Annotated in this window: 53 protein-coding genes, 1 tRNA gene and 3 rRNA genes (1 of these 57 running past the window's edge); 43 read left to right on the top strand and 14 right to left on the bottom strand. The window is 65.9% G+C overall.

Features of this window, described 5'->3' with window-relative positions; translation table 11 throughout:
* The first annotated feature begins 181 nt into the window (after positions 1-181).
* From H289_RS0106800 to recN, 9 genes are all read left to right on the top strand, one after another.
* Positions 182-1698, top strand: a 16S ribosomal RNA gene (locus H289_RS0106800).
* A gap of 428 nt (positions 1699-2126) precedes the next feature.
* Positions 2127-5235: ribosomal RNA gene (locus tag H289_RS0106805) — 23S ribosomal RNA — on the top strand.
* A gap of 157 nt (positions 5236-5392) precedes the next feature.
* Positions 5393-5506, top strand: a 5S ribosomal RNA gene (rrf, locus tag H289_RS0106810).
* Together the 16S, 23S and 5S rRNA genes form the textbook arrangement of a ribosomal RNA operon.
* Positions 5507-5706: 200 nt before the next feature.
* The gene (locus H289_RS0106815; RefSeq protein ID WP_020100014.1) at positions 5707-6540 is read left to right on the top strand and encodes a tetratricopeptide repeat protein; all 834 of its coding nucleotides are present in this window, start codon (positions 5707-5709) and stop codon (positions 6538-6540) included.
* A 1-nt stretch (position 6541) separates the two neighbouring features.
* A complete protein-coding gene (locus H289_RS0106820; RefSeq protein WP_020100015.1) occupies positions 6542-7558 on the top strand; it encodes an HAD-IIA family hydrolase in 1017 nt (338 codons plus the stop codon).
* A gap of 8 nt (positions 7559-7566) precedes the next feature.
* On the top strand, positions 7567-7737 hold the full coding sequence (locus tag H289_RS33340) for a hypothetical protein (protein WP_090562517.1): 171 nt from the start codon (positions 7567-7569) through the stop codon (positions 7735-7737).
* A gap of 6 nt (positions 7738-7743) precedes the next feature.
* Positions 7744-8553, top strand: a complete 810-nt coding sequence (locus H289_RS0106830) for a TlyA family RNA methyltransferase (protein WP_020100017.1) — start codon at positions 7744-7746, stop codon at positions 8551-8553.
* Complete coding sequence (locus tag H289_RS0106835; protein ID WP_020100018.1) at positions 8550-9473, top strand: NAD kinase; 924 nt, start codon at positions 8550-8552, stop codon at positions 9471-9473. The genes H289_RS0106830 and H289_RS0106835 overlap by 4 nt, the downstream gene beginning before the upstream one ends.
* Positions 9473-11230, top strand: coding sequence for a DNA repair protein RecN (gene recN / locus H289_RS0106840; protein ID WP_020100019.1), 1758 nt, complete (start codon positions 9473-9475; stop codon positions 11228-11230). The genes H289_RS0106835 and recN overlap by 1 nt, the downstream gene beginning before the upstream one ends.
* Positions 11231-11232: 2 nt before the next feature.
* Here the strand turns inward: recN and H289_RS0106845 are convergent, their stop codons facing one another.
* On the bottom strand, positions 11233-12111 hold the full coding sequence (locus tag H289_RS0106845) for a pyridoxamine 5'-phosphate oxidase family protein (protein ID WP_020100020.1): 879 nt from the start codon (positions 12109-12111) through the stop codon (positions 11233-11235).
* Positions 12112-12119: 8 nt separating this feature from the next.
* Complete coding sequence (locus H289_RS0106850; RefSeq protein ID WP_020100021.1) at positions 12120-12581, bottom strand: VOC family protein; 462 nt, start codon at positions 12579-12581, stop codon at positions 12120-12122.
* 139 nt (positions 12582-12720) lie between these two features.
* Between H289_RS0106850 and H289_RS0106855 the strand changes: the two genes are divergently transcribed.
* The 7 genes from H289_RS0106855 to H289_RS0106885 all read left to right on the top strand — a co-directional run bounded on the left by H289_RS0106855 (position 12721) and on the right by H289_RS0106885 (position 19343).
* Positions 12721-13242: a CGNR zinc finger domain-containing protein gene (locus tag H289_RS0106855; protein WP_020100022.1), complete on the top strand. Its 522-nt coding sequence runs from the start codon at positions 12721-12723 to the stop codon at positions 13240-13242.
* A 100-nt stretch (positions 13243-13342) separates the two neighbouring features.
* Positions 13343-14527, top strand: coding sequence for a putative cytokinetic ring protein SteA (gene steA, locus H289_RS0106860; protein ID WP_020100023.1), 1185 nt, complete (start codon positions 13343-13345; stop codon positions 14525-14527).
* 7 nt (positions 14528-14534) lie between these two features.
* On the top strand, positions 14535-15476 hold the full coding sequence (locus tag H289_RS0106865) for a copper transporter (protein ID WP_020100024.1): 942 nt from the start codon (positions 14535-14537) through the stop codon (positions 15474-15476).
* A 142-nt stretch (positions 15477-15618) separates the two neighbouring features.
* Positions 15619-17385, top strand: a complete 1767-nt coding sequence (gene pyrG, locus H289_RS0106870) for a CTP synthase (RefSeq protein ID WP_029104876.1) — start codon at positions 15619-15621, stop codon at positions 17383-17385.
* Positions 17378-17992 (top strand): NUDIX domain-containing protein, encoded by a 615-nt coding sequence (locus H289_RS0106875; protein WP_020100026.1) that lies wholly within the window; start codon positions 17378-17380, stop codon positions 17990-17992. Before pyrG ends, H289_RS0106875 begins: the two co-directional genes overlap by 8 nt.
* Complete coding sequence (gene xerD / locus H289_RS0106880) at positions 17992-18945, top strand: site-specific tyrosine recombinase XerD (protein ID WP_020100027.1); 954 nt, start codon at positions 17992-17994, stop codon at positions 18943-18945. The genes H289_RS0106875 and xerD overlap by 1 nt, the downstream gene beginning before the upstream one ends.
* 32 nt (positions 18946-18977) lie before the next feature.
* Positions 18978-19343, top strand: a complete 366-nt coding sequence (locus H289_RS0106885) for a DUF1622 domain-containing protein (protein WP_020100028.1) — start codon at positions 18978-18980, stop codon at positions 19341-19343.
* Here the strand turns inward: H289_RS0106885 and H289_RS0106890 are convergent.
* Entirely contained in the window at positions 19331-20065 is a 735-nt protein-coding gene (locus tag H289_RS0106890) for an O-methyltransferase (protein WP_020100029.1), read from the bottom strand. The two genes, H289_RS0106885 and H289_RS0106890, sit on opposite strands and share 13 nt — an antisense overlap.
* 141 nt (positions 20066-20206) lie before the next feature.
* Here H289_RS0106890 and H289_RS0106895 point away from each other — a divergent pair, with 141 nt between their 5' ends.
* The 14 genes from H289_RS0106895 to H289_RS0106960 all read left to right on the top strand — a co-directional run bounded on the left by H289_RS0106895 (position 20207) and on the right by H289_RS0106960 (position 32931).
* Positions 20207-21106: an AAA family ATPase gene (locus tag H289_RS0106895; protein WP_020100030.1), complete on the top strand. Its 900-nt coding sequence runs from the start codon at positions 20207-20209 to the stop codon at positions 21104-21106.
* Positions 21106-21972: a segregation/condensation protein A gene (locus H289_RS0106900; protein WP_051128428.1), complete on the top strand. Its 867-nt coding sequence runs from the start codon at positions 21106-21108 to the stop codon at positions 21970-21972. The genes H289_RS0106895 and H289_RS0106900 overlap by 1 nt, the downstream gene beginning before the upstream one ends.
* Complete coding sequence (gene scpB, locus H289_RS0106905) at positions 21969-22718, top strand: SMC-Scp complex subunit ScpB (protein ID WP_020100032.1); 750 nt, start codon at positions 21969-21971, stop codon at positions 22716-22718. The genes H289_RS0106900 and scpB overlap by 4 nt, the downstream gene beginning before the upstream one ends.
* 1 nt (position 22719) lies before the next feature.
* Positions 22720-23463 (top strand): pseudouridine synthase, encoded by a 744-nt coding sequence (locus tag H289_RS0106910; protein ID WP_020100033.1) that lies wholly within the window; start codon positions 22720-22722, stop codon positions 23461-23463.
* Positions 23460-24143 carry a (d)CMP kinase gene (gene cmk, locus H289_RS0106915; protein ID WP_020100034.1) on the top strand — a complete coding sequence of 228 codons (684 nt, stop codon included), beginning with the start codon at positions 23460-23462 and terminating at the stop codon, positions 24141-24143. The genes H289_RS0106910 and cmk overlap by 4 nt, the downstream gene beginning before the upstream one ends.
* The gene (gene der, locus H289_RS0106920; RefSeq protein WP_020100035.1) at positions 24140-25546 is read left to right on the top strand and encodes a ribosome biogenesis GTPase Der; all 1407 of its coding nucleotides are present in this window, start codon (positions 24140-24142) and stop codon (positions 25544-25546) included. The genes cmk and der overlap by 4 nt, the downstream gene beginning before the upstream one ends.
* Before the next feature lie 88 nt (positions 25547-25634).
* Positions 25635-25708 (top strand) — tRNA-Pro (locus tag H289_RS0106925).
* A 79-nt stretch (positions 25709-25787) separates the two neighbouring features.
* Positions 25788-26882: a fatty acid desaturase family protein gene (locus tag H289_RS0106930; RefSeq protein ID WP_020100036.1), complete on the top strand. Its 1095-nt coding sequence runs from the start codon at positions 25788-25790 to the stop codon at positions 26880-26882.
* Positions 26883-27314: 432 nt separating this feature from the next.
* Positions 27315-28622: a saccharopine dehydrogenase family protein gene (locus H289_RS0106935; protein ID WP_020100037.1), complete on the top strand. Its 1308-nt coding sequence runs from the start codon at positions 27315-27317 to the stop codon at positions 28620-28622.
* Complete coding sequence (locus H289_RS0106940) at positions 28619-29905, top strand: NAD(P)/FAD-dependent oxidoreductase (protein WP_020100038.1); 1287 nt, start codon at positions 28619-28621, stop codon at positions 29903-29905. The genes H289_RS0106935 and H289_RS0106940 overlap by 4 nt, the downstream gene beginning before the upstream one ends.
* A gap of 16 nt (positions 29906-29921) precedes the next feature.
* On the top strand, positions 29922-30620 hold the full coding sequence (locus H289_RS0106945; protein ID WP_020100039.1) for a hypothetical protein: 699 nt from the start codon (positions 29922-29924) through the stop codon (positions 30618-30620).
* Between the two features lie 7 nt (positions 30621-30627).
* The gene (locus H289_RS0106950; RefSeq protein ID WP_020100040.1) at positions 30628-31227 is read left to right on the top strand and encodes a TetR/AcrR family transcriptional regulator; all 600 of its coding nucleotides are present in this window, start codon (positions 30628-30630) and stop codon (positions 31225-31227) included.
* A 213-nt stretch (positions 31228-31440) separates the two neighbouring features.
* Positions 31441-32085, top strand: a complete 645-nt coding sequence (locus tag H289_RS0106955) for an SRPBCC family protein (protein WP_196809997.1) — start codon at positions 31441-31443, stop codon at positions 32083-32085.
* A gap of 27 nt (positions 32086-32112) precedes the next feature.
* On the top strand, positions 32113-32931 hold the full coding sequence (locus H289_RS0106960) for an HpcH/HpaI aldolase/citrate lyase family protein (RefSeq protein WP_020100042.1): 819 nt from the start codon (positions 32113-32115) through the stop codon (positions 32929-32931).
* A gap of 3 nt (positions 32932-32934) precedes the next feature.
* Here the strand turns inward: H289_RS0106960 and H289_RS0106965 are convergent, their stop codons facing one another.
* Positions 32935-33174: a hypothetical protein gene (locus H289_RS0106965; RefSeq protein ID WP_020100043.1), complete on the bottom strand. Its 240-nt coding sequence runs from the start codon at positions 33172-33174 to the stop codon at positions 32935-32937.
* Positions 33175-33545: 371 nt separating this feature from the next.
* On the opposite strand from H289_RS0106965, the gene H289_RS0106970 reads away from it, so the two are divergent.
* The gene (locus H289_RS0106970; RefSeq protein ID WP_029104881.1) at positions 33546-33803 is read left to right on the top strand and encodes a DUF3297 family protein; all 258 of its coding nucleotides are present in this window, start codon (positions 33546-33548) and stop codon (positions 33801-33803) included.
* A 9-nt stretch (positions 33804-33812) separates the two neighbouring features.
* Positions 33813-34988 (top strand): damage-control phosphatase ARMT1 family protein, encoded by a 1176-nt coding sequence (locus H289_RS0106975; RefSeq protein ID WP_020100045.1) that lies wholly within the window; start codon positions 33813-33815, stop codon positions 34986-34988.
* A gap of 5 nt (positions 34989-34993) precedes the next feature.
* On the opposite strand, the gene H289_RS0106980 is transcribed toward H289_RS0106975, so the two are convergent.
* From H289_RS0106980 to H289_RS0106990, 3 genes are all read right to left on the bottom strand, one after another.
* On the bottom strand, positions 34994-36025 hold the full coding sequence (locus tag H289_RS0106980) for a peptidoglycan-binding domain-containing protein (protein WP_081633339.1): 1032 nt from the start codon (positions 36023-36025) through the stop codon (positions 34994-34996).
* 92 nt (positions 36026-36117) lie between these two features.
* A complete protein-coding gene (locus H289_RS29950; protein WP_020100047.1) occupies positions 36118-39135 on the bottom strand; it encodes a patatin-like protein in 3018 nt (1005 codons plus the stop codon).
* 91 nt (positions 39136-39226) lie between these two features.
* Complete coding sequence (locus H289_RS0106990) at positions 39227-39904, bottom strand: hypothetical protein (RefSeq protein WP_155944068.1); 678 nt, start codon at positions 39902-39904, stop codon at positions 39227-39229.
* A gap of 250 nt (positions 39905-40154) precedes the next feature.
* Here H289_RS0106990 and H289_RS33590 point away from each other — a divergent pair, with 250 nt between their 5' ends.
* The 3 genes from H289_RS33590 (at position 40155) to H289_RS0107005 (ending at position 45080) form a co-directional block, all read left to right on the top strand.
* Positions 40155-41579: a glycoside hydrolase family 25 domain-containing protein gene (locus H289_RS33590; RefSeq protein WP_020100049.1), complete on the top strand. Its 1425-nt coding sequence runs from the start codon at positions 40155-40157 to the stop codon at positions 41577-41579.
* 106 nt (positions 41580-41685) lie between these two features.
* Positions 41686-44292, top strand: coding sequence for a helix-turn-helix transcriptional regulator (locus H289_RS0107000; RefSeq protein WP_020100050.1), 2607 nt, complete (start codon positions 41686-41688; stop codon positions 44290-44292).
* 38 nt (positions 44293-44330) lie between these two features.
* A complete protein-coding gene (locus H289_RS0107005) occupies positions 44331-45080 on the top strand; it encodes an LOG family protein (RefSeq protein ID WP_020100051.1) in 750 nt (249 codons plus the stop codon).
* 11 nt (positions 45081-45091) lie between these two features.
* Here the strand turns inward: H289_RS0107005 and H289_RS0107010 are convergent, their stop codons facing one another.
* Both H289_RS0107010 and H289_RS0107015 read right to left on the bottom strand, forming a co-directional pair.
* Positions 45092-45658: a dihydrofolate reductase family protein gene (locus tag H289_RS0107010; RefSeq protein WP_029104883.1), complete on the bottom strand. Its 567-nt coding sequence runs from the start codon at positions 45656-45658 to the stop codon at positions 45092-45094.
* An 83-nt stretch (positions 45659-45741) separates the two neighbouring features.
* Positions 45742-46179 carry an SRPBCC domain-containing protein gene (locus H289_RS0107015; RefSeq protein WP_029104884.1) on the bottom strand — a complete coding sequence of 146 codons (438 nt, stop codon included), beginning with the start codon at positions 46177-46179 and terminating at the stop codon, positions 45742-45744.
* A 173-nt stretch (positions 46180-46352) separates the two neighbouring features.
* On the opposite strand from H289_RS0107015, the gene H289_RS0107020 reads away from it, so the two are divergent.
* Both H289_RS0107020 and H289_RS0107025 read left to right on the top strand, forming a co-directional pair.
* The gene (locus tag H289_RS0107020; protein WP_051128429.1) at positions 46353-46925 is read left to right on the top strand and encodes an SOUL family heme-binding protein; all 573 of its coding nucleotides are present in this window, start codon (positions 46353-46355) and stop codon (positions 46923-46925) included.
* Positions 46926-46983: 58 nt separating this feature from the next.
* Positions 46984-47478 (top strand): TspO/MBR family protein, encoded by a 495-nt coding sequence (locus H289_RS0107025; RefSeq protein ID WP_029104886.1) that lies wholly within the window; start codon positions 46984-46986, stop codon positions 47476-47478.
* A 6-nt stretch (positions 47479-47484) separates the two neighbouring features.
* Here H289_RS0107025 and H289_RS0107030 read toward each other — a convergent pair whose 3' ends face one another.
* A complete protein-coding gene (locus H289_RS0107030; protein ID WP_155944069.1) occupies positions 47485-48990 on the bottom strand; it encodes an SDR family oxidoreductase in 1506 nt (501 codons plus the stop codon).
* 154 nt (positions 48991-49144) lie between these two features.
* On the opposite strand from H289_RS0107030, the gene H289_RS33970 reads away from it, so the two are divergent.
* From H289_RS33970 to H289_RS0107055, 5 genes are all read left to right on the top strand, one after another.
* Complete coding sequence (locus tag H289_RS33970; protein WP_020100057.1) at positions 49145-49327, top strand: DUF4193 family protein; 183 nt, start codon at positions 49145-49147, stop codon at positions 49325-49327.
* A 43-nt stretch (positions 49328-49370) separates the two neighbouring features.
* The gene (locus tag H289_RS0107040; protein WP_020100058.1) at positions 49371-49721 is read left to right on the top strand and encodes a PNPOx family protein; all 351 of its coding nucleotides are present in this window, start codon (positions 49371-49373) and stop codon (positions 49719-49721) included.
* A gap of 158 nt (positions 49722-49879) precedes the next feature.
* Positions 49880-50761: an enoyl-CoA hydratase/isomerase family protein gene (locus H289_RS0107045; RefSeq protein ID WP_020100059.1), complete on the top strand. Its 882-nt coding sequence runs from the start codon at positions 49880-49882 to the stop codon at positions 50759-50761.
* A gap of 53 nt (positions 50762-50814) precedes the next feature.
* Positions 50815-51960 (top strand): CoA transferase, encoded by a 1146-nt coding sequence (locus H289_RS0107050; RefSeq protein ID WP_051128430.1) that lies wholly within the window; start codon positions 50815-50817, stop codon positions 51958-51960.
* Positions 51954-53258, top strand: a complete 1305-nt coding sequence (locus H289_RS0107055) for an amidohydrolase family protein (protein ID WP_020100061.1) — start codon at positions 51954-51956, stop codon at positions 53256-53258. The genes H289_RS0107050 and H289_RS0107055 overlap by 7 nt, the downstream gene beginning before the upstream one ends.
* Here H289_RS0107055 and H289_RS0107060 read toward each other — a convergent pair.
* Positions 53255-54253, bottom strand: a complete 999-nt coding sequence (locus tag H289_RS0107060; RefSeq protein ID WP_020100062.1) for an NAD(P)H-dependent flavin oxidoreductase — start codon at positions 54251-54253, stop codon at positions 53255-53257. The two genes, H289_RS0107055 and H289_RS0107060, sit on opposite strands and share 4 nt — an antisense overlap.
* A gap of 275 nt (positions 54254-54528) precedes the next feature.
* On the opposite strand from H289_RS0107060, the gene H289_RS0107065 reads away from it, so the two are divergent.
* Complete coding sequence (locus H289_RS0107065) at positions 54529-55083, top strand: PadR family transcriptional regulator (protein WP_020100063.1); 555 nt, start codon at positions 54529-54531, stop codon at positions 55081-55083.
* A 24-nt stretch (positions 55084-55107) separates the two neighbouring features.
* On the opposite strand, the gene H289_RS0107070 is transcribed toward H289_RS0107065, so the two are convergent.
* The 3 genes from H289_RS0107070 to H289_RS0107080 form a co-directional block, all read right to left on the bottom strand.
* Positions 55108-56496: an AAA family ATPase gene (locus tag H289_RS0107070; protein ID WP_020100064.1), complete on the bottom strand. Its 1389-nt coding sequence runs from the start codon at positions 56494-56496 to the stop codon at positions 55108-55110.
* An 81-nt stretch (positions 56497-56577) separates the two neighbouring features.
* Positions 56578-57228 carry a class I SAM-dependent methyltransferase gene (locus tag H289_RS0107075; RefSeq protein ID WP_231387968.1) on the bottom strand — a complete coding sequence of 217 codons (651 nt, stop codon included), beginning with the start codon at positions 57226-57228 and terminating at the stop codon, positions 56578-56580.
* A gap of 8 nt (positions 57229-57236) precedes the next feature.
* Positions 57237-57401, bottom strand: the 3' end of a protein-coding gene (locus tag H289_RS0107080; protein ID WP_020100066.1) for a cytochrome P450. The gene runs 1200 nt beyond the window's last position; only the last 165 of its 1365 coding nucleotides appear in the window; its start codon lies off the right edge, out of view; it ends in the stop codon at positions 57237-57239.

Genomic DNA, 57401 nt, shown 5'->3' on the forward strand with positions numbered 1-57401 from the left:
GGCGTGTTGTTTGAGAACTCAATAGTGTGTTTGGTGGTTTTTGTTTGTTGTTTTTTGACTGCACCTCGTGTTTTCCCGTTTGTGGGGTGTGGTTGTTTTTTTGATGCCAGTTTTTGGTGTCTTTTGTTTAGGTCAGATTGTTCTGAACTGGATTCTGCCCTGTCTTTGGATGGGGAGTTTTTGTTTGGAGAGTTTGATCCTGGCTCAGGACGAACGCTGGCGGCGTGCTTAACACATGCAAGTCGAACGGAAAGGCCCTTCGGGGTACTCGAGTGGCGAACGGGTGAGTAACACGTGGGTGATCTGCCCTGCACTTTGGGATAAGCCTGGGAAACTGGGTCTAATACCGAATAGGACCACGCGCTTCATGGTGTGTGGTGGAAAGCTTTTGCGGTGTGGGATGGGCCCGCGGCCTATCAGCTTGTTGGTGGGGTAATGGCCTACCAAGGCGACGACGGGTAGCCGGCCTGAGAGGGTGACCGGCCACACTGGGACTGAGATACGGCCCAGACTCCTACGGGAGGCAGCAGTGGGGAATATTGCACAATGGGCGCAAGCCTGATGCAGCGACGCCGCGTGAGGGATGACGGCCTTCGGGTTGTAAACCTCTTTCACCAGGGACGAAGCGCAAGTGACGGTACCTGGAGAAGAAGCACCGGCCAACTACGTGCCAGCAGCCGCGGTAATACGTAGGGTGCGAGCGTTGTCCGGAATTACTGGGCGTAAAGAGCTCGTAGGTGGTTTGTCGCGTTGTTCGTGAAAACTCACAGCTTAACTGTGGGCGTGCGGGCGATACGGGCAGACTAGAGTACTGCAGGGGAGACTGGAATTCCTGGTGTAGCGGTGGAATGCGCAGATATCAGGAGGAACACCGGTGGCGAAGGCGGGTCTCTGGGCAGTAACTGACGCTGAGGAGCGAAAGCGTGGGGAGCGAACAGGATTAGATACCCTGGTAGTCCACGCCGTAAACGGTGGGTACTAGGTGTGGGTTCCTTCCTTGGGATCCGTGCCGTAGCTAACGCATTAAGTACCCCGCCTGGGGAGTACGGCCGCAAGGCTAAAACTCAAAGGAATTGACGGGGGCCCGCACAAGCGGCGGAGCATGTGGATTAATTCGATGCAACGCGAAGAACCTTACCTGGGTTTGACATGCACAGGACGCCGGCAGAGATGTCGGTTCCCTTGTGGCCTGTGTGCAGGTGGTGCATGGCTGTCGTCAGCTCGTGTCGTGAGATGTTGGGTTAAGTCCCGCAACGAGCGCAACCCTTGTCCTATGTTGCCAGCGGGTTATGCCGGGGACTCGTAGGAGACTGCCGGGGTCAACTCGGAGGAAGGTGGGGATGACGTCAAGTCATCATGCCCCTTATGTCCAGGGCTTCACACATGCTACAATGGCCGGTACAAAGGGCTGCGATGCCGTGAGGTGGAGCGAATCCTTTCAAAGCCGGTCTCAGTTCGGATCGGGGTCTGCAACTCGACCCCGTGAAGTCGGAGTCGCTAGTAATCGCAGATCAGCAACGCTGCGGTGAATACGTTCCCGGGCCTTGTACACACCGCCCGTCACGTCATGAAAGTCGGTAACACCCGAAGCCGGTGGCCTAACCCTTGTGGAGGGAGCCGTCGAAGGTGGGATCGGCGATTGGGACGAAGTCGTAACAAGGTAGCCGTACCGGAAGGTGCGGCTGGATCACCTCCTTTCTAAGGAGCACCATTTACATGCCCTGATCCAGGGTTTCCCCCATGCCGGCAACCGTGCCGGGGTTCATGGTTGGGATTGTCGCCGGCGCCTGTAGTGGGCTTGTCCGGCGGGTGCATATGACAACAAACGTTCGGCCGGCTGGAAAGCGTTGGTCGTAAAGAATTGCCAGACACACTGTTGGGTCCTGAGACAACAGGCCCGTTCGCTCCCCTCCATACGGGGTGGGAGACACCGCTCCGTTGGGGGTGGTGGGGGTTGTTGTTGCCTCACCGGTTTTGGTGGTGGGGTGTGGTGTTTGATTCGTGGATAGTGGTTGCGAGCATCTAATGCACGCAGAATATGTCGCCTACGGCTTCGGTCGTGGGTGTATGTGTCTGTGGTGTGTTGATGTGCAATTTTGATTCTTGTTTTCAATTGGTTTTTTGTGTCGTAAGTGTTTAAGGGCGCATGGTGGATGCCTTGGCATCAGAGGCCGATGAAGGACGTAGGAGGCTGCGATAAGCCTCGGGGAGCTGCCAACCGAGCGTTGATCCGAGGATGTCCGAATGGGGAAACCCAGCACGAGTGATGTCGTGTTACCCACGCCTGAATATATAGGGTGTGGGAGGTAACGCGGGGAAGTGAAACATCTCAGTACCCGTAGGAAGAGAAAACAATTGTGATTCCGTGAGTAGTGGCGAGCGAAAGCGGATGAGGCTAAACCGTATGCATGTGATACCGGGTAGGGGTTGTGTGTGCGGGGTTGTGGGACCTATCTTTCCAGGGCTATCCCTCTGGAGGGCAGTAAGAAAATGTCGTGGTTAACGGAAGTGGCTTGGGATGGCCTGCCGTAGAGGGTGAGAGTCCCGTACGTGAAAACCCGATGTCTGCCTTGATGGTGTTCCCGAGTAGCAGCGGGCCCGTGAAATCTGCTGTGAATCTGCCGAGACCACTCGGTAAGCCTAAATACCTTCTGATGACCGATAGCGGATTAGTACCGTGAGGGAATGGTGAAAAGTACCCCGGGAGGGGAGTGAAATAGTACCTGAAACCGTGTGCCTACAATCCGTCAGAGCCCTCGTTTACGTGGGGTGATGGCGTGCCTTTTGAAGAATGAGCCTGCGAGTCAGGGACATGTCGCGAGGTTAACCCGTGGGGGGTAGCCGTAGCGAAAGCGAGTCTGAATAGGGCGTATCCACGCAAGTGGTGTAGTGGCATGTTCTGGACCCGAAGCGGAGTGATCTACCCATGGCCAGGGTGAAGCGCGGGTAAGACCGCGTGGAGGCCCGAACCCACTTAGGTTGAAGACTGAGGGGATGAGCTGTGGGTAGGGGTGAAAGGCCAATCAAACTCCGTGATAGCTGGTTCTCCCCGAAATGCATTTAGGTGCAGCGTTGCGTGTTTCTTGCCGGAGGTAGAGCTACTGGATGGCCGATGGGCCTCACCAGGTTACTGACGTCAGCCAAACTCCGAATGCCGGTAAGACAAAAGCGTGGCAGTGAGACGGCGGGGGATAAGCTCCGTGCGTCGAGAGGGAAACAGCCCAGATCGCCGACTAAGGCCCCTAAGCGTGTGCTAAGTGGAAAAGGATGTGCAGTCGCGAAGACAACCAGGAGGTTGGCTTAGAAGCAGCCACCCTTGAAAGAGTGCGTAATAGCTCACTGGTCAAGTGATTGTGCGCCGATAATGTAGCGGGGCTCAAGCACACCGCCGAAGTCGCGGCATCCGCAAGGATGGGTAGGGGAGCGTCCTGCATCCGGTGAAGCAGCCGAGTGATCGAGTTGTGGAGGGTGTGGGAGTGAGAATGCAGGCATGAGTAGCGAATAGGCAAGTGAGAACCTTGCCCGCCGAAAGACCAAGGGTTCCTGGGGCAGGCCAGTCCGCCCAGGGTGAGTCGGGACCTAAGGCGAGGCCGACAGGCGTAGTCGATGGACAACGGGTTGATATTCCCGTACCCGTGTGTGTGCGTCCGTGATGAATCCATTGTGCTAACCATCCAAATGGCACGTGATGATCCTTTCGGGGATCACGTGTTGCCGGCTGCGTGGGACCCTGGTGGGTAGTAGTCAAGCGATGGGGTGACGCAGGAAGGTAGCCGTACCGGTCAGTGGTAATACCGGGGTAAGCCTGTAGGACGAACGATAGGCAAATCCGTCGTTCATGTGTCTGAGAGGTGATGCATAGCCGAGTGAGGCGAATTCGGTGATCCTATGCTGCCAAGAAAAGCCTCTAGCGAGTGCACACATGGCCCGTACCCCAAACCAACACAGGTGGTCAGGTAGAGAATACTAAGGCGTACGAGTTAACTATGGTTAAGGAACTCGGCAAAATGCCCCCGTAACTTCGGGAGAAGGGGGACCTCCATACCGTCAACACCCTTGCGGTGGGTAGCGGGAGGGGGTGGCACAAACCAGTGAGAAGCGACTGTTTACTAAAAACACAGGTCCGTGCGAAGTCGCAAGACGATGTATACGGACTGACGCCTGCCCGGTGCTGGAAGGTTAAGAGGACCTGTTAACTCCTTCGGGGGTGAAGCGGAGAATTTAAGCCCCAGTAAACGGCGGTGGTAACTATAACCATCCTAAGGTAGCGAAATTCCTTGTCGGGTAAGTTCCGACCTGCACGAATGGCGTAACGACTTCTCAACTGTCTCAACCATAGACTCGGCGAAATTGCACTACGAGTAAAGATGCTCGTTACGCGCGGCAGGACGAAAAGACCCCGGGACCTTCACTACAACTTGGTATTGGAGTTCGGTACGGTTTGTGTAGGATAGGTGGGAGACTGTGAAGCGCACACGCCAGTGTGTGTGGAGTCGTTGTTGAAATACCACTCTGATCGTATTGGGCTTCTAACCTCGGACCGTATATCCGGTCCAGGGACAGTGCCTGGTGGGTAGTTTAACTGGGGCGGTTGCCTCCTAAAATGTAACGGAGGCGCCCAAAGGTTCCCTCAACCTGGACGGCAATCAGGTGTTGAGTGTAAGTGCACAAGGGAGCTTGACTGCGAGACCTACAAGTCGAGCAGGGACGAAAGTCGGGACTAGTGATCCGGCACCCCCGAGTGGAAGGGGTGTCGCTCAACGGATAAAAGGTACCCCGGGGATAACAGGCTGATCTTCCCCAAGAGTCCATATCGACGGGATGGTTTGGCACCTCGATGTCGGCTCGTCGCATCCTGGGGCTGGAGCAGGTCCCAAGGGTTGGGCTGTTCGCCCATTAAAGCGGCACGCGAGCTGGGTTTAGAACGTCGTGAGACAGTTCGGTCTCTATCCGCCGCGCGCGTCAGAAACTTGAGGAAACCTGTCCCTAGTACGAGAGGACCGGGACGGACGAACCTCTGGTCTACCAGTTGTCCCACCAGGGGCACCGCTGGATAGCTACGTTCGGACAGGATAACCGCTGAAAGCATCTAAGCGGGAAACCTCTTCCAAGACCAGGTTTCTCACCCTTTTAGAGGGATAAGGCCCCCCGCAGACCACGGGATCGATAGACCAGACCTGCACACCCAGCAATGGGTTTAGGGAACTGGCACTAACCGGCCGAAAACTTACACACACCCAAAAAACCCATGTGTGTAAACAAGACGCACAACATTGCACATCAACCGTGCCCGCAACCACACCACAAAAAGAATCAAACAGACCACACCCCACCACCAAATAACACCCCCAAAGGTGCCAACAGGCTGGTGGAGGCGTAAAATGAATAGAGTTACGGCGGCAACAGCGGCAGGGAAACGCCCGGTCCCATCCCGAACCCGGAAGCTAAGCCTGCCAGCGCCGATGATACTGCCCTGCACGGGCGGAAAAGTAGGACACCGCCGAACACAAATTAGGAATCACCCCCCACATTTATGTGGGGGGTGATTCTATTTGAGGAATTTCCATTTCTCGGCTCGGAAATGGGCCCCGGGCCGGTGCTCGATAGCTTCGCCGCCGGCGCTCGGAGGGCGAGTTTCACGAGCAAAGTTCGGCCAGTGACAGGTCGGGCCGTATTCTGACCTGAGATTTCGTAGGAAAGGTTCCAGTGGTCGACAACAGGCAGGGCGGCGATCGTCGCCCCTCGCGCAGAGACGACGGCGACGCACGACGGGGGCAGCGGCCTCAGCGTGACCGCGCGCAGGCACCCAGACGCCCCGGTTCAGATCGGAACGGCCGGCCACCGCACTCCCGCGACGCCGCGGCGACGTCGGATCGTCCGGCTGGTCCCAGGCTGCCCGACGACGTCGAAGCCAAGCAGCTCTCGCCCGAGGTACGTCGCGAGCTGACGACCCTCGACAAGGCGACCGCGGACTACGTGGCCAAGCACCTCGTCATGGCCGGCGATCTGCTGGAAGAAGACCCGGAAGCCGCTCTCGAGCATGCACGTGCCGCGCGCAACCGCGCGTCGCGCATCGCGGCGATCCGAGAGGCCGTCGGCATCGCGGCGTACCACTGTGGTGACTGGGCCCAGGCCCTCTCCGAGCTGCGTGCCGCACGACGGATGGGGAGCAAGTCTCCGCTGCTGGCCCTCATCGCCGACTGCGAGCGCGGCATCGGCCGTCCGGAGCGCGCCATCGAGCTTGGCCGCAGCCCCGAAGCTGAACAGCTCACCGGTGACGACGCCGACGAACTGAAGATCGTGCTGGCCGGTGCGCGCTGCGACCTCGGCCAGCCGGCGCAGGCATTGGCGCTGCTGTCGAACCCGCCGCTCGATTCCACCCGGACCGGCCAGACGGCAGCTCGCCTGTTCTACGTATATGCCGAGACGCTGCTGGCCCTCGATCGTACGAACGACGCACTCCAGTGGTTCCTGCATGCGGCAGCCGCGGACCTGGAAGGCGTCACGGACGCCGAGGACCGCGTCGCCGAATTGGGCTGACGTGACGACGCTGGCTCAGCTGCACGACTGCCTGCTCCTGGATCTCGACGGCACCGTCTTCCGTGGTCATGAGGCCACCGAAGGCGCCGTCGACGCCCTTGCCGCGGTCACGTCCCGCAAGCTTTACGTGACCAACAATGCGTCGCGAAGCCCGGCCGAGGTGGCCGACCACCTCGATGCGCTCGGTTTCTCCGCGCATGCCGATGATGTGGTGACCAGCGCCCAGAGCGCTGCGCACCTGCTGGCGCTGCAGCTGCCCGCAGGCGCCAAGGTGCTGGTCATCGGTACTGAGGCGCTGGCAGCCGAGGTCGCCAATGTCGGTCTGCAGCCGGTGCGGCAGTTCACCGACGAGCCGGTCGCGGTGGTCCAGGGGCATTCACCTCAGACCGGGTGGGCCGACCTCGCCGAAGCGGCGCTCACCATTCGGGCCGGTGGCCTCTGGGTGGCGGCGAACAGCGACAAGACGCTGCCGTCGGAGCGGGGACTGCTGCCGGGCAACGGCTCGATGGTCGCCGCACTGCAGACCGCCACCGAACAGGTGCCGCAGGTCGCCGGTAAGCCGCAGCCGACGTTGATGAACGATGCCCTGGCCCGCGGCCAGTATCAGGCCCCGTTGGTCGTGGGAGACCGGCTCGACACCGATATCGCGGGGGCGAATGCCGCCGGCCTGCCGAGCCTGATGGTGCTGACCGGGGTGAACAGCGCCGCCGACATGGTGCACGCCATCCCCGCCGAGCGCCCCGACTACCTGGCGCCCGACCTGCGCTCGCTGGACGCTGCTGCGGAGACGTTGCGGATCGGGCCGCACCCCGCGTGGCAGGTGGAGACATCGGGCAACGACGTCGTCGTACGCGCCACCGGAGAGGCTGCCGACGATGATTTGTCGGTGGTCCGCGCCACCGCCGACGCGGTCTGGGCCGCTACCAACGGTCGGGTACGGATCACGGCAGGTGACGACACGGCACGCGCGGCATTGGATCGGTGGTCGCTGCTCGACGGCACCGATCCGCTAGCGTGAACATCGCTATGAGTACCGATCCTGACCAGATCCGCGAAGACATCGCGGTCCTGCTGTCCCACCTCCCGGATCTATCGGGTGAAGGTGATGAGACGCCGGACCTCGAGGCTGTCGCGGCGGGTTTGGACCACGCCCACAATCTGCTGGTCCGGGCGCTGGAATCGGTCGAGAAGGGGTGATCGCACGTGACGCGACGCGCACGTGTTGATGCTGAACTCGTCCGGCGGGGGCTGGCCCGTTCTCGCCAACAAGCGGCCGAACTGATCGAGGCCGGCCGCGTGACGATCGACGGCATGCGGGCATCGAAAGCATCGACGGCCGTCACGCCCGCGGCCAATCTCCTGGTCGCCGAATCCACCGAGCGCAGCTGGGTGTCCCGTGGCGCGCACAAGCTGATCGGTGCCCTTGACGCGTTCGGCGTCTCACCCGAGGGACGGCGCTGCCTGGACGCCGGCGCGTCCACCGGCGGATTCACCGAGGTATTGCTGGACCGCGGAGCGCGCGAGATCGTCGCGGCCGACGTCGGCTACGGCCAATTGGCCTGGTCGCTGCGGTCCGATGATCGCGTCATCGTGATGGAGCGGACGAACGTACGGGAGCTGACGGCCGAGGCCATCGGCGGTCCGGTCGACCTGGTGGTGGCCGACCTGTCGTTCATCTCGCTGGCCACCGTCCTACCGGCACTGACCGCATGTGCGTCGGACCTAGCCGATATCGTTCCCATGGTGAAGCCGCAGTTCGAGGTGGGCAAGGATCGAGTCGGAGCCGGTGGTGTGGTTTCCGACCCGGAACTGCGCGCCGATGCGGTGCTGACGGTCGCACGGCGCGCCGCTGAACTCGGCTGGCATGCGGTCGATGTCACCGCCAGCCCATTGCCCGGCCCGTCGGGCAACGTCGAGTACTTCCTGCGACTGCGGACCACCACCGATGAACCGCTGGAGGGCGACGCCCTCGTCGCAGCCGTCGGCCGCGCGGTCGCCGAGGGGCCGCAGTGACGCGCGAACGCACCGTCCTGCTGGTGATCCACACCGGCCGCGACGAAGCCACCGAAACCGCAACCCGTGTCGAAAAAGTACTGGGCGACAACGGAATCGGTTTGCGCGTGCTCGCAGCCGAGGCCGTCGACCGGGGGGCTCTGCACCTGGCGCCGGACCACATGAGGGCAATGGGCGTCGACATCACGGTCGTCGATCCCGACAGCCACGCCGCCGAGGGCTGTGAACTGGTCCTGGTGCTCGGCGGGGACGGCACCTTCCTGCGGGCGGCCGAGCTGGCCCGCAATGCCGAAATCCCCGTGGTCGGGGTGAACCTCGGACACATCGGGTTCCTGGCGGAAGCCGAGGCCGAGGCCATCGATCACGTGCTCGAGCGCATCATCAACAAGGACTACCGGGTCGAAGAGCGCATGACGCTCGACATCGGGGTTCGCGTCGACGGCGAGATCGTGCAGCGTGGCTGGGCGCTCAACGAAGCCAGCCTCGAGAAGAGCAGCCGGTTCGGTGTGCTGAACGTCGTGCTGGAGGTCGACGGCCGTCCGGTCTCGGCGTTCGGCTGCGACGGTGTGCTGGTGTCGGCCCCCACCGGATCCACCGCCTATGCCTTCTCCGCGGGCGGCCCGATTCTGTGGCCGGATCTCGAAGCAATCCTGGTGGTACCCAACAACGCTCACGCCCTGTTCGCCCGCCCCATGGTGACCAGCCCGGACGCATCGATCGCGATCGAGGTCGAAGCAGGCAACAATGACGCCATGGTGTTCTGCGACGGCCGTCGTCAGATGGTGGTCCCGGCCGGTGGCCGGCTGGAGGTCACCCGCTGCGAAGTCTCGCTGAAATGGGTACGACTCGACAGCGCCCCGTTCTCTGACCGTCTGGTGCGCAAATTCCGGTTGCCGGTGAAAGGGTGGCGCGGCCAGTAATGCTGACCGAGATTCGCATCGAGGCGCTGGGCGCCATCAGTGCGGCCACTGCCGAGTTCGGTCGTGGCCTGACTGTGCTGACCGGCGAAACCGGTACCGGTAAGACCATGGTGGTCACCAGCCTGCATCTGCTGGGTGGCGCACGCGCCGATCCCAGCCGGGTGCGTTCGGGTTCGGCCCGCGCCGTCGTCGAAGGCCGTTTCACCACAACCGAACTCGGCGACGGGGTGTCCGAGCGGGTCGACGAGATCCTGGAGGCCTCCGGCGCGGACCGCGACGACGACGGCAGCGTCATCGCCGCGCGGTCGGTGAGCAAGGACGGGCCGTCGCGCGCGTACCTGGGTGGCCGCAGTGTGCCGGCGAAGTCGCTGGCGACGTTCACCACGGAACTGCTTGCCCTGCATGGGCAGAACGACCAGCTGCGCCTGATGCGCCCCGACGAGCAGCGCGGCGCCCTGGATCGCTACGTCGACGTGACGGGGCTGCTGGCCAAGTACCGCAAGCTGCGCGATGAATGGCTCACCGCCCGCAGGGATTTGATCGACCGGCGCAACCGTGCGCGGGACCTCGCCATGGAGGCCGACCGGCTGCAGTTCGGGCTGGGGGAGATCGACGCGGTGGCGCCGGAAGCCGGCGAGGACGACGCATTGGTGGCCGACATCCGCCGGTTGTCCGAGCTGGACGCGCTGCGGGACGCCGCGCAGACGGCCCGCGCGGCGCTGTCCGGGGAACTGGGTGACGGTCCCGTGGATGACGCCACCTCGGCACTCGATGCGGCGGCGCAGGCCAAGTCGGTGTTGTCGGCGACGGATGACTCCGTGCTGCGCGCCCTCGGCGACCGGCTGGGTGAGGCACTCGCGGTGATCGGTGACGTGTCCGGCGAACTCGGCGATTACCTTTCCGAGTTGCCCAGCGACGCAAGCACTTTGGAATCGAAGCTGGCGCGCCAGGCGGAGCTGCGCAACCTCACCCGTAAGTACGCCGCCGACATCGACGGGGTGTTGCAGTGGGCGGCCGACGCCCGGCAGCGGCTGTCGCAGCTCGACGTCTCGGAAGAGGCCCTCGCCGAACTGCAGAAGCAGGTCGACGAACGCCACGACAAGGTGGTGCTGGCCGCCGCCGAGGTCACCAAGGCGCGCACCAAGGCGTCGAAGTCCTTGGCGAAGGCGGTGACCGCTGAACTCGCGGGACTGGCGATGGGTGGCGCCGGATTCAGCATCACGGTGTCGCCGCTGGAGGCACGTGCCGACGACAGCGCGCCGCTGACCCTGCCGGACGGCACCGCTGTGCATGCCGGCCACGACGGCGTCGACGCCGTCGAGTTCGGTTTCACGCCGCACAGTGGTTCGGACGTGCTGCCGCTGGCCAAGAGTGCGTCCGGTGGTGAGTTGTCGCGCGTGATGCTGGCGCTCGAAGTCGTGCTGTCGGCGTCCGCCGAAGGCACCACGATGGTGTTCGACGAGGTCGACGCCGGCGTCGGTGGCCGCGCCGCCGTGCAGATCGGCAAGCGCCTGGCCCGGCTGGCCCGTACCCACCAGGTCATCGTCGTGACGCACCTGCCGCAGGTCGCGGCCTACGGCGACGTGCACCTGGTCGTGGAGAGCGGCCCGAAGTCGAGCCGCGTGGTCCGCCTCGAGGACGACGACCGGGTCGCCGAGTTGGCCCGCATGCTGGCCGGACTCGGCGACACCGACAGTGGTCGCGCGCACGCCCGCGAGCTGCTCGAGGCCGCGCAGCAGGAGCACGCGACGCCGTAATGTCAGGCGGGGTTGGCGGGCGAGAGCTCGGCCTGACCCCACCGCAGCGGGCTGACGTCGGTCAGCTCGATCACCTCAGCCACGGTGAATTCCACTGAACACTGCGGGCCCTCGTCCCAGATGATCTCGGCGGTACCGGTGAGCTGCAGGGTGGTTCCGGTCTGCCAGTCCGGGATCAGCAGTCCACAGCGCGGGTTGGCGCTGATGTTGCCGAGCGTCATGAACATCGAATTGCCGCGGTAGTCGGGCCAGCGCAGCCGGTTCGGCGAAAGCACCTGCAGGAAGCCGGGATTGCCGCCGCGATGCGAGGCATCGGCGTTGCCGTCGGGATCGGCCGACCCGATGAAGAAGGTGTCGGACCGGGTGACGATCTGCTGCAGGCGCTCATCGAGGACGTCGGCGTGGCGGACGTCCGGCCGATGTGTCTCCTCGGCGACACCGTCGATGTACCGGCGCGAGATGTACTTCGGGCAGTTCGAGTACACCTGGTCGGGGTGGATGCGGAGCCCGTCATCGGTCGGTTGGGCGACGCCGTTGACCCGCATGCGGCGGCGGGTCTGCGGTTCGATCGCGATCATCCCGACGTGTTGGTCCGGCCGGCGTACGACATCGTGCAGCGGATCGCCCGGCACCGGCAGGGCGTCGACCGCGATGGTGTGGTCATCGTCGGCGTGCACGAACCCGGCATGGCCGGTGACCAAACTGGCCCACATCCGTCCCTCCTCGTCGGTCGCGGCGAGCACGACCATCGGCTGCTCGGCCAGGAAAGCCGCCGCGGCGGCCGGAATCTCCGTACGGATCATCCGGCCGACGCGGACAGCGATCTCCGCCTGGCCCATGCGCCGCTGCACTTCCAGCTCACCGGCGTGGTAGGCAGTCATGGCGCGGCTCAGAAGAATCCGCAGGTGGGGGCGGCGCCGTTCGGTGCCGGTGCGGTCTCGGCGCCGCCCGGAGCGTAGATCTCCAGGCGGATGCCGTCGGGGTCGGTGAAGAAGATGCCGCCCGATGCCGCGCCCTCGCCGTGTGCCACCACGCCATCGTGGGCGAACGTCACGCCCAGCTCTTTGAGCGCGGCTTCCACGGTCTGAACCTGCTCGATGGTGTCGACCTGGAACGACAGATGGTGCAGGCCGGGGCTGCGGGTGGAGAACGCGCCGTCGCTCTGCTGCCACAAGGTCAGCCGCAGGGTGCCCTCGGAACCCAGGAAGGCGAAGCGGTGATCGCCTTCGTCACTGATACCGAGTTGTTCGAAACCCAAGGCGCGACGGTAGAAGTCGACGGATCGCGACAGGTCGGTGACGTTGAGCCCGACGTGGCCGGGGGCGAGCTTGGGCGTGATGGCGGTGGTCATCGGTTCCTCCGTTATAACTGTTGATCTGACATTTGAAGGTTAGAATCGGAGGCACAAGGTGTCAACCACCAAAATGAAAATAGATGGTTAGTGGACTGCCGGGAGGCTGTCGATGCAGGAGAGGCGGTTAATCTCAGCTATGCGTGATCCGCGCCCGCATGTCGGCGAACCCCTCGCGCTGGATCTGCTGAACACCCGGTGGATGTCGGCGGAGGGACCTCAGGATCTCCTGGCCGACGTGGCAGGACTCCGATGTTGGTTGGTGGCCAACGATCTCGATGATCGTTGCGAATCCGATGAAAAGACCCGCGCGGCGCTGGTGCGGGCGCGGGAAGCGATCCTGCAGGTGGTCACCGACAGCTCGGCCGACGAGCTGAACGCCGTCCTGGACCACGGCCGCATCCGTCGTTCGCTCGCCGAGTCCGGGCCGCACGACGACGTGGACGTGTCCCGATCCGAATGGCTGCCCGGTTGGCTCGCGGCCGACAACCTGCTGCACCTGCTGGCGGAATCTGCCGGCCGCATCAAGCAGTGCGCGCACCCGCATTGCGTCCTGTGGTTCTACGACGCATCGAAGAACGGCACCCGGCGCTGGCATTCGATGACCACGTGCGGCAACCGCGCGAAGGCCGCTCGGCACTATGCGGCGAAGCGAGATTGAGACCATTCGGCTGTTACGGATGTGACAAAAGAAAACTTCTGAGGCTGTTGTTACGGCGCGCCTCCACCTCTACTTGAGGGTTCATCGACAGAATCGACGCATGAAGATGGCAGCGCTGCTCACCCGAAATGCCGGACCGAAGCCGGGCGTGACTGGAACCGCCCGCGTTGACCGCGACATCGACCGCCTGCTGCGCCGCGTCGGTCCGGGGGACATCGTCATCCTCGATGCGCTCGACCTCGACCGCATCACCGCCGACGCACTGGTGGAGGCCGAGGTCGCCGCCGTGGTGAACGCATCGTCGTCGATCTCCGGCCGCTACCCGAACCTGGGGCCGGAAGTGCTTGTCGCCAACGGGGTTACGTTGATCGACGAAACCGGCCCCGAGGTCTTCAAGAAGGTCAAGGACGGCGCCAAGGTGCGGCTGCACAACGGCGGCATCTACAACGGCGACCGCCGTCTGGTCCTCGGTAACGAGCGCAACGACGAGCAGATCCACGAGATGATGCACGAGGCCAAGAGCGGCCTCGTCGCGCATCTGGAGGCCTTCGCTGGCAACACCATCGAGTTCATCCGCAGCGAGAGCCCGCTGCTGATCGACGGAATGGGCATCCCGGACATCGACGTCGACGTCAACCGCCGGCACGTCGTGGTCGTGACCGACGACCCCAGCGCCGAGGGCGACCTGAAGGCCATCAAGCCCTTCATCAAGGAGTACCAGCCGGTGCTCGTCGGCGTCGGCGCCGGTGCGGACACGCTGCGCAAGGCCGGCTACCGGCCCGCGTTGATCGTCGGCGATCCCGAGGAGATGAGCGCCGACGTGCTGCGGTCCGGCGCCCAGGTGGTGCTGCCGGCCGACGCCGACGGCCACGCCAAAGGCCTTGAGCGCATTCAGGATCTCGGCGTCGGTGCCATGACCTTCCCGGCTGCCGGCTCGGCCGCCGACCTGGCGCTGCTGCTCGTCGACCACCACGGCGCCGCGCTGATCGTCACCGCCGGACACCGCGCCAACATCGAAGAGTTCTTCGACCGCACGCGGCAGTCCAGCACCCCGTCGACGTTCCTCACGCGACTGAAGGTGGGGGAGAAGCTGGTCGACGCGAAAGCCGTTGCGACGCTGTACCGCAGCCGGGTCTCCGGCGGCGCCATCGCGCTCCTGGTCCTGGCGATGCTGGTGGCCGTCATCGTCGCGCTGTACGTCGCGCGCGCCGACGCCACCGTCCTGCACCTGGTGACCGACTACTGGAACCGCTTCCTGCTGTGGGCCCAGGGCTTGGTGAGCTAGCCGGACGATGATTTCCCTACGCTCGCATGCGATCTCACTGGCCGCGGTGTTCCTGGCGCTGGCCATCGGGGTGATGCTCGGTTCCGGTCTGCTGTCCAACACGCTGCTGTCCGGACTTCGTGACGACAAACACGAGTTGCAGAACCAGATCAACAGCCTCACCGACGAGAAGAACGCACTGAACCAGAAGCTCAGTGCGGCAGGCGAGTTCGATGCCCAGATGTCGCCGCGCATGGTGCGCGACGCGCTGGCGGGGAAATCCGTCGTGCTGTTCCGCACCCCGGACGCCGCCACCGACGACGTCGACGCGGCCGCGAAACTGATTGCGGCCGCGGGGGGTTCGGTCACTGGGACCATCGCGCTGACCCAGCAGTTCGTGGACGCCAACGCTTCGGAGAAGCTGCTGTCGGTGGTGAACTCGCCGATCGTGCCGGCCGGACGCCAGCTGAGCACCCGGACCGTCGACCAGGGCTCCCAGGCCGGTGACCTGCTGGGCATCACGCTGCTGCGGGACCGCAACCCGGCCGTCCTGCCCGTCGACGACATGCAGCGCGACACCGTGCTCGCGACGCTGCGTGACACCGGGTTCGTCACCTACGGCACGCAGCGCATCGGGGTCGCCGACAGCGCACTGATCGTCACCGGCGGTGCGTTGGGCGACGACGCCGGCAACCGCGGGGCCACGGTGGCCCGCCTGGCCGCGGGCCTGGCGCCGCACGGCGCGGGCACGTTGGTGGCGGGCCGGGACGGCTGCGCGTCGGGCACCGCGGCCGTTGCCGTCGTGCGCTCGGATGCCGGGCTGTCGGGCGCGGTCGGCACTGTCGACGACGTCAACAGCCAGGCCGGCCGGATCACCACGGTCCTGTCGCTGCAGCAACTCATCGCCGGCGGTCATCCGGCACAGCTCGGTATCGGTCGCGGCGCCAGCTCGGTGACCGTCCTGCAGTAACGCGCCACCGCGCGAGCCGTGGCGACCGTCACCGGCGCGTCAGTCCCAGCTCGGGCCGGTCGGTGATAGGGTGAAATTCCGTGGGTCGGCAGGCCCCAGGTAGCTCAACCGCTACGTTGCCCCATCACCACGGAGGTCGTTCTTGGCATCGCTACGCAGGCACCCACAGGCCGCGACGAAGCACATTTTTGTCAGCGGCGGGGTAGCTTCCTCGCTCGGTAAGGGTCTGACCGCCAGCAGTCTTGGCCAATTGCTCACCGCGCGTGGATTGCACGTGACGATGCAGAAGCTGGACCCGTACCTCAACGTCGACCCCGGCACCATGAACCCGTTCCAGCACGGCGAAGTGTTCGTCACCGAGGACGGCGCCGAGACCGACCTGGACATCGGCCACTACGAGCGCTTCCTGGACCGCAACCTGTCGCGGTCGGCGAACGTCACCACCGGCCAGGTGTACTCCGAGGTCATCGCCAAGGAGCGTCGCGGCGACTACCTCGGCGACACCGTCCAGGTGATCCCGCACATCACCGACGAGATCAAGAGCCGAATCCTCGAGATGGCGCTGCCCGACGCCAAGGGCAAGCGCCCCGACGTGGTCATCACCGAAATCGGCGGCACCGTAGGTGATATCGAGTCGCAGCCGTTCCTGGAGGCGGCCCGCCAGGTCCGCCACGATGTCGGCCGGGAGAACGTCTTCTTCCTGCACGTGTCACTGGTGCCGTACCTGGCCCCGTCGGGCGAGTTGAAGACCAAGCCCACCCAGCACTCGGTGGCCGCGCTGCGCAGCATCGGTATCACGCCGGACGCGCTGATCCTGCGCTGTGACCGCGATGTGCCGGAGCCGCTGAAGAACAAGATCGCGCTGATGTGTGACGTCGACATCGACGGCGTCATCTCGACGCCGGACGCCCCGTCGATCTACGACATCCCCAAGGTGCTGCACCGCGAGGAGCTCGACGCCTACGTGGTGCGCCGGCTCAACCTGCCGTTCCGCGACGTGGACTGGTCGGAGTGGGACGACCTGCTGCGCCGGGTACACGAGCCCAAGGAGACGGTGCGAATCGCCTTGGTGGGCAAGTACATCGACCTGTCCGACGCGTACCTGTCGGTGGCCGAGGCACTGCGTGCCGGCGGGTTCGCCCACCACTCGAAGGTCGAGATCCGCTGGGTCGCCTCGGATGACTGCGAGACCGAGCAGGGCGCGGCCGCCGCACTCGGCGACGTGCACGGCGTGCTGATCCCGGGTGGCTTCGGCATCCGCGGTATCGAGGGCAAGCTCGGCGCCATCAGTTATGCCCGTCGTCAGCGGCTGCCGCTGCTGGGCCTGTGCCTCGGGTTGCAGTGCATCGTCATCGAGGCCGCGCGGTCCGTCGGCATCAGCGGCGCCAACTCGGCGGAGTTCGACGAGCACACACCCGACCCGGTGATCGCCACCATGGCCGACCAGCTCGACGCGGTGGCCGGTGAGGCCGACCTCGGCGGCACCATGCGCCTCGGTGCGTATCCGGCCGTGCTGCAGCCGGATTCGATCGTGGCCAAGGCCTACGACGCGACCGAGGTCTCCGAACGCCACCGGCACCGCTACGAGGTCAACAACGCCTACCGCGACCGCATCTCCGAGAGCGGGCTGAAGTTCTCCGGCACGTCGCCGGACGGCCAGCTGGTCGAGTTCGTCGAGTACGACGCCGAGCTGCACCCGTTCCTGGTCGGCACGCAGGCGCACCCGGAGCTCAAGAGCCGCCCGACGCGTCCGCACCCGCTGTTCGCGTCGTTCATCGGAGCGTCGCTGGACTACAAGGCGGCCGAACGCCTGCCGCTCGAGGAGATCGACTCCGAGGTGCACGGCAACGGATCGCATGCGGAGGGTTCGGACGAGGATGCCGAGCAGCTGCAAGAATCCCGTGGCTGACCACGATTTCGCCACGCTTTCGAGCGAAACCGTATATGTAGGAAAGATTTTCGCGTTGCGGGCCGATGAGGTCGCGATGCCCGGTGGTGGCTCGGCGCGGCGTGAGGTGGTCGAGCACTACGGGGCGGTCGCGGTCGTCGCGCTCGATGACGACGGGAACCTGGTACTGGTGTACCAATACCGGCACCCGATCGGGCGGCGGCTGTGGGAGCTGCCCGCCGGGCTGCTGGACATGGGCGACGAGCCGCCGCACGTCACCGCGGCGCGCGAACTCGAAGAGGAAACCGGCCTGGCCGCCGAACACTGGCAGCTGCTGCTCGACGTCGACTCGGCGCCCGGATTCAGCGACGAGAGCGTGCGGATCTTCCTGGCCACCGGGCTGACCGAGATCGGCCGGCCGCACGCGCACGACGAAGAAGCCGACCTCGTGGTCAAGCGGGTGCCGCTGGCCGATGCCGTACGGATGGTGTTCGACGGCGAGATCGTCAACGCCCTTGCGGTGGCAGGGATTCTGGCCGCCGCCCACCGGCCGGCCGAGCTGCGGCCGCTCGACGCGCCCTGGGTCGACCGCCCGTCGGCACTGCGCACCCGGCGGGAACAGGACTGATGAGGACGGCGGGGGTCCGTTCGCGGCTCGAGGAGCAGGTCCAGGGCTACCTGAACCACCTCAGCATCGAGCGGGGCGTCGCGGCCAACACGCTGAGTTCGTACCGGCGTGACATCCGGCGGTACACCGCCCATCTGGCCGGCCGCGGTATCGACGACCTGGGCGCCGTCACCGAGACCGACGTCAGCGAGTTCCTCGTCGCGCTGCGTCAGGGCGATCCGGACAACGGTGTCGTCGCGTTGTCGTCGGTCTCGGCCGCGCGGGCCGTCATCGCGGTGCGCGGGCTGCACAAGTTCGCCGCCGCCGAAGGCCTCGCCGACACAGACGTCGCGCGCGGTGTGAAGCCACCGACACCGGGCCGACGGCTGCCCAAGAGCCTCAGCTACGACGACGTCGTCGCGCTCTTGGACGGCGCGGGCGGCGACAGCGACGCCGACAACCCGCTGACCCTGCGTAACCGGGCGCTGCTGGAACTGCTGTATTCGACCGGGGCGCGCATCTCCGAGGCGGTCGGTCTCGATCGCGACGACGTCGACACCGAGTCCCGGTCGGTGATGCTGCACGGCAAGGGCGGCAAGCAGCGGCTGGTTCCCATCGGCCGGCCCGCCGTCACCGCGCTGGACGCGTACCTGGTGCGGGGCCGGCCCGACCTGGCACGCCGCGGCAAGGGCACGCCCGCGATCTTCCTGAACGCGCGCGGCGGCCGGTTGTCGCGGCAGAGTGCGTGGCAGGTGCTGCAGGACTCCGCCGAGCGGGCCGGCATCACGGCCGCGGTCTCGCCGCACACGCTGCGCCACTCGTTCGCCACGCACCTGCTCGAAGGCGGCGCCGACGTGCGCGTCGTGCAGGAACTCCTTGGCCACGCATCGGTCACCACCACGCAGATCTACACGCTGGTGACGGTCAGCGCGCTGCGCGAAGTGTGGGCCGGGGCGCACCCGCGCGCCAGATAAGAACGACGATCGGCCGGGGCTAGCATCCGGTCATGGCGTTCTACGACATCATCGAGACGACCGGCAAGGTGATCGACGCCGTCGGTGTCGCGGTGATCGTCGGTGGTGCCGTGATCGCTCTGGCCGCGACGTTCGGTCGGATGCGAGGTTCCGAGGGCGGCGCCTACGACGCGTTCCGGCGGCAGCTCGGCCGCTCGATCCTGCTGGGCCTCGAATTCCTCGTCGCGGCCGACATCATCCGCACCGTGGCCGTCACACCCACCGCGCAGAGCGTCGCGGTGCTGGGCGGCATCGTCGCCATCCGGACATTCCTCAGCTTCTCGCTGCAGGTGGAGATGACGGGCTCGTGGCCGTGGCAGCGGCCGGTCAAGGCTGCGGACGACGGTCAGCCCAAGTAGTCGGACTCGAGCACCAGGTCAGGCAGCGTCTTCTGGTACTCGACGTGGGTGGCGTGCTCCTGCGTGTGCCACAGCTTGCCCTCCTGGTCCCGCATGTACGCCCGGTAGGCCGGAGCGCCGGGCACCTTCACGTTGTCCGCCACGACGACGGCGCCGCGGTGCAGCCAACCCCGCGCCAGGATCGACTCCAGATCCTTGAGGTAGGCCGCCTTGTCGTGGTCGATGAAGACGAAATCGAGGTTGCCCGGCCCGAAGCCATGGCCGGCGAGCGCGTCGAGTGTGGCGCCGCCGTCGCCGATGGTGCCGACGATGCAGGTGATCCGGTCCGCGACGCCGGCGTGGGTCCAGATGCGGCGGGCGATCGCGGCGTTGTCCGCCGACAACTCGACGGTGAAGACGTGTGCGTCCGGCACGGTGCGGGCCATGAGCAGCGCGCTGTAGCCGCAGTAGGTGCCCAGCTCGAGAATTCGCGACGGGTTGGCCCGGATGAGCGCGGACTCGAGGAGTTGGCCCTTTTCGTCGCCGACATTGACCAGCATCGACTGTTCCCGGGCGAACGTGTCGATGGTCGCGAGGACGTGATCGATGTCGCCGCGGCGGGCGTTGGCTTCCACGTAGGCGGCCGCAGCGGCCTCGCGGCCGTCACCCCACTGTCCGGTTTGGACGAACTTTCGCATCCCCAGCGCCATCCGGACGAAGGACCACCGCCGCTTCCAGCTCATGGCAGTCACATTAGGACAGCGGGTCTGCCGTCGTCAGCGGCGTGGCACCGTTAAACTTGCCCGGATGTTCGCTATGGGAGTCACGCCGCTGATCGGCGACGCATGACCGATGTCCCAACAGGCGTGGGGGGCCTGAGCCCGGTGGAGCCGGTTTCGTTGCCGATTGATGTCGATAGCTCGTCCGCGCCCGCAGATCCGGAACCCGCGATCGGCCTGACCGGACGTCCCGCGCGACACATCCCCGAGCCCAAACCCAAGAGCGTGCACGGCCCGGCCAAGGTCATCGCGATGTGCAACCAGAAGGGCGGCGTCGGCAAGACCACGTCGACCATCAATCTGGGCGCCAGCCTGGCCGAATACGGCCGCCGCGTGCTGCTGGTCGACCTCGATCCCCAAGGTGCGCTGTCCGCCGGCCTCGGCGTCCCGCACTACGAGCTCGAGCACACCGTGCACAACCTGCTCGTCGAGCCGCGGGTGTCGATCGACGACGTGCTGATCAACACCCGGGTCAAGGGCCTGGACCTGGTGCCCAGCAACATCGACCTGTCGGCCGCCGAGATTCAGCTGGTCAACGAGGTCGGGCGCGAGCAGACGCTGTCCCGTGCGCTGTATCCCGTGCTGGACCGCTACGACTATGTGCTGATCGACTGCCAGCCGTCGCTGGGCCTGCTCACGGTGAACGGGCTGGCCTGCGCCGATGGCGTCATCATCCCGACCGAGTGCGAGTTCTTCTCGCTGCGCGGTCTCGCATTGCTGACCGACACCGTCGACAAGGTCCGCGACCGGCTGAACCCCAAGCTCGACATCAGCGGCATCCTGATCACCCGGTACGACAACCGCACCGTCAACGCGCGTGAGGTCATGGCCCGCGTCGTGGAGCGCTTCGGCGATCTCGTGTTCGACACCGTCATCAGCCGTACCGTGCGCTTCCCGGAGACCAGCGTCGCCGGTGAACCGATCACCACCTGGGCCCCGAAATCCGGTGGCGCCCAGGCGTACCGGGCGTTGGCGTGCGAGGTCATCGACCGGTTCGGCGCGTGATTTCCGACGTCGACGTCCCTGATAGTGCTGGGGGCGCGGCGCCGGCGAGCCCGGCGACCGAGCAGCCGGAGGAGAAGAAGGCCGGCTTTCAGGTCCGGCTCACCAACTTCGAGGGCCCGTTCGACCTGCTGCTGCAGCTGATCTTCGCGCACCGGCTGGACGTCACCGAAGTCGCGCTGCACCAGGTCACCGATGAGTTCATCGCGTACACCAAGGAGATCGGCAGCCAGCTCGAGCTCGATGAGACGACGGCGTTCCTGGTCGTCGCCGCGACCCTGCTGGACTTGAAGGCCGCCCGGCTGCTGCCCGCCGCCGAGGTCCACGACGAGGACGACCTGGCGCTGCTCGAAGTGCGCGACCTGCTGTTCGCGCGGCTGCTGCAGTACCGGGCCTTCAAGCACGTGGCACTCATGTTCGCCGAGCTCGAGGCCGCGGCGATGCGCAGCTACCCGCGAGCCGTCACCCTGGAGGACCGGTTCACCGAGCTGCTGCCGGAGGTGATGCTCGGCGTCGACGCCGACCGGTTCGCCCAGATCGCGGCGGCCGCGTTCATGCCGCGTCCGGTGCCGTCGCTGCGCGTCGACCACCTGCACGTGCAGGCGGTGTCGGTGCCCGAGCAGGCCATGAAACTGATGGGGCTCCTGGAGAATCGGGGCATCGGGGAGTGGGCGTCGTTCACCGAGCTGGTCGCCGACTGCGACGGCGGGATGGAGATCGTCGGGCGGTTCCTGGCGCTATTAGAGCTCTACCGTGCCAAGGCGGTAAACTTCGAGCAGATTGAACCGCTTGGAGTGCTGCAAGTTTCGTGGACCGGGGAGCGGCCGACGAACGAGCATCTGGCAGCGGCGGTGGAAGAAGACTCATGACAGACAACGACGCGGTGATTTCCGCGGATAGCAGCGTGGGCGAGGGCGTCGAGCCTGACGCCGGTGTGACCGACGCGGTCGCTGCCGCCGAGGGTGACGAACTCGACACCGAGATCACCGATGACGAGCTCGGGTGCGCGCTGGAGGCCCTACTGCTGGTCGTCGACACCCCGGCACCGGTCGACTCGCTGGCGACCGCACTGGACGAGACGATCGAGCGCGTCGAGGACAAGCTGCGCCGGATGGCCGCCGAGCTGGCCGAGCGCGGCAGCGGCATCGACCTGCGCGAGGCCGGCGGCGGCTGGCGCATGTACACCCGGGCCCGGTACGCGCCGTACGTCGAGCGGCTGATTCTCGACGGCGCCCGGTCCAAGCTGACCCGGGCGGCGCTGGAGACGCTCGCGGTGGTCGCTTACCGGCAGCCGGTGACCCGCGCACGGGTGAGTGCGGTGCGCGGCGTCAACGTCGACGCCGTGATGCGGACCCTCGCCGCCCGCGGCCTCATCATCGAAGCCGGCACCGATGCCGACAGTGGCGCAACAACTTTCGCCACAACGGAATTGTTCCTGGAGCGGCTCGGGTTGACCTCGCTGAGCGAGCTGCCGGAACTCGCCCCGCTGTTGCCGGATGTCGACGTCATCGACGACATCACTGAAACGCTCTCTGAGGAGCCGCGTTTCGCCAAACTCGGCGGAACTCCTGCGCCGGCTGCAGAGCCGGCCAAATTCGACGTAGATCGGGACTGACATGGCCAACGAAGAAGGCGTGCGACTGCAGAAGGTGCTGTCGCAGGCGGGAATTGCCTCGCGCCGGGTCGCCGAGCGGATGATCCTGGACGGGCGAGTGGAGGTCGACGGCCAGATCGTCACCGAACTCGGCACCCGGGTTCACCCCGATCGCCAGATCGTCCGGGTCGACGGCAGCCGCGTGCTCGTCGACGAGGACCTCGTGTACCTCGCGCTGAACAAGCCAAAAGGCATGCACTCCACCATGTCTGACGATCAGGGCCGTCCCTGCATCGGTGATCTGGTCGAGCATCGTGTGCGCGGCAACAAGAAGCTCTTCCACGTCGGCCGGCTCGACGCCGAGACCGAAGGGCTGATCCTGCTGACCAATGACGGCGAGCTGGCAAACCGGTTGATGCACCCGCGCTACGAGGTGTCCAAGACGTACCTGGCCACCGTGCAGGGCACCGTGCCCCGCGGGCTGGGCAAGAAGGTGCGCGAGGGTGTGGAGCTGGACGACGGACCCGTCTATGTCGACGAATTCGCGGTGGTGGACATGGCCGCCGGCAAGTCGTTGGTGAAGATCGTGCTGCACGAGGGACGTAACCGCATCGTGCGCCGGCTGATGGCCGAGGTCGGCTTCCCGGTGAAGGAACTGGTGCGTACGCACATCGGCACGGTGGCACTGGGGGACCAGCGCGTCAACAGCCTGCGGGCGCTGACACGCAAGGAAGTCGGCGAGCTGTACCAGGCGGTGGGCCTGTGAACGCGCTCGTCATTGCCATCGACGGCCCGGCGGGCACCGGGAAGTCTTCGGTGTCAACGGGTTTGGCGCACGCACTCGGCGCCAACCACATCAACACCGGTGCGATGTACCGGCTCGTGACGCTGGCGGTACTGCGGGCCGGTATCGACCCGACCGACACCGATGCCGTCGTCGCGGTATGTGAGAAGACCGAGTTCTCCGTCAGCTTCGACCCGGACCACGACACGTCGTACCTTGCGGGCGAGGACGTTTCGGATGAGATCCGCGGCGAGGCGGTGACCCTCGCGGTATCGGCCGTGTCGGCGATTCCGGCCGTGCGGACGCTGCTGGTGCAGCGGCAGCGTGAACTGATCGCGGAGGCCGGCTCGGTTGTCGTCGAGGGCCGCGACATCGGCACCGTCGTCAAGCCCGACGCCGATCTCAAGATTTTCCTGACCGCCTCGGCCGAGGAGCGCGCCCGTCGGCGCAATGCGCAGAACGTCGCAAACGGCCTGGGCGACAACTACGAAGCGGTGCTCGCCGATGTGCAGCGCCGGGACCATCTGGACTCGACACGCGCGGTATCGCCGCTGCAGGCCGCAGATGACGCGATCGTCGTCGATTCCAGCGATATGACCCAGGCTGGTGTGGTGGCACATCTGCTGGATCTCGTGCAGCAGAAGGTAGGTGTGCGCCAATGAGCGACGACGATGGTGTGTGGTTCGACGAAGGTGACTGGGAGATCGGCCCGGAGGGATTCGAGGCCGAGGTCGACGAGTACGCCGGACCCCCGCCCGTGGTGGCCGTGGTCGGCCGCCCGAATGTGGGCAAATCGACTCTGGTGAACCGCATCCTGGGCCGCCGCGAAGCGGTGGTGCAGGACATTCCGGGCGTGACCCGCGACCGCGTGTCGTACGACGCGCAGTGGGTCGGGCGCCGGTTCGTGGTGCAGGACACCGGTGGGTGGGAACCCGACGCCAAGGGCCTGCAGATGCTGGTCGCCGAGCAGGCCACCGTGGCCATGCGTACCGCCGACGCGATCATTCTCGTGGTCGACGCTGTGGTCGGGGCGACCGCGGCCGACGAGGCCGCGGCCAAGCGCCTGCAGCGCTCCGGCAAGCCGGTCTTCTTGGCGGCCAACAAGGTTGACAACGAGAAGGTGGAATCTGAAGCTGCGGCGCTGTGGTCGCTAGGGCTGGGACAGCCGTACTCGATCAGCGCGATGCACGGACGCGGTGTGGCCGACCTGCTGGATGCGGTGCTCGAGGTGCTGCCCACGGTGTCCGAAATGTCCGGCGGGACAGGCGGTCCGCGCCGCGTGGCGTTGGTCGGCAAGCCCAATGTCGGCAAGAGCTCGCTGCTGAACAAGCTGTCCGGCGATGAGCGGTCCGTCGTGCACGACGTCGCCGGCACCACGGTGGACCCGGTCGACTCGCTGATCGAATTGGACGGCAAGATTTGGCGTTTCGTTGATACCGCCGGTCTGCGTCGCAAGGTCGGCCAGGCCAGCGGGCACGAGTTCTACGCCTCGGTGCGCACACACGGCGCGATCGACGCTGCCGAAGTAGCCGTCATGCTGATCGATGCCTCCCAGCCGCTGACCGAGCAGGACCTGCGGGTGCTGTCGATGGTCATCGAGGCCGGGCGCGCGCTCGTCATCGCGTTCAACAAGTGGGACCTGGTCGACGAAGACCGGCGGTACCTGCTGGACAAGGAGATCGAACGAGAGTTGGTGCAGGTGCAGTGGGCGCCGCGCGTCAACATCTCGGCGAAAACCGGTCGGGCCGTGCAGAAGTTGGTGCCGGCGCTGGAGACCTCGCTGGCGTCGTGGGACGCCCGTATCCCGACCGGACGGCTCAACACGTTCCTCAAGGAGATCGTCGCCGCCACGCCGCCGCCGGTGCGCGGTGGTAAGCAGCCACGCATCCTGTTCGCGACGCAGGCGGCCTCGCGGCCGCCGACCTTCGTGCTGTTCACCACGGGCTTCCTGGAGGCCGGCTACCGCCGCTTCCTGGAGCGCCGGCTGCGTGAAGAGTTCGGCTTCGAGGGCAGCCCGATCAAGATCAACGTGCGGGTGCGGGAGAAGCGCGGGGCCAAGCGCTAGTCGCCGACGCGCCGCCGGACCCGTTTAGGGTCCGGCGGGAGGTCTGAGGTAGGCTTTCCAACCGTTGCCGGTTCGCCCGGTAGCGCCGCGGGCTGTGGCGCAGCTTGGTAGCGCACTTGACTGGGGGTCAAGTGGTCGCAGGTTCAAATCCTGTCAGCCCGACAAAGTTTTTGCAGGTCAAAGGCCTCGCGGTGGCCTAGATGGCGCCGTCTTACTGCCACATCCACCCGAGGACACCTTGATGGCGATCGCCGATGTCTCTGCCTACGTGCACCTCAGCAGTGAGGACGTCGAAGAGATCGGCTACGAACTCGACGTGATCCGCCGGGACGTCGAGGAGTCGCTCGGGGCGAAGGACTCGGCGTACATCCGGCGGGTGATCCATTTTCAGCGGGCGCTCGAAGTCGCGGCGCGGCTGATGATCGCCGGGAGCGGGTCCAAGGTTGGCTGGGCCGCCGGCACGTGCGCGCTGGCGTATGCGAAGTCGATCGAGAACATGGAGCTCGGCCACAACATCTCCCACGGCCAGTGGGATTGGATGAACGACCCGGAAATCCACTCCAATACCTGGGAGTGGGACATGGTCGGGCATTCCGCGCAGTGGCGGTACTCGCACAACTATCGGCATCACGTCTACACCAACGTGCTCGGCATGGACGAGGACATCGGTTACCGCCTGCTGCGAGTGACGACCGACCAGCCGTGGCGGTGGGCGCATTTGTTCACCCCGCTTGGAAACCTGGTGCTGGCAGCGACGTTCGAATGGGGTATCGCCCTGCACGGCCTGCACTCGGAGCGGCTCCGGGGCGAGACGCCAGACGCTGTCGCGGTGGAGAAGCGGAAATTCCTCGCCAAGAGCGCGCGCCAGTTGGCCAAGGACTATGTGTTCTTCCCGGCGCTGAGCCTGCGCCGGTGGCGTCGCACGCTGGCGGCCAATGCCACCGCGAATGTGCTCCGGAACCTCTGGGTGTACGTGAACATCATCTGCGGGCACATCCCCGACGGGGCCGAGACGTTCGACCCCGCGGTGGTCAAGGACGAAACCCGCGGCGAATGGTATCTGCGACAAATTCTCGGGACGGCGAACTTCAACGCAAGCCCGCTGCTGGCGTTCTCAGGTGGGCACCTGTGTTACCAGATCGAGCATCACCTGTTCCCTGATCTGCCGAGCAACCGGTTGCCTGAGGTGAGCGTCCGGGTGCGGGAACTGTGCGAGAAGTACGATCTGCCCTACAACACGGAATCACTTCCGCGCCAGTACTTTCGGGCGCAGAGGATCATCCACGGGTTGGCGGTGCCGGACTGGCTGCTGCGCGTGGGGCGGCGGCGCGACTAACTGTTCGACGGATACGCCGGCCCGATTGGTTGCGCGGACGCGGACGAATCGGCTCCGGCAGAGAGCTGCCGTCGTTCGTGCCTACTCCACTGTCGGCCCGACACAGAAAACCCACTCTGAACAGCGTCGGAGTGGGTTTTTGATTTCTTGGCGGTGATCCCGTGCTGGGACCACTTTGGGACCAGGTTCCCAGAGGTGTTTCCAAGGGCCGGGTCGAGGGCAGCTGCAGTTTGACTGGCTGGACGAGGTGGCGGCGGCCATTCTGGATTGCGTCGGGCGCAACCAGCTCGAGGTTGACCGGTTCGCGGCCCTGACGGCAGGGCGATTCTCGCCGCCGATTTCCACCGCCTGGCCAGGCTCGTGGATCGTTTGGTCTCTATTTAATTACACAACGTCATTGACAGACCGTAATTATGAGCGCAAGCTGTTGTCATGACCACGACAAAGCGAGTTGTTTTCATCGGGGCAGCCGGTGAGATGTGCCGTGTCGCCATCGAACGGTTCGTCAAGGCGGCCGGCGACGCCGACTGGATGCTGGAGCTCTACGACATTCGCCCAGAACTGCTGCATGAGTTCGCGGCGAAGCTGCCTGCGGGCTCGGTGACGGTCGGCTCGTTCGACCTCTTCGACGGTGGCGCGCTGCGCAGGGCGATCGACGGTGCCGACCTCGTCGTGCTCGGCGCGGGGCCGTACAACCGCACCGCGGAGCCGGTGATGGAGGCCTGCATCGAGAAGCAGGTGCCCTATCTGGATCTCGACGACGACGAGGCGAGCACGCGTGCAGCGCTGGCGCTCGATGACCGCGCGAAGGCTGCCGGTGTCCCGATCCTCATCTGCTGTGGTGCATCGCCCGGGTACACCAATGTGATGACCGCCGATGCGGCGCGCGACATGGATGTTGTTGAGCGCATTGACATCTGCTGGGTGACCGGCGATGAAGGGCCGGTGCCGTTCGGCCGGGCGGTGCTCGACCACGCGATCCGCGGTTTCGCCGGGCCGTGCTGGACCTGGGAGAACGGGCGCGCAGTGCAACATCAGACGTTCCTGGAGACCGATGTGTTCGACGTCGGCAACTCACTCGGTGACGCCTACCGATTCTACGAGTGTGCGCATCCAGAAGCGGTGACGTTGCCGCGGCGCTGGCCGGGAGCCGACCGGATTCGGGTTCTGGGCGCCCTCGATCCGCCGCCCACCAACGGCATCATGCGTGGCGTCGCAGTGGCCGTGCAGGACAACAACATCACCATGGACGAGGCCATCGACTTCGTCAACGACCTCCTGACCGACAAGACCGGTTCGCTCAAGGTGTGGCGGTACGCGTTGTCGGGGCTCTGGGGCACCATCCGCCGCGGCGAGATCGGGGCCGTGGAGGTGCTGAAGTTCATGGCCACGTCGGCGGCAAAGAAGCACCCGCCGTTCCGGGGCACCAACTATGTCCGGGTGACGGGCAAACGCGATGGGCAGCAGGTGGTTTCGGTGCGGCGTGCACCGGTGAGCGGGCCCGGTACCCCGTGGACCACCATGGCGTCTCTCACGGGTTCGGCCACCGCGGCGTTCATGCTGTTGGCCGTCGACCAATTGGGCGAACGGTCCGGGGTTTTGGCGCCGGAGGACTGGGCCGACCCGGAGACCTTCTACCACGCGCTGGCGGCCACCGGTGGGGCGCCACTGCACCAGGTGGTCGAGGCAGTGGTCACCCCGAGTACTGCGGTGACCTGCCGCAAGGTGGTGTCCGCATGAACCTGCTGACCGAAACCGGTTGGGCCCCTGTGCCTGTCGGTGAACCGGCGCTCGCCGGCGAGGTGACCTGTGATGTCGCCGTGGTCGGGGGCGGCGTCGGTGGGATGACGGCAGCCTTGCGCCTCGCCGAATCCGGCGCCGACGTCGTTCTGCTCGAAGCGCAGACCTGCGGCTGGGGCGCGAGTTCGCGCAACGCGGGCTATGTGACCAACTCGATCGCCGCCGATCCATCGTTGCTGGCACTGTTGTTGAGTCGCAGCAAGGTCCGCGCGCTGTTCCAGTTTGCCGAAGCGGCAGTGGAATTCACTCAGGACGCCATCGAGCATCGCGCCATCGACTGTGACTTCGAAAAGGTCGGCATTGTGCTGGCTGCGGTGTCGAAGGGACAACTGCGGAAGTCGCGGCGAAACGCGAAGATCCTGTCCGAGGCCGGCTCGTCGGCCGAGTTCGTCGATGGACGAGACGCGGGCTTGCCGGACGGCTTCCTGGGCGGAGTGCGCGAAGGCATCGGGGGGACCCTGAACCCCGGCAAGTACGCCATGGGACTACGCGACGCGGTCCTGGCCTCTGGGGTAAGGGTTTTCGAGCACACGCCGGTGCAGAACGTCACCGATGGCGGTGCCGGGGTGACTGTCGAGACGGCGCAGGGCCGGGTCCGCGCCAAGCAGGCGTTGCTTACTGCCAACGCCAACCTCAAGGACTTCGCCATTGCGCCGCGCCGGCTGGTCTCCCCGGTGTGGACCTCGCTGGTGGAAACCGAGCCGGTCGCCCCGGAACGACTGGACGCCATCGGGTGGACCAGCCGCGCGCCCATGGTGACCGCACACATGATCTTGGAGAGCTACCGCGTAACTCCGCGGAACACCATCGTTTTCGGTACCCGGCGGTTGGAGACCACCAACGGGCCGCTGCACGCGCGAACGCCTTCGGGGCCCGTCGTCGACGATCTCGTGCGCGGCTTCCGCGAGCGGTTCCCCGGTCTGAGCGACGTTGCGCCGCAACGGGCCTGGGGCGGCTGGATCGGCATGAGCTCCACTTGGCTGCCGGTCGCCGGGGAGGCCGCGCCGAACGTGCTGTATTCGTTGGCGTGCAACGGACATGGCTTCGCCCAGGCACAGTACGTCGGAAACCTGCTCGCCGACAGACTTTCCGGCGCACCCATGCCGGACGACCTCAAGACCATCTGGCACGACGGCCGATTCTGGCCCAGCTTCGTCGGCCAGCCGGCACTGACCCTTGGCTGGTTCGGCGACCGCGTTCTCGACCGCCTGGCCCGGATATAGGCAGCAAGGAGCAAATATGGACGTCATCGGCGCGTTGTTCGCCCTCGCGGATCTCCTCATGATCTTTGCCGGTTTCACCTACGGCTGGAAGTTCATCCGGAACCATGGGAACTATCTGCTCGGTCTGGAGTGGATCATCGTCGCAACCTCCGGGGTCAACTTCTTGATCTACGCGGTGCTGCGGCTGAGCCAGGAGAGCGGCAGTTTTCACGTCGCGATCTTCTTCGACGCGTTCTCCAGATCGGTCGGGATCACCTTGATCCTGGTGCTCGGCTTGTTGGCCGTGACCCACGGATACAAGCCGTCGCGCACAGTCGACATCGGCGTCTTCGCCCTGGCCGGCGTGGTCGGTCTCGTTCTGACGTTCTACGCTTTGCGGACGGCATCACCGGTCACGCACCACATCGGCCTGACCGGCGCGGTGTTCCTCGTCGCGGTGAACGTCCTCACCACGATCTTCCTGATCTATTTCGCCACCCGGCTGTGGCGTATCGGCGAGCGGGGCCACGCGGTGCTCGTCATGGTCGTGACTGCGATGGGGGCGGTGATCGCCGCGACGTATGACTTCTACGACGTACCCGGTGATGACTCGAACCGGACGATCTTCTACACGGCGGCGCTGACGACGTGGGCGCTCCAGTTGATCGTCTACTACTACGCCTACCGCGCGATGGACGAACATAACCGGCATCGCGCCACGGTTGTGATGAACTAAGGACACGATGAGCAGACGCCCCAAACACGATCCCAGGGAGTCCGAACGCGAGATCCTCGTCGCGGCGGAGGAGTTCTTGCGGGAGCGGCCATTCCGCGAGATGACCGTCGACGCAGTGATGAGCCGGACTGGACTCAAGCGGCCGGCGTTCTACGTGCACTTCCGGGACCGTCACGACCTCGCGCTGCGCGTCGTCGAGCAACTCGGGATGGAGATCGGAGAGATGGTCGACCGGTGGCTGGTGGGCACCGACCTCGTCAACGATGCGAGGTCGGCGTTCAAAGGGCTGACCGAGGTTTATTCGCAACACGGTGCCGTCTTACGTGCGCTGTCGGATGCGGCGGGTAGCGACGAGAAGGTCGAGGCCGCATACGGGCAGCTGATTCAGCAGTTCATCGACGCGACCACCAAACGCATCGTCGACGATCAGGCAGACGGACGGATCAAGGCAGATCTCGATGCAGTGGAGACCGCACGGGCCCTGGTCTGGATGGACGAACGCTATCTGACACAGACGTTTTCGCGTGAGCCCCACCCGGACCCGGACCTTGTAGTCGACGTGCTGTACAACATTTGGATGTCTGCTCTATACGGACCGCGGTCCTAACCAGGCAGTCCCTGGCCCCTGGGCGCGTCGAAAATTCTCAGCGGGTCGATAGCGTCAACCCGGCGCAACCGGGGCCCTGCTCATGCCGATCGCACTGACGCCGACGCCGGCGAGTCCTCCCGCAGCATGGACCCGGTCTGGACAGCCGGCAGCCACAAGTCGAAGACTATGGGGCTATCGGCACAAGGCGCAACAATCGACCAGGGAGTGGTGATGACGAGATACGCCAGCGCATCCAGAACTTGGGATGGCGGTTGGGCCGAAGCTGAACGCGCGGCCGAGAAGATGGTGTTTCGTGCACCGACGTTCGCTCTGGAGCTGGCCAAAGCACTGCGGCCTGACCGGCGTTCCGCGCATGTCGGCGGCAATCTGGCTACCGCCACCGAAGAGGTGGTGATCAATGTTCCTGTCGATCGTGTCTATGCGCAGGTTGCCGATGTGACGCAAATGGGCCGGTGGAGTCCGGAGAACACCGGCGCGACCATCAGAGACGGTGGAATCGTGGGTGTCGGAACAGTCTTCGACGGCCGCAACCTGCGTGGCCGCTTGCGCTGGACCACCCGCTGCGAGGTGATCGCCGCCGATGAGAACGAGCGCTTTGCCTTCAAGGTGCGGGCGATCGGATGGGACCGGCCGTTTCTGCGTTTCCCGATAGCGACCTGGACGTACCGGTTCCGGCCAATCGATGAGGCGACGACCGCGGTCAGTGAGACCTGGGCGGTTGGCCCCTGGCCACGACCGGTAGTCGATGCAGTCAATCACTGGTCGGCGAACGGCCTGACGGGAGCTGAGATTCAGAGCAGGAACTTGGCCATCACATTGCGGAATCTGAAACAGCGACTCGAAGCCGACGACTAGATCTCGTTGTCCGGTTAGCCTGACGCCATGACCGTGAACTCGAAGGTTTCGCGCTCCTGGCTCCTGGTCAATCCGTCTCGCGAGCCTGATCTCGGGGCGCTGCTGTCGACCACGAGCTCCGACGAGGTGATTCTGGATCTCGAAGACGCCGTCGCTCCCGATGAGAAGGAGGCGGCCCGGGACCGAGTCGTCGAATTCCTGAACTCCGGGGCGCGGACGTGGGTCCGGGTCAATGACGCGTCCAGTGATTTCTGGTCTGCCGACTGCCGTGCGCTGGCTGAATGCCGCGGGCTCAAGGGCGTCGTGCTGGCCAAGACCGAGGGCGGAAACCACATGTGGGATACCGCGAACCGGCTCGGTGGCGAATCACCGGTGATCGCGTTGATCGAAACCGCGCGCGGGCTGGCGCGTGTGCATGACATCGCCGCGGCACGCCCGTGCTTCCGCATCGCGTTCGGCGTCAACGACTACACGCTGGACATCGGCGTCGAGCAGGACCCGCTGGCGCTGGCCTACAGCCGTTCCCAGCTGGTCGTCGCGTCGCGCGCGGCGCACATCCCGGGTCCGATCGATGGGCCCACCCGCGATCCGGATCAGCTGGCCGAGGGTGTGGCGCTCACCCGGCAGATGGGTATGACGGGCAAGCTCGCGCTGCGCTCGTCCGACGCCGACGTCATCAATTCCGGGCTGAGCCCGTCCGAATCGGACATCAGCTGGGCACGCGAGTTCGTCGAGCAGTTCAACGCCCGGGGCGGAAAACCCAAGGACGGCAGCGACTTACCCCGATTGAACCGCGCCAGGATCATCCTCGAGAGGGCACGCCAACTGCGGCTGATACCGAGCTGAACGTCAGGTCAGTGGTACCCATCCCCGCGGGTCTACGTCCGTGGGAACGGCACGGACGTAGAAGCAGTTGCTGAACCCGAGCGCACCTTCGCAATGGTTGAAGATGCCGTTGCCGTCGGCTTGCCCGTCGCAGTATCCACCCCAGGGGGTGTTGAAGCACTGTCCTGGTGTGGCGTTGGCTGCGCCGATGGGGCTGAGTGCGAGCGCCGCGGCGGCGACTGCGAATGCGAGTGCGATTTTCATCAGCCCATCCCTCCTTCTGCCATGAGGTTTGATCTGTCGCGAGGCGCTGGTCCGTTGCCGTCACCAGGCCCATATAAATTCCGATGGTAGGCCGACTTCAGGAGTGCTGGCACCGTTATGTGTGCAGGCGAACAGCCATCCCCAGCGGACTTCCGAGACGGGTGTGACACGTGAGGTCTATGGGGATTTTGTGAGTGCGCCAGCGAGCAATTGTTGGCGGCACCAACAGGTTTCGATGCGGCGGCATCTGCCGCACCATCCGCGGAGAGCTTGGGTCACGTCGCCCGCCAAGACCTACGCGGAACCCGTTCCGACGGGGTCGCGTACGTTCTTAGCGAAGAAGAATCCGTCAGCATTCAACGAAAGTGATCATGTCCGAGGACCAGAACACAGACGTTCCACCGAATCACCTCTCGATCGACCCGCGCAGCCCCTACTTCAACGAAGAGGCGCTCCTGCGCGACGTGGGTATCCGCTTCAATGGCGTCGAGCGAACCAACGTCGTCGAATACAACGTGGCCGAGGGCTGGGTGCGTGTGGAAGTCCCCACCGCCAAGGACCGCCGCGGAAACCCGATGGTCGTCAAGCAGAGCGGCACGGTTGAACCGTATTTCCGCATAGCGAAGTAGCGGACGACCGTGGACACCACCGGTGCGCCCACGATCACCGCAGCGGTGCCGGGGTCCTTCGAGTGGGATGTCTTCCATGAGCGTCATCCAAAGCTGATTCAGCAGGTTCTGGACACCACGCCCTACACCGCGGCCGAGGAGGCGACGCTGCGGCGGCTGCTCGTCGAGAGCACCACCGGCGTCCTGGAGCCGTTGCCCGAGCATGCGCATGACCGGGATGATTGGCTCGCCTGGGGCGAGCGCCTCTACGGACGGCCCTGGGGTGAGGTGCCGTTCCTGTGGAGCGAGAGCTACTTCTACCGCCGGCTGCTCGAGGCCGTCGGTTACTTCGGGGCCGGCGCCTGGCGCGGAGTCGACCCGTTCGCACCGGTCAAGACCGCCGAGTTGGCGGGGCCGGCGGTCGATGAAGAGCTGAGTGCGTTCGCCGACCTGGCGGACGCGTCGGAGGACCAGCAGCACAAGGCGCTGCTGGTCGCCGCACTATGGGGCAACCGTGCCGACCTCAGCTTCCAACTCCAAAAGAGTGCGGGCGCCGCGGACGTGGACGCGGCGGGCATCCTCGTCGACGACAGCGCCATGCTGTGGTCCGCGCTCCGATCGCAGGACAATCCGACCGTCTGCCTCGTCGCCGACAATGCCGGACGCGAGTTGCTGGCGGATCTTGTCCTGGCCGACAGCCTGCTCACCCAGCACCTGGCGGCCGAGATCGTGCTGTACGTCAAGCCGTATCCCTACTACGTGTCGGATGCGACGACGGTCGACGTCCTGGCCGTCATCCGACGCTTGCGGACCGACACCCGTCCGGAGATCGGGAAGATCGGTGACCGGCTTTGGGACGCGGTGCGCGGCGGCCGGCTCGCGGTCCGCACCCACAAGTTCTTCTGTGCCCCGCTGTCGTTCCATGACATGCCCGACGATCTCGCGGCCGAATTCGCCACCGCCACAATGACTGTGATGAAGGGCGACCTCAACTACCGGCGCTTGGTCGGCGACCGGTACTGGCCCGCCACAACACCGTTCGACCAGACCGTCGACTACTTTCCGTCTTCGGTCACGGCACTGCGGACCCTCAAATCGGAAGTTGTCGTCGGCCTGCCGTCCGAGCAGCTTGCCGAACTCGATGCCACTGGACAGCGATGGCGGACCAGCGGTGGGTACGCGGTGATCCAAGCCCGGGTGGAGTAAGGGATTCAGACGACCACCGGACTGGGCTGAGGAGCCAGTACGGATCCGCTGATGAGTCGGTCCCGCATCCACCGCGTGCCGCCCTCGAGCTCGAACGGCGCATAGTGCGGGTTCGGGTTACTGGCCAGGAACACCGCGCCGCTGATCATCGCCTCGATAACGGCGAACGCCTCGCTGAAGGGCGCATGGAGCGTGAACGCGATCTGCCCCGCGAGCGAGAACGGGTTGCTGATCCAGTCGTTCATCACCGCCTCGTAAACGGCGGCTTTGACCGCGCTCGCCTGGTCGTCGCTGTTCTCGGCGAAAATGTCGCCTTCGCGGTAGACGTCCATCCAGTTGTCGGGCTTGGCGGGGAAACCGGGTAGCCCGAACCGCCGAATCGGGTCCAGGCCATGGGTGCCGGTCGCTGTCACCCGGGGTGTGGCCCACGGCGCGATGGAATCGGTCTGCCGGCACGGGTTGGCATATGCCAGAACGCCTTTGAGGTCAGGTGTGCGCCAGGCCAGTGGTTGCCCGGGCTGCAGGTACCGGAAGTAGAAGTACGAACCCACGATCGCGCCCTGCGAGTAGATGCCGAGCGACCATGGCGTGCCCTCCGGGAACGGCACGCCGTTGTCCATCTGCGTGGCGCCGAGCAGACGGGCGAGCTCGTTGATCCCGCTCTCGTTGTCGAACGGGAGTGCTCCGTTGTTGTAGCCGACGGGCTGGTGGTGGCAAAGGCCTGCGTTCTCAAGGATTGTTGCCGTGTCTGCCGCCGGTCCGCGGAACATGTCCGACAGGTGGCCCTCGACCGTGAACATGATGGGGCGCAGGTTCCGTGGCGGCGGCACGTAGTGGGCCGCCTGGGCGGTCACGTCGTCGAAGATGCCGGTCTGCGGCAGCCCGAGGCGCCGTTGCATCTCGGTGACGGCGGCGACGTCACTGTCGCCGTAAACCCGGTCTTTTGCGGGCGCGTACGCGCGGTACACGCGCTGGAACCAGGCTTGCCAGTATTCGATTTCTGTTCCGTGGGCTCCGGGCCCGTATGGTAGTGGCATTGGTGTGCTCCCTCCAGAAGCTTGACGGCTCGTTTGCCATGAAAATGGTTGACAGACAACGTGATTCAGAAGGTGCGAGATACGCCCTGTGATCATCTCGACAACGGACGGCTCGCGGACCGCGCCCTTAGAGCCCGTGGTGTGGCGAGCGATACGTGGAAGCGCCGAACCGATTCCGGTGCAGGACACGCGTCATCGTTGCGCGTGAGCGGGTCGGCGACACGGGCGAGTGACGGTCTGCTGGAGTGCTGCCACATTCCCAGAGCAATGAGATATGCGCCTGTCCCGCCGGCGACTAACAGACCCAACAGTCCCACGAGGATCGAGCCCTGCAGCGCGGTTGCCGCGCTGACAATGAGAAGTACTGCGCCGAGAGTGAGAAGCGATGCGCCGAGAACGATGATCCGGTGCGCGTCGCCTTTGGCCCACCATACGGCGCGATACGCACCCACGGTCATCATCCGTGTGACGTTCAGTGGTGGCTTGAGAACGCCTGGTAGCTGTTCGACGGAACCGGCCGCCGCGGTCACGGTGGCCACGGCTTTGGCGATGGTGCACGACATGAGTGGGGAGCCACCATCAGTGGCGAATGTCTCCGCGGCAATGGGATTTTCGGGCAGCAATCCGTATTTGGTAGATGCCGAGGCGGCCCGGACCGATTCGGCCCAGCCGAGAGTCGTTTCGGGGCTCCAGTCCGGGGGTTCTCCCGCTCGCGGGTCGAGTACGGCATCAGCGAGCGCATCCAGTTCCTCGTCGAGGACACTTCTCTGCCACGGCTGCGCCAGCCACATGGATGTGTGGGGAAGGCTGGTCGGCATCGGCTGGTCTGGGTTGTCGAGGAATCGGAGTTCTGTGAGGACCGCGGCAGGCGCCGAGTTCGCGCTCGGAATGTCGGGCGCCCCGATCGCTCCGAGCTTGTCCACGAACCACTGCGCCCGGCTGACTGCCCCGTTGGCTTCGGGTGTTGGAACGATCCACTGCACGCGTCGTGGGTCGAGAAGGGCGTGTACCAGCCATCCCGCGCCGTCGAGCCGACCCCACATCCAGTCGTTGGCACGCCATGACCGTTTGTAGAAGGCGCCGAAGTGGTGGAACTGCATGCCGGTGAGTTTCTCGGTGGCCGTCTGAAAATCGGGCGCGAGTTGACAGCGGGTATCGGCGCTGACCTGGATCAGTTCCAGCGACTGCTCGACGTCCGCGTCGGTGGGGAGCATCGCCCGCTGGGTCGCGGCGAGGTTGAACAGCTTGGTGGCCACGGTTCCCGATGTGGATTCCTCCCCAAGATAGGTGAGATAGGTCTTGAGCTGGTTGAGGTGCTGACTATCAGGCGGGCGGACGGCGTCGGCTGCCCGCCTGATAGTCAGTGGCTGCTTGGCAATGTCGTCCAGAGTGTTCCGTCCGTCAGCGATGGCGGAACCCATTTGCGCCCAGGCTGTTTCGTCGATTTCGAGGTGTTCGAGATAGGCCTTGGCGATTTCCTTGGCGGCCTCGTCCAGTGATCGGTTCCGGGTCTGTGTGTTGGTGCAGACCCTGGTGATGAGGTCGCCGAGGTCGAACGGTTCGGGCGGCGGGCACGCGTTGGAGATGCCGGCGGCGATTGTTGAGATGGCGGCCATTTCCTCTGGGGTCGTCGCGAGCTGGTAGGCGGCCCGGACGATGACGATGGCGCACGCCTTGGCAAGGTCGAAGGCTGGCCGCCCGTACCGTGCGAGTTCGGCTGTGCTGGTCGGAAGCGATCCGCCAGGGGACAACCAATGAGCCTTGATGGACTCGGTGATCGTTGTGCGGCAGAGGTTTTCGGCGTCGCCGCCGATCTTCAGATTTGCTTCCCAGCTCGTGGGGATGCTCTGCGGTGAGCCGTTCGCCGCGGGCCACGTGCTGAGCTGGCGAAGCAGGGCGGCGGTGACGGCCTGCGCGTGTCGGGTGGCTTCTTGCTGCGCGTAGTCCGTCAGCAGCCGCGGGGTCAGCAGCGGCCTGTCGGACCCCAGATTGATGGCGAGCTGTGCGAGATGCAGTCTTGTGTTGGCGCGCGCGTGCATCCGGTCTTGGTGGGTGCGGATGGCACGGAGGTCGACGGAGATCGATTGCGACGTCATTGCGGTGAGGTCTTTGAGGAGCGCGTCGACGAGTCCGAGAGGTTCGTCGAGTCGATCTTGCGGAGCTTCCTCCACGGTTGGTGTCGGTCCCGAGGACGGCACGACGAACAGGAGGACCCGGCGGACCGGTCGTTGGGCGGGCCGATCGAAGATTCGTTGCAGCACAACGTCAATGGGCTGGTTGTCCAGCAATCCACCATCGGCGACCCAGTGCGGCCGGGTGAAGTTGGTGAAGCGTGCCATCGGCGGTCGGGCGGGCACGTCTCCCGACCTGACGGTTCCTTCTGTGAAGGGGATGAAGGAGGGCTCGAACGCGGCGGGGAACGAGGCGCTGCTGCGCGCGGCCAACGCGAGTGCAGACGCGGCATTGCCATTCGTGAGGTTCTGCTCGGTGAAGGTAAAGACGCCGCGCCGGTCGACGTCTTGGACCTGAGTACCGAAGGAGTCGGTGAACCTGCTGGTCTCGCCGTTGAGCAGTGTCGTCGTGATGTAGAGCGTCGTAGACGGCAGATCACCACTGCTTTGGGTCTGGAACGGCCCGTGCGTGAATGTCGGAATCTCGGCGTCGAGGCTCTTGAACATGCGTTCGTCGCCGTAGAGGAGCGACGGCGTGCTGGCATCTGTGGGATCGCGTAAAAGGTCGGTCAGCGCACCCAGGTCGAGCCAGAGTTCGCGGAGATTGCCCAGGTCGGCGCCTTTGACTCGGGACCAGGCGAGGAACGCTGCATTGATGCCGCCGGCGCTGGTTCCCGACAGAATGTCGACGTCGGCAACGACGTCGAGCAGATCGATCAGCTCGGCGTAGAGCTTGAGGGATGTTTCCGCCGCCGTGGTTAGCGTCGAGGCGGGAAGGTCACCGCCCCTCAGTCGCCACTCCGACGCCTGGGCAAGCAGATTGATCTCACGTGTCACCCCGGCCATCCAGATCGCGAGGCTGACTCCGCCGGTCATCGTCGTCGCGAGGCGTAGTTCCTGGGTGGACTCCGACGCCTTGGACGGACTCTGAAACGCCATCGCGCACCTCCCTTTTGCTGGATTCGAAGCTAATGACGGTGGCGGGTGGCTGTATCGAGTAGTCGACTACTCGAATATGCGAATTCAGATGTCAGGGCTCGGAATTCGCTACCGGGACGGCGGCATTACCCGTGCCCAGGAACGGTGTGAGGATCGTCATCATCAGTGCTCCGCCGACGGCAAGCGTGCCGGACAGCATCGTGAACGCGCCGTGGGGCACACTGTATTGCAGTGGTGACCCGGGCACTGTCAATCCGTATACGGCCATCGACAACATGGCTGCCGCGATCGGCAGGTACGGCGGGCGCATGACGCATAGCGCGCTCACAACGTCCCCGTGCTGCAACGTGTAATTCCGCTTGGCGCAATAGGTCGCGAGGATGATGGCACCGCAGGCGATCACCGAAAAGCCGTAGAGCACCCACCGGCCGGTGTTGTACGTAGGGCCTGAGTCGACGAACAATGCCAACAACGTCGTGTAGGCGACGAGTGCCTCGGCCGGGATCTGGGCGGCCAGCAACTGCGCAAATCCGGCAGCTGTATCGATCAGCGGTGCCGGCGGGGCCACTTGGGCGATATCAGTTGGCCGACGCAACGTCGCCGTCGGTCCGGGGGCCGGCATCTCCGGCTGCGCGTCCGGCACTCCGCCCGACGGCGCCGGTGACGGTGAAACCCCCTGTCCGGCGCCAATTGTCACGCTGTTCAGCGGCTGACCGACCGGTGCGAGGTCGCGCGCGACCGCGACCGACGCCATGGCAACCAGGCTCATGATGACCTCCTCGGTGCTGGCAAGGACCACCGAGTCGCCGTGTCAGCTTGCGATCCGGTTCGCCTATGCCCCAACGATGTTGCACCGCCGGCGGCTCGAACACGCGCGTAGCCCGCTACTCGACAATTGCGGCGTCACCGCAATATCGGGTGCGCCGATGCGGAGCGATTCGAGTAGTGGGCTACTGGTGCGGCCCTGCATCTCTCGTCGCGACACTTGGGTTCCCATCACTTCATCAAAGGAGGGACTGATGACCGTCACTCGAGGCGACGTGGAGTTCGCCAAACGCATATTCTTCGACCGGCTCGGCGACGACTACGTCTACGGCGGCACCTGGGATCCGAACGATCTCGGCGTGGGTTGTGACTGTTCGGGCCTGGTGACCGACGTACTCTCGGCGGTGTTCAACGGCGACCAGATGGTCTGGGGCAGGCAAGGTCTGTCCACCGAGTCGTATCGGTACCTGCCGTTCGGCGAGCAACACGTCGGACCATTCGATCTGATGCACGTCGCATCGTTGAGCGACGTGCCCGGCGACGCGCCGGTGGTGATCAACCTGCACCATGAAGGCGACGGCGGTCCCCACTCGCACATGAACTGTGTCGTCGACGGCGTCGCGATGGAATCGTCGGGCTCCTGGGGGTGCTGCACCACGCCCAAGGCCCTCCCGTCTGACAGCAATTACTGGAACGACCACTGGTACGTGGCCGGCCCGATCGTCGAGGACGGCACACCCCCGACTCAGGCTCATGTGGACAGCTTCTTCGCCGACGTGTCCGAATTCCAGGTGCCGGTCAGTGATTCCTACCCGTACAAGATTCTGTCCATCCGCGTATGCGACGGCACGCATCGGGATTCCAACTTCGCGCAGAACTATGCGTGGATGCGCAATGCGCTGGACACCGGCCGGCTGGATTGCGGCATCGTCTACACCTACGTGCGCCCGAACTGGCAGGACAATGCCAACACGGTGCGGCAGATGATCGACGCCAACGGGGGACTGCACCCCAGGGTCGTCCTGATGCTGGACGTCGAAAGCGGCGGGAATCCTGGCGGCGACGGATCCGCCTGGATCAACGCCCTGTACGACAACCTCGCCGAATACGCCGGCAATCCGGCGCGCATCATCGGTTATGCCAACCAGGGCGACTTCAACACCATGTGGGTATCGCGGCCCAAAGGACTTCGGGTGATCGCTGCGTCGTACGGCTCCAACCCACTGCTGCCCGGCCAGATCGCGCATCAGTACACAGACGGGGCATATGGCGCGAATCAAGGCCTGCCGATGGGCTGCAACCCGTTCGGCAATTGCGACATGAACGTCGCAGACGGCTTGTCGCCCAACGATTTTGCCGCCGCTTGTGGCATCGGAACTGCGGCCGACGCAGGGCCGGTAGCTGCCCGAGCGACAGGAGTGATCACGATGGCTCAGCCGCAGGACATCATGAACATGTTGAACGGCACCAACACCGACGGCTCGCCGCTGATCGGCCCCGACGGCGCGGACTACCGGGTGGTCGACCTGCTGGCCCCGGACACCGAGCCGCTCGACGAAAAGCAGAACACCACTCGCTCGGTCTTCGACCAAATTACGACATTGGCGAAAGTCCTTACCAGGACCCACAACAACAAGACGCTATTCGACATGGTGTCCGATCTGCATGACAAGATGTAACGTCCGTATTTCGGGCCGGTCGTTAGCTGCCGGCCCGAAAAGCGGACCGATCTTTCCCGGTCATAACGCCTTCAACAGCGAAAATCGGCCGGTAGAATTGTGCGCCGTGGCCCAGAACTGGCCGGTCGTTCACCGCGACAGTGAATTCTCGGTGATTCGCGGAGCATTGCTCGGGGAATCCGGCGATTGCGGCATCGTCCTGGTCGGTGATGCGGGCGTAGGCAAAACGACGCTCGCCCGGCTGGTCACCCAGTCGCTGCCGGTGCGCGCGCACTGGGTTGCGGCAACCGAGTCGGCGCGGGGCATCCCGCTCGGCGTGTTCGCCCATCTCGTACGCAGCGCCACCTCGCGTGACCCGGTGGCATTCCTGTCCGCGGCGCGCGAAACGATTCTGGCCGAAGGTCATTCGGTGATCGGCGTCGACGACGCACATCTGTTGGACCAGCTGTCGGCGACGCTGCTGCACCAGCTGGCATTGGACGGTTCGGTGCGCATCGTGGCCACGGTCCGGGCCGGCGCGCCGGTCCCCGACGCGATCACGTCGCTGTGGAAGGACCGGTATCTGCAGCGGTTGCATCTGATGCCGTTCAGCCAGCAGCAGTGCGTCGGCCTCATCGAAGAGGCATTGGGCGGACAGGTGGAGGGTCTGTCTGCCGAGCTGATGTGGCAGGCCTCGGGCGGCAATGCACTGTTCGTCCGCCACCTGGTGGAAGGCGCCATCGAGGCCGGGACTCTGCGGCAGGTGCGGGGCGTGTGGCAACTGCGGGGCCGCGCCGCGGTCACCTCGGAGCTGGCGTCCTTGCTGGACTCCAGGGTCGACCAGTTGCCCGACCAGGTGCTGCACGCACTGCGGTTGCTGACCTTCTGCGAACCCCTCGACCTGGATACCCTGACCGCCATCGTCGGTGCGGAGGTGGTCGAAGAGGCGGAAAGCCGCGGTCTGGTGCGCGTCGGTGAGGAACCGGGTGGCATTGATGTGCGCTTCACCCACCCGTTGTTCGGTGAGGTGATCCGTCGCCGGCTGGGGATGGCCGCGGCCCGCCGACTTCGCGGCGAGCTCGTTCGCGCGATGCGGGACCGGCCGCTGAACAGTTCGGCGCACCGTATCCGGCTGGCGGAGCTGACGCTGGACAGCGACGAGGTCCCCGATCTGGACCTGCTCGTCACGGCGGCGAGAGAGGCGATCGCCCTCACGAACGTGACGTTGGGTGAGCGGCTGGCGCGCGCGGCGACCAACCGGGGCGGTGGTCTCGAGGCCGGCGAACTGCTGGCGCGTTCGCTGCTGTGGCAGGGCAAGGCGACCGAGGCCGAGGAGACGCTCAGCTCGTTCGACCCCGAGCAGATGACCGAACTTGAGTTGCTGCGGTGGGGATGGGCCCGCATCGCCAACCTGCACTGGGCAATGGGTGACGCCGAGGGCTCCGATGAAGTGCTCGCCCTGCTCCGCGAGCGCATCACGAGCCCCGAGCTGGTACCGATCATCGACGGCACGGCGTCGGCAACACTGGCTTTCGAGAACCGGCTGACCGAGGCCGTGGCGATGGCCAATCGAGTGCTGGCCGAGCCCATCGCGCATCCGGTCGCGTTGCAGTGGGCGGCCTTCGGTGGTGCGCTCGCACTGGCACTGATGGGACGCAGCGAAGAGGTGGCGGTATTGGCGCGCCGGGGCCGCATGGCCAGCGCGAAGGCGGACGGGTTGCTCCGTTATCTCACCGCGTTCGGGGAGGTGCGGGCATTGGTGCTCGCCGGCGAATTCGACGCGGCGAGCAGCCGATCCGCCGTCATGATGCAGATCACCTCGTCGGGCCAGTATCTGGCGTGGGGGATGGCCAACGTGTTGGTCGGCACCATCGGTTTGGCCCGCGGCGATTTCGTCGAGACGGTGTCGCGGATGGAGCAGACGGTGGCGGCACTGACGGCAGAGTCGGCGGCTTCATGGAGCTTCCCGGCCCGGCTGCTGCTGGCGCAGTCGTACTGCGCGTTGGGCCACGTGCAGCCTGGGGCCAAGATGGTCGCCGAGCTGAAAGTCCGCTCCGGCCGGCACGTCGCGGTGTTCGGCCCACAGCTCAGGATCGCCGAATCGTGGCTCGCGGCGGCAGAGGGAAACGTCAGCGCCGCAATCGAACTGGCATTGGATGCGGCCCGGTTGGCCGACAGTTCCGGCCAGTGTGCGGTGACCATGCTGGCGTTGCATGACGCAGTGCGATTCGGGGACCACAGCGCCGCGGACCGGCTGATCGAGGTCGCGTCCGGAGTCGGCGGCCGCATGGCGGCGGTGATCACGGCACATGCCCGGGCCGTCAGCGAGCGCGACGGTGCCGGATTATTCACTGCCGCAGAGCAATTCGAGCAGCTCGGCGCGCGGCTGTCCGCTCTCGACGCAGCCGCGCAGGCATCGGCGACATTCGCGGCGGCGGACGACCGGCGACGCAGCGCCGAGGCCGCCGCCGTCGCCAACCGTTTGGCCGCGCAGTGCGGGGGAGTGCGCACTCCCGCACTGGAATTGGCGGCGCACCCCTTGCCGTTGACGGTGCGCGAACGTGAGATTGCCAACCTGGTTGCCGCCGGGCTGAGCAATCGCGAGATCGCCGACCGGCTGACGGTATCGGTCCGCACGGTCGAGGGCCACCTGTATCGGGCCTGCATAAAGCTCGACATCTCCGACCGTGAGGATCTCGCCAAGTTGATCCGCACCGGTGCGGCGGCCAGCTGAAACTCAGGTGAGCACCGGCTTCCCATACGCTGGCCGACGTGAACGAGAACGACAACCTGGACGACGACGGCGACCTCCAGATCAGCGGCCCGGTGCAACTTCGTCGCGACCGATGCGCTGCCACCACCGCTGATCAGCGCCTGCTGGATAGTCACCGTGACACCCAGTGGCTACACACGGACCCCTGGCGCGTGCTGCGGATCCAGGGCGAGTTCGTCGACGGTTTCGATGCCCTGTCGGAAATGCCCAGGGCAGTCACGGTTTTCGGCTCCGCCCGCACGGAACCACATTCGCTCGAATACCGGTTGGGTGAGGAGTTGGGCGCCGCGCTGGTACACGCGGGCTACGCCGTGATCACCGGAGGCGGTCCGGGAGCGATGGAGGCGGTCAACCGTGGGGCCAGCGAGTCCGGCGGCTATTCGGTCGGTCTGGGCATCGAGCTGCCGTTCGAACAGCGCCTCAACCACTGGGTCGATCTCGGGATCAACTTCCGCTACTTCTTCGTGCGCAAGACCATGTTCGTCAAATACGCGCAGGCGTTCGTGTGCCTGCCCGGCGGATTCGGCACCCTCGACGAGCTGTTCGAAGCCCTGACCCTGGTACAGACCCGCAAGGTCACCGCGTTTCCGATCATCATGCTGGGCGTCGACTACTGGTCGGGCCTCATCGGATGGATCCGCAACACGATGCTGGCCGAAGGAAAGATTTCCGAATCCGACCTTGACCTGATCCACTGCACCGACAGCGTGGCCGAGGCCGTGGACATCATCGTCGCGTCAGCGCGTTAGCCGGGCCGCCCTCAGTCGCGCTTGGCCTCGTACCGCAGCAGGACGGTGCCGCAGGGAAACGTGCGGTTCTCCAACAGTCGCAACGAGATCCATGACGGCAGCGTCGGGAAGAACGGGGTGCCGCCGCCGACTGCTATGGGCACGAGCACGATCCGGTACTCGTCCACCAGCCCGGCCTGCACGACGGGCGCGGCCAGTGTCGCGCCGGCTATCTCCAGATTGCCGTCGGTCTCGGCTTTGAGCTTCGACACCACCGCAACCGGGTCGGCGCGTTCCAGGCGGGAGTTCCAGTCGACGGAATCCAGCGTGCGCGAGAACACGACCTTCGGCATGTTCCGCCAGATGCGGGCGAAGTCCACGATCAGCGGGGTGGCATCCGGTTCCTGGTCGGCGGTCGGCCAGTACGCGGCCATCAGCTCGTAGAGCCGCCGGCCGTAGAACGATAGGGCCGTTTCCCGCTCGAAGTCGTTCCAGTACTGATGCAGTTCGTCGCTCGGTTCGGACCAGTCGATGCTGCCCTGTGCGTCGGCGATGTATCCGTCGACCGACACGTTTAAGCCATAGATGAGTCTGCCCATGTAGATCAGACTGCACCCGACGGCGAAATTCATCGGTCGAGGGCCGTGTCTCGGCCGCGCCGCTCAGCCGGCGCGGCGCTCGCCTACCGGAGGGACTCGGCGCGCTTCTTGACGCCGTCGGTCATGCCGCCGAAGCCGTTCTTGAGGGCGCGGCCCAGCAGGCCGGCGACGATCGGGGACACTGGGCCGAACAACTGGAAGTGCGAGTCGTAGCGGGTGCGACCGTCGGGCAGCGGGGTCAGCCGGTGCGAGCGCTCGCTGCGCAGCAGTCCCAGCGGGGCGGGCTTCATGTTGTAGCTGAACTCGACGCCCGGGGTGAAGGTGTTGATGTATTCGCGCTGCTTCTTGGGCGGGCCGATCAGCACCACCTTCATGTCGATCGGGCTACCGGGCTCGAACGTCGACGAGCACTCGATGCAGAACGGATTCCACTCGCCGTAGCTGGCCCCGTCGGTGAGCACCTGCCAGACCACCTCGGCCGGTGCGTCGATCTCTACTGACCTGTCAATCGCGAAACTCACAGACACACCGTACGGGAGAGGGTGTACAGCTGCCGACAACTGTCCACTCATCGGCGACAGCTCCGCTTCCGCGATGCGAACCACTGAGGTTCAGGCCATCCGCGGGCGCGTCGGCTCCGAATCACGTTCGACGGAGTAGTCGAAACGGGAAGGCGTGCGATGTGCTGAGCCAGATGCGAACGTTCACGACGCAGTTGTTGGTACCGGTCACGTCGACGGTCGGGATCCGCGGCGGGGTCGAGGAGCCGCCGTACGATGCGGAGCCGTTGGCCGGCGCAGTGCAGATTCGCAGGTACGGACGACGAATCGCCGCTCAGATCACGGTGCACGGAGATGAGGAAGACGCACGTGGCGAGGGATTCCGGAGCTTGGCCGCCTACATTTTCGGGGGCAACCGGCAGGGCGATCGAATCGCGATGACGGCGCCGGTCGGGCAGCAGGGCAGCCATGACCGGGGTTGGGTTGTCCGGTTCTTCATGCCGGCGGGATCGACGCTGGAGGCGTTGCCCGTACCTGAGGACGCGCGCGTCGAGCTGGTTCAGATTCCGGCGGAAACCGTTGCGGTACTGCGCTTCAGCGGTGATCGTGGCGCGGACAGCATTGCCCGGCGCACCGCTGACCTGCGCGACACGCTCCGCGACTATGGATTCACCGCCATCGGCGACCCGTCGGCCTGGTTCTACGACCCGCCATGGACGCTGCCGTGCCGACGTCGCAACGAGATCGCGATTCCCGTTGAAACGTGACCGCTTTGCAGCCCGCCCGATCGACCACGTCCCCAATTCACCACAGGAGTACCGCACCATGAAGCTGAAAACGATCGGCGCCACGGCCGCCGCTGTAGCTGCCACTGCCATTGTGGGAGGGACGGCAACGAGCCCAGCAGTTGCCTCACCGTGGTACGCGCGTCTGCGCAAGCCGAACTATCAGCCGCCCCGGCAGGTGTTCCCCATCGTCTGGCCGCTGCTGTATGCGGACATCGCTGTCGTGTCCGCCGATACGGTCGACCGCCTAGTCGACGCAGGCGAAGTCCGCGCCGCCCGTCGCTTCGGTACGGCACTCGCGATCAATCTGGGGCTCAACGCCAGCTGGTCGTGGGTCTTCTTCAATCGTCACCGGCTCGGTGCCGCGGCACTGACCGCTGGCGCGCTGACCGTCAGCAGCGCCGACCTGACGCGACGCGCCCTCGAGGTACGACAACTACGTGCGGCGCCCCTGGCCGCCTATCCCGCCTGGTGTGCTTTCGCGACCGCACTGTCGACGCACATCTGGTGGATCAACCGGCGCCGCCGGACGTAGTGACGGTCACTGGGCGGCGATAGTTCCCTCCTTTGCCGCTTCGGCGCCGATGTTCTTGATCATGCCCGTGAAAATGATCCCGTGAAACGGCATCAGCGCATACCAATACAGCCGTCCGGCAAGACCTTTGGGAAAGAAGATGGCCCGCTGATGGAGTCGGGTGGTGCCATCGTCGCGGGATTGGAGTTCCCATTGCAGCCACGCTCGGCCCGGGGCGCGCATCTCGGCACGCAGCCGCAGCAGATGCGGCCGTTCGATGCGTTCCACGCGCCAGAAGTCGAGGGCGTCGCCGGTATAGAGGGTGTTCGGGTTGCGCCGGCCGCGTGCCAGGCCGACACCCCCGGTCAGTACGTCCAGCCAACCGCGGACCGTCCAGGCGAGCGGAAACGAGTACCAGCCGCGTTCGCCGCCGATACCCTCGACGACGCGCCACACCTGCTCGATGACCGCGTCGCAGTCGATGCTGCGATCGTCTGTATAGATGGCGTCGCCGGTCCAGCTGGGATCCGACGGCAGCGGGTCGGCGGGGGCGCCGGTCGGTGACGCGTTGGCCCAGGTGGTTTCTACCTCGCCGTCTTCGATGCGGCGCAGCGCCAACCTGACGGCGTCGCGGTATCCCGTGGTGCCCCCGGGCGGCGGCGGAATCACCTCATCGATGTCGTGCTCGGTCACCACAGAGTCGGTGCTCAGGGACTCGATCAGGGCGCGGCCGATGCGAGGTGGAACTGGAGTTACCAGCCCGATCCACAATCCGGCGAGTTTGGGCGTGAGGACGGGCAGGACCACGATCCTGCGCCTGGCCAGCCCCGCGACATCGGCATAGATCTGCATCATCTCTCCGTAGCGCAGGACGTCGGGTCCACCGATGTCATAGGTGCGTGAGCGCGGCACCTCGGCCGTGGCGGCGGCGAGCAGGTAGTAGAGGACGTCGCGTATCGCGATGGGCTGGATGCGGTTGTTGACCCAGCGCGGCGTCGTCATCACGGGCAGCCGGTTGGTCAGGTGGCGGATCATCTCGAAGGACGCCGAACCGGAACCGATGACGACGCCGGCCTGCAGCACGACGGTCGGGACGCCGGAATCGATCAAAATCTCTCCGACCTGGCTGCGTGACCGCAGGTGCGTCGACAGCCGGTCGGATTCGGTGTGTAGGCCGCCCAGGTAGACGATGCGCTTGACGTTGGCGGTGCGCGCGGCGGACGCGAGATTCTCTGCGCTCCGGCGTTCGGCCTCGGTGAACTCGCCAGGGTTGCCCATCGAGTGCACGAGGTAGTAGACGACGTCGATGTCTCGGCAGGCGTCGCCGAGCGTGGCCGCATCGGTGAGGTCACCGCGCACCACCTCCACATCAGCCGCCCAGGGCACGTCGCTGATCTTGTCCGGGTTCCGCGCCATCACGCGCACTCGGTGGCCGGCCTCGATGACGCGGGGCACCAAACGACCGCCGATGTAACCGGTGGCCCCGGTAACCAGCACGCGCAATGAAGGCGCGGATTGCTTCACGTCTGTCACAGACTCTCCTCGGTAACGGCTTCAGCTCGACTGCCTAGGACATTTCCCAAAAATGCCCTGCTTTACCCAGTGATTCGGAGGCCTGCCGCGCGCGGATGGTTGGAAGATTGGTTTAGTCCGAACGCCGAACGGGCATTCGGTGCGGACGCGCCGCATGTGCGGTGTCGTCTTGGAAAGGTCAGACCACGTGACGATCGATTACGACAGCCCGCAGCAGCTGGCTCGTACGCCGCAGCAGGTCAATGAATTCATTTGCATCCGTTGCATTCACGTCCGGGAGTTCAGCGAGCTGGCGGCTGACCGATCGCAGGGACACGTCTGTCGCGAGTGCGCGTGATCAAGACCGGCCGACTCGCGCCACCCGCGCTAGCCTGGCGATCATGTCCAGCAGCTTTTTCGACAACCCGGTCACCCGCGCGATCAATAAGGCCGCGGTCGGTCTGACGACTGTGCCCGTCCTCGGCGACATCGTCGGCCGCAGCCTGGTCGAGATCCGCTACACGGGTCGCAAATCGGGGCGCAGCTTCCAGACCCCTGTCAATTACCGGCTGTCCGGCGACGACGTCATCATCAGCGTGATGGCACCGGATTCCAAGAGCTGGTGGCGCAACTTCCTCGGCGAGGGCGCCCCCATCACTCTGCTCAACTTTCGCGGCGCCGACCGTTCTGGGCATGCGATCGCGACGCGTGACGACAAGGGCCGGGTCACGGTGCGGGTCCAGCTCGACTAGACCTTCAATCCGCGGCGGAAGTGGCATGATCCGGATGTCCACATCCGCAGGAGGCGAGAACGTGCCGCTGGCTCACCGTGAGGCCGAGGACCGGGTGTCCATTGCCTGACGAACTGAGGGTCGTCGATCTTGCCGCTGACCCGGCTGCCGCCGGTCTGGTGATCGGGGTTGGCGACCCGGCCGGTGATGACGCCGAGTTCTGGCTGCAGCAAGCGACTTTCACGCTGGTCGACCACCCGTGTGCGGACCGCAGGACCGTGCAGGTGCCCGATGTGGACGCGGCGCTGGCGCAGATCGCCGAACGCGTCGCCACGTGGCAGCAGACCGCTGCGGTGTGCGACGACGTGCTGCGCGCGTTCGACCCCGCGGCGCCGACGTTCGCCGGGGTGATCACCGAATCGCTCGCGTATTCGACGCTGCAGTCCGGTCGGGAGTTCGCGCGCTGGCTGGCCGAACGTGGACCGAAAACCGTTCCGCTGCTCCCGGATCCGGTGGTGTCACACCGGGATGGTGACACTCTGCACGTCGCGTTCAACCGCCCCCAGCGCCACAATGCTTTTTCCACCGATGCGCGGGCGGCACTGCTGGAGGCGCTGGAGGTCGCTCGTCTGGACACCTCGGTGACGGGTCTGGTGCTCACCGGCAACGGTCCGTCCTTCTGCAGCGGCGGGGACCTCGCCGAATTCGGGACGTTCGACGATCCGGCGTCGGCGCACCTGGCCCGCACGCGCTTCAGCCCGGCCCTGGTGCTCGACGAGATCACCGCGCGATTGGGTGCGGCGTGCCGGGCCGTCGTCCACGGCCAGGTATTGGGCAGCGGGCTGGAGATGGCCGCGTTCTGCGGGCAGGTGACCTGTCACCCCGATGCCACGCTCGGCCTGCCGGAGCTGGCGCTGGGCCTGATCCCCGGAGCCGGTGGCACGGTGAGCATCACGCGACGGATCGGTCGCTGGCGCACAGCGTATTTGGTGCTGTCCGGGGCGACGCTTGGCGCGGCGACGGCGCAGGACTGGGGCTTGGTCGATGCGGTCTGCGCGTGAGTGATGAGGTGGCGCGGGACTGGTCGGTCAGTGGGCTGGCCGCGCTGACGGGCATGCCGGACGGACCACCGGACGTCAGCCGCGCCGCGATGTTGACTCGGGCACGGGCGGTCGCATCCGAGTTGTCCGACCAGCTCGGCATCGAGGTCGACGCCGCGGAACTCCTCGCGGGGCGGGCCGCGCTGTCGGGGCTGCACCGGCAAGGCCGGACCAGCGCCGGGGGCGCCACGCGGCTGATCGCCGGGCGGGACGGATGGTTCGCCCTCACCCTGGCGCGGCCCGATGACGTCGCCGCGGTACCGGCGCTGCTCGAATGCGATGTGCCGATCGATCATCTGTGGCCGGCGATCACCGAGTGGGCCGGCCGCCGTCAGGTCGCCGCTGCTGCGGAGCGTGCGCGTCTGCTCGGTCTTCCCGTTGGCGTGCTGGGGGAGACCGCTGCGGCCGCACCCGTGGTCCGTCGGCACGGCAACCGAAAACGGTTCCGGGACTATGCCAGGGTGTTGGTGGTCGACCTGTCCTCGATGTGGGCCGGTCCGCTGTGTGGACAGCTGCTGGCCCGAGCCGGCGCGACGGTGATCAAGGTGGAGAGCCCGTTGCGGCCGGACGGCACCCGGCAGGGGGAACGACGGTTCTTCGACTGGATGAACGCCGGAAAGCTTTGTTACGCCGCCGATTTCGGCCAGCCTGACGAGCTGCGCCAGTTGTTGTCGGTGGCCGATGTGGTGATCGAGTCGTCACGCCCGGATGCTCTCGTCAACCGGGGCCTGGGGCCGGACGATGTTCCGGCGCGCGACGGCCGGGTGTGGCTGCGGGTCACCGGGCACGGCACCGCGGGGGCCCACGCCCACTGGGTCGGGTTCGGTGATGATGCCGCGGTTTCCGGTGGCCTGGTCGGCTCCGACCCGGCGGGCAGCGGACCGGTGTTCTGCGGTGACGCGATCGCCGATCCGCTGACCGGGATGCACGCCGCGCTTGCGGTGGCGGCATCGCTGCGGCGCGGTGGTGGTGAGGTCGTCGAAGTCGCCCTGGCAGCCGTGGCGGCCGAATACGCCGCGTTACCGCTCACGGCCGGGGGCAGCGTTGGTCCGGTAGCCGGCCCGGTGGCGCCCGTGCTGTCGTCGCGGGCCGGCGAGTTGGGTGCCGACAACGCGCGGGTGCGGGACATCGTGCGTGAAAGGGATTCCGGGACATGCTGATTCAACGAGCCACGCTGCTCGACGGTCGGGCCGTCGATATTCGGCTGGGCCGGCGCATCGAGGCCATTGCCGACAACCTCGAGCCGGTCGCTGGGGAGGACGTTCTCGACGCGGCCGGTGGCACCGTCATCCCGGGACTACACGACCATCACGTCCACTTGCGTTCGGCGGCAGCGGCGTTGACGTCGGTGCGGGTCGGTCCGGGGGAGGTGCGCAGCCGCGACGCGCTGCGTGCGGTCCTGGCGCAGGCCGCCATCGGCGTGGACGGCTGGATTCGGGCCGTCGGCTACCACGAGGCCGTCGCGGGACCGCTGGATCGCACAGTGCTCGACGAGGTTTCCCCGAATGTGCCGGTGCGCGTCCAGCATCGCAGCGGGGTCCTGTGGACACTGAACTCCGCGGGGTTGGCGGCCGTCGGCCTGCCCGGCCATCCCGACGGCCGGCTGCGCAGCGCGGACCCCGGCTGGACGCATGCATTGCAGCGCAGCGACGCCGGGCTCGGCGAGATCAGCCGGCGCCTCTCGGCGTTCGGTGTCACCGGTGTCACCGACGCGACCCCCGACCTGACTGCCGAGGATGTGATGGACTTCGCCGAGGCGCGCCGGCATGGCGAACTGCGCCAGCGCGTCGAAGTCCTGGCGCCGGCCAAGCGCATCCTGCACGACGACGATCTGGACCTCGATGCGCTGGCCGATTGGATCGGCACCCGGCACAGGCAGGGCGGAATCGTTGCGCTGCACTGTGTTACGGCCATGCAGCTGGTCGTCGCGATCGCCGCGCTGCGGCAGGCGGGGTCGCGGGCGGGGGATCGCATCGAGCACGGCGCCGTCATTCCCGACGACTGCCTGGCCGACCTGCGGGACCTCGGCGTGCTGGTGGTGACCCAGCCGAATTTCGTCGCCGAGCGCGGCGCGCAGTACCTCACCGACGTGCCCGCTGACGAGCATGGTCAGCTGTGGCGGGTGGCGTCGCTGTGTGGTGCGCAGATACCCGTCGCGCTGTCGACCGATATGCCGTTCGGGGACGCCGATCCGTGGGCGGCGATGCGCGCCGCGGTGCACCGCACGACGCCCGCTGGCAGCGTGCTGGGAGCGGATGAAAGGATCGACGCCGCAACGGCATTGGGTATGTTTCTCGGCGCACCTGAGCAGCCGGAGGTGTCGCGGGAGCTGGCGGTGGGCCTGCCGGCGGACGTGTGCCTGCTGGCAGCGCCACCGCGAGACGTCGTGGCTGCGCTGGACGCCTCGCTGGTGGCTGCGACCGTGTACGACGGTGCGGTGGTGTATCAGGCGGGCTAGTGCACCGGCTCGAGAACCTCGTCGTCGAGCACTCGGCTCAGCAGGTCCTGTCGAGCCTCGACGTACTGCGTCTTCAAGGTCTCGACCAGTTGCGCGACGGTGAGTCGTTCCTTGATGCTGCCCACGCCCTGACCGGCGCCCCAGATGTCCTTCCACGCCTTGGCGTCCGTGTTCCCACCCGAGCCGAAGTTCATTGCCGAGGCATCGGATTCGGGCAGGTTGTCCGGGTCGAGGCCCTGGGCGACGATGCTGCCGCGCAGGTAGTTGCCGTGCACGCCGGTGAACAGGTTGCTGTACACGATCTGGGACGCGGTGGAGTCGACGATCATCTGCTTGTACTCGGGCACCGCGTTGGCTTCGTCGGTGGAGAGGAATGCCGAACCGACGTAGGCGAAGTCGGCTCCCGCGGCGAGCGCGGCAAGGATGGACCGGCCGTGGGCGATGGCGCCGGACAGCAGCAGCGGACCGTCGAACCACTCGCGGATCTCACGGACCAGCGCGAACGGGGACTGGGTGCCGGCATGGCCGCCGGCGCCGGCTGCGACGGCGATGATGCCGTCGGCGCCCTTGTCGATGGCCTTGTGCGCGAACTCGTTGTTGATGATGTCGTGCAGGACGATGCCGCCGTAGGAGTGCACCGCATCGTTGATCTCGGGTCGTGCGCCCAGCGAGGTGATCACGATCGGGACCTTGTGCTCGACGATCACGCTCATGTCGTGTTCGAGACGGTCGTTGGAGCGGTGCACGATCTGGTTGACGGCGAACGGCGCGACGATGGCGTCGGGATTGGCGAGGGCGTAGGCGGCGTTCGACTCCTGGATCTCATCCAGCCAATCGCCGAGCAGGCTGGACGGCCGGGCGTTGAGCGCGGGGAACGAGCCGATGACGCCGGCCTGGCACTCCGCCTTCACCAGGTCGGGACCGGAGCAGAGGAACAACGGCGATGCGACCACCGGCAGGGACAGGCGCTGTGCGAGGACGGGAGGCAGACCCATGGTGGTGATAGCCCTTCGAATCGGAGACCGTGTTTGAACGGGACTCTAGTGGCGCCGGAGTGATTATGCAACTAGTGGCATAATCAGGATTCGGCGGCCGCTGACGTGCAGCTGCGTGGTTTCGAACATGTTGGCAGTTGGTCGTATTTGGGTAGCGTCGATCATCAGTTCTGGCTGCCGTCGCGCTTTTATGCAACAGATTGGATAACGGGCCTGACAGGACTGCTGCCGCTGCGCTCCACCGACGAAAACCTCACGGGACTTACGATCACGCCATGTCGTTGCAATTCGCCATCCTGACCGCCCTCACGGAGCGGGCATCGACCGGTATCGAGCTCACTCGCCGGTTCGATCGGGCATTCGGCTACTTCTGGCCGGCAACACACCAGCAGATCTACCGGGAACTCGACAAGCTCAAGACCTCCGGGCTGGCTGAGGCCTCGACGCCTGATCGCCCCGAGCGGGGCCAGCCGAAGCGCTTCAGCATTACACCGGCCGGCCGGGCGGCGTTGGGTGAATGGCTCTGTGGCATCGATGATCCCGCGCCGGAGCGGATGTCCATCGCCGTGCGGGTGCGCGCCGCCGCGGCGCTCGGCGAGACCGGGTCCGTGCGCGCCGTGGTCGCGCATCACCTCGCCGCGCACGAAGCGATGTTGGCCAACTACCGCGAGATCGATGCCCGCGATTTCGCGGCCCCGGTCGCCGACGCCGACGTCCTCCGTCACCTCGTGTTGAAGGCGGGGTTGCGTACCGAGCAGGCCTGGGTGGACTGGTGCCGAGAGGCGCTGGACGTGCTCGACAGGCTCACGTCTTCCGGCGACCGCGCCTGAGCCCTGGGACGTCGTTCCCGTCTCCTACAGGTACATGCCTTCCGGCGGCTCGGCGCGGTAGCGGCCGGTGCCCAGTTCGGCGAGCAGCGCCGCCGTACTGATCGCTTCGCCATTGCCGGCGAGCAGGGCACGGCGGACGATCTCGCGGATGTCGCTGCCGCTGGTGCGCTCGGGCAGGGCCGCGGCCACCGCCGCCGTGTTCACATCGGCGCCGCCGGGCAGGTCGCTGAGCAACACCGACAGGATGCGCGCCGCGCCGACGCGGTCGGGATAACCGACCTCGACGACCGAATCGAACCGGCCGGTGCGGATCGCCGCCTTGTCCAGCGTCGCGACGTCATTGGTGGATGCCAGCGTCAGGATGCGGGCGTCGGGGGCAATATCCATGGCCTGCAGCAGCTCTGACAGCCCGCCGCCGCCGACGGAGCGATCCCGGCACCACAGATCGACGTCCTCGAGAACCAGCAGCACCGGGCCGCCCAGGCGCTGCGCCTCCTCGACGACCACCGTCAGCAGGTCCGCTCCGGCGCGGGCCTCGACATAGATCACGGTGAAGTCGCCGACCACCTCACTGGCCGCGACCGCGCTCACCGCGGACTTGCCGGTACCGGGCGGACCGCACAACAGCACGCCGCGGCGGGCCCCCAGGCCGTGGGCGTTCAGCAGGCCGTGACGATCGCGCACCGCTGCGATACCGAGATCGACTTCGGTCCACACTGATTGGGGCACAATCACATTCGATCGGCTGACGGCCGGCGGCAGCTCGATCACCGTGAGCTGCAAACCGTGGGCATTGGTGGCGCGCAGCGCCCGGCCCCGGTACGGGTTGAGCGCGTTGGCACGCTCTGCGAGCCTGTCGAGCAGCACGCGGGCCTCGGCCTGATGCTCGGGCGTCACGTAGACACTGACCTCGGCCGAGTGGTTGAACGACTCGCGGGTCTCGATCTTGATGACGCACCCGGCCTCGGGCAACAGGGACCCCGCGGAGAAGTGCACGCGCAGGCTCAGCGGGTGGCGGTACTGCCGTCCGCCGATCTCGGTTTGCGTCCACATCGGGGGATGCGCGTACTCGCCGGGGCCGACCAGACAGACCTGCGTGTGTTCGCTGATCCATTCACCGAGCGCCAACGCCGTGGTCAACCGGGCCACCGGATTCAGATCGCGGGTTTCATCGATCAGCTGACCGCAGTCGGTCACCCCGAGCGCACGGGCGGTGAACCGATCGGCGGTCTCGGCCCTGTCGTGGTCGGAGACGCCGGCCAGCAACTCTCCGAGTGCGTGCAGGGCCTGACGTGACATCGGGTGCAGGTCGTCCAGCCAGGCCGCGACATCGGCGATCGGCCGGCGACCCGTGCGGTCGTCGGCAGCGAATTCGGTTGCAAGTTCGGTTATTTCGTCGTTCGTGAGAGTCATGATGTGTGATGTGGGTCGGAAACAGGGCAGTCGGACAGAATGGCACGCCGCCGAGATGCCGTCAACGATTTTTCGGCGTGGCTACGCCGCCGGCTTCTGCCAGATGAGCAGGTAACGCCAGAAGAGCAGGCGCCGCACGTGGGCGCCCGGAAGCAGAGTCGCGGCCTGCGCGGCGACTTCGCGCGTCGTCAGCGGTGGATCCAGGACCACCGGCATCACGTCTTGGTCCGGCGTCTTCGCGAACCCGGTTCCGGTGCCCAGTAGCCGCTCAGCGCGGAACCGGACACCCAGCGCGCGATGTGCGACGGCGGCGCCGAGCTCATGTGGCCACTCACGCCGCAGATCTGTCCTGGGTAGCGCGATCGCCGCCAGGACCCCGCCGGGCCGAAGGGCGCTGGCCAGTTGCGGCAGCACGGTGTCGAGCGGCATGTGGTGCAGTGCGCTGATCGACACGATTGCGTCGTAGTCGGTTGCCGGCAGCGCGTCGGTCAGTACGTCGGCCTGGACGCAGTTCACGTTCGTCGGAACTCGGCGCCGCGCTTCGGCGATCATCACCGCCGAGCGGTCGACCGCGTCGACATGGTCACTGCGCTGGGCGAGCTGGACGGCGAATCCGCCGGCTCCGCAGCCGACGTCCAGGACCCGCCGGCATCGCGGCGGCAGCTGCTGGAGTAGCAGGCTCTGGTAGTAGGCGTTGTGGTCCCAGTCGAGCAGGCTCCGCGCGTTGGCCACCGCCGGCGTCACACCCGCGCGGCGACCCGAACCGGGATGGGGCCTTTCGCCACGGTCGTGTACGGCGATTCGAGGGGGAAGTCGTCGTGCAACGACTCGATGCGGTTGGACCGCACGATGGTGGCCAGCGCCAGCGTCGTCACCAGCATCGCGAAGTGTTCACCGATGCAGGA

Source organism: Mycobacterium sp. 360MFTsu5.1, assembly GCF_000383495.1.
In the GTDB taxonomy this organism is placed as follows: Bacteria; Actinomycetota; Actinomycetes; order Mycobacteriales; family Mycobacteriaceae; genus Mycobacterium; species Mycobacterium mucogenicum_B.

What these genes read in the sequence shown, in the direction of transcription:
- H289_RS0107060 (WP_020100062.1), bottom strand. Translation starts at nt 54,253, where the DNA reads ATGGGTCTGCCTCCCGTCCTCGCACAGCGCCTGTCCCTGCCGGTGGTC.
- H289_RS0106855 (WP_020100022.1), top strand. Translation starts at nt 12,721, where the DNA reads ATGCGTGATCCGCGCCCGCATGTCGGCGAACCCCTCGCGCTGGATCTG.
- H289_RS0106850 (WP_020100021.1), bottom strand. Translation starts at nt 12,581, where the DNA reads ATGACCACCGCCATCACGCCCAAGCTCGCCCCCGGCCACGTCGGGCTC.
- H289_RS0106885 (WP_020100028.1), top strand. Translation starts at nt 18,978, where the DNA reads ATGGCGTTCTACGACATCATCGAGACGACCGGCAAGGTGATCGACGCC.
- H289_RS0106845 (WP_020100020.1), bottom strand. Translation starts at nt 12,111, where the DNA reads ATGACTGCCTACCACGCCGGTGAGCTGGAAGTGCAGCGGCGCATGGGC.
- H289_RS0106930 (WP_020100036.1), top strand. Translation starts at nt 25,788, where the DNA reads ATGGCGATCGCCGATGTCTCTGCCTACGTGCACCTCAGCAGTGAGGAC.
- H289_RS0107065 (WP_020100063.1), top strand. Translation starts at nt 54,529, where the DNA reads ATGTCGTTGCAATTCGCCATCCTGACCGCCCTCACGGAGCGGGCATCG.
- recN (WP_020100019.1), top strand. Translation starts at nt 9,473, where the DNA reads ATGCTGACCGAGATTCGCATCGAGGCGCTGGGCGCCATCAGTGCGGCC.
- H289_RS0106980 (WP_081633339.1), bottom strand. Translation starts at nt 36,025, where the DNA reads ATGCCACTACCATACGGGCCCGGAGCCCACGGAACAGAAATCGAATAC.
- H289_RS0106890 (WP_020100029.1), bottom strand. Translation starts at nt 20,065, where the DNA reads ATGAGCTGGAAGCGGCGGTGGTCCTTCGTCCGGATGGCGCTGGGGATG.
- H289_RS33590 (WP_020100049.1), top strand. Translation starts at nt 40,155, where the DNA reads ATGACCGTCACTCGAGGCGACGTGGAGTTCGCCAAACGCATATTCTTC.
- H289_RS0106955 (WP_196809997.1), top strand. Translation starts at nt 31,441, where the DNA reads ATGACGAGATACGCCAGCGCATCCAGAACTTGGGATGGCGGTTGGGCC.
- H289_RS0107050 (WP_051128430.1), top strand. Translation starts at nt 50,815, where the DNA reads ATGCCGGACGGACCACCGGACGTCAGCCGCGCCGCGATGTTGACTCGG.
- xerD (WP_020100027.1), top strand. Translation starts at nt 17,992, where the DNA reads ATGAGGACGGCGGGGGTCCGTTCGCGGCTCGAGGAGCAGGTCCAGGGC.
- H289_RS0106950 (WP_020100040.1), top strand. Translation starts at nt 30,628, where the DNA reads ATGAGCAGACGCCCCAAACACGATCCCAGGGAGTCCGAACGCGAGATC.
- steA (WP_020100023.1), top strand. Translation starts at nt 13,343, where the DNA reads ATGAAGATGGCAGCGCTGCTCACCCGAAATGCCGGACCGAAGCCGGGC.
- H289_RS0106940 (WP_020100038.1), top strand. Translation starts at nt 28,619, where the DNA reads ATGAACCTGCTGACCGAAACCGGTTGGGCCCCTGTGCCTGTCGGTGAA.
- H289_RS0106965 (WP_020100043.1), bottom strand. Translation starts at nt 33,174, where the DNA reads ATGAAAATCGCACTCGCATTCGCAGTCGCCGCCGCGGCGCTCGCACTC.
- H289_RS0106990 (WP_155944068.1), bottom strand. Translation starts at nt 39,904, where the DNA reads ATGAGCCTGGTTGCCATGGCGTCGGTCGCGGTCGCGCGCGACCTCGCA.
- H289_RS0107040 (WP_020100058.1), top strand. Translation starts at nt 49,371, where the DNA reads ATGTCCAGCAGCTTTTTCGACAACCCGGTCACCCGCGCGATCAATAAG.
- H289_RS0107020 (WP_051128429.1), top strand. Translation starts at nt 46,353, where the DNA reads ATGCGAACGTTCACGACGCAGTTGTTGGTACCGGTCACGTCGACGGTC.
- H289_RS29950 (WP_020100047.1), bottom strand. Translation starts at nt 39,135, where the DNA reads ATGGCGTTTCAGAGTCCGTCCAAGGCGTCGGAGTCCACCCAGGAACTA.
- H289_RS33340 (WP_090562517.1), top strand. Translation starts at nt 7,567, where the DNA reads ATGAGTACCGATCCTGACCAGATCCGCGAAGACATCGCGGTCCTGCTG.
- H289_RS0106945 (WP_020100039.1), top strand. Translation starts at nt 29,922, where the DNA reads ATGGACGTCATCGGCGCGTTGTTCGCCCTCGCGGATCTCCTCATGATC.
- der (WP_020100035.1), top strand. Translation starts at nt 24,140, where the DNA reads ATGAGCGACGACGATGGTGTGTGGTTCGACGAAGGTGACTGGGAGATC.
- H289_RS0106910 (WP_020100033.1), top strand. Translation starts at nt 22,720, where the DNA reads ATGGCCAACGAAGAAGGCGTGCGACTGCAGAAGGTGCTGTCGCAGGCG.
- H289_RS0107070 (WP_020100064.1), bottom strand. Translation starts at nt 56,496, where the DNA reads ATGACTCTCACGAACGACGAAATAACCGAACTTGCAACCGAATTCGCT.
- H289_RS33970 (WP_020100057.1), top strand. Translation starts at nt 49,145, where the DNA reads ATGTGCGGTGTCGTCTTGGAAAGGTCAGACCACGTGACGATCGATTAC.
- H289_RS0107055 (WP_020100061.1), top strand. Translation starts at nt 51,954, where the DNA reads ATGCTGATTCAACGAGCCACGCTGCTCGACGGTCGGGCCGTCGATATT.
- H289_RS0107025 (WP_029104886.1), top strand. Translation starts at nt 46,984, where the DNA reads ATGAAGCTGAAAACGATCGGCGCCACGGCCGCCGCTGTAGCTGCCACT.
- H289_RS0106960 (WP_020100042.1), top strand. Translation starts at nt 32,113, where the DNA reads ATGACCGTGAACTCGAAGGTTTCGCGCTCCTGGCTCCTGGTCAATCCG.
- H289_RS0107010 (WP_029104883.1), bottom strand. Translation starts at nt 45,658, where the DNA reads ATGGGCAGACTCATCTATGGCTTAAACGTGTCGGTCGACGGATACATC.
- H289_RS0106970 (WP_029104881.1), top strand. Translation starts at nt 33,546, where the DNA reads ATGTCCGAGGACCAGAACACAGACGTTCCACCGAATCACCTCTCGATC.
- scpB (WP_020100032.1), top strand. Translation starts at nt 21,969, where the DNA reads ATGACAGACAACGACGCGGTGATTTCCGCGGATAGCAGCGTGGGCGAG.
- H289_RS0106865 (WP_020100024.1), top strand. Translation starts at nt 14,535, where the DNA reads ATGATTTCCCTACGCTCGCATGCGATCTCACTGGCCGCGGTGTTCCTG.
- H289_RS0106935 (WP_020100037.1), top strand. Translation starts at nt 27,315, where the DNA reads ATGACCACGACAAAGCGAGTTGTTTTCATCGGGGCAGCCGGTGAGATG.